Origin of the sequence: Nocardiopsis suaedae (genome assembly GCF_027706745.1) — a bacterium.
Lineage (GTDB): Bacteria > Actinomycetota > Actinomycetes > Streptosporangiales > Streptosporangiaceae > Nocardiopsis_A > Nocardiopsis_A suaedae.
Genome location: NZ_JAQFWP010000007.1, coordinates 1 through 56,642, shown reverse-complemented (window position 1 = coordinate 56,642; position 56,642 = coordinate 1). Strand labels below are relative to the sequence as shown.

At 74.5% G+C, this 56,642-nt stretch carries 50 protein-coding genes (1 of these 50 running past the window's edge); 19 read left to right on the top strand and 31 right to left on the bottom strand.

What is annotated here, in order from left to right; all coding sequences use genetic code 11:
• A protein-coding gene (locus O4U47_RS05640; RefSeq protein WP_270676556.1) for a sugar-binding transcriptional regulator crosses the window boundary here: on the bottom strand, positions 1-664 show its 5' portion. Its footprint begins 269 nt before the window's first position; 664 of the gene's 933 nt are visible here — the first part of the coding sequence; its start codon is at positions 662-664; the stop codon falls past the left edge of the window.
• 193 nt (positions 665-857) lie between these two features.
• Here O4U47_RS05640 and O4U47_RS05635 point away from each other — a divergent pair, with 193 nt between their 5' ends.
• From O4U47_RS05635 to xylB, 6 genes are all read left to right on the top strand, one after another.
• On the top strand, positions 858-1,868 hold the full coding sequence (locus O4U47_RS05635; RefSeq protein ID WP_270676473.1) for a zinc-dependent alcohol dehydrogenase family protein: 1,011 nt from the start codon (positions 858-860) through the stop codon (positions 1,866-1,868).
• 38 nt (positions 1,869-1,906) lie between these two features.
• On the top strand, positions 1,907-3,265 hold the full coding sequence (locus O4U47_RS05630) for an ABC transporter substrate-binding protein (RefSeq protein ID WP_270676472.1): 1,359 nt from the start codon (positions 1,907-1,909) through the stop codon (positions 3,263-3,265).
• Positions 3,262-4,218, top strand: a complete 957-nt coding sequence (locus O4U47_RS05625) for a carbohydrate ABC transporter permease (RefSeq protein WP_270676471.1) — start codon at positions 3,262-3,264, stop codon at positions 4,216-4,218. Before O4U47_RS05630 ends, O4U47_RS05625 begins: the two co-directional genes overlap by 4 nt.
• Positions 4,215-5,066 (top strand): carbohydrate ABC transporter permease, encoded by an 852-nt coding sequence (locus tag O4U47_RS05620; protein ID WP_270676470.1) that lies wholly within the window; start codon positions 4,215-4,217, stop codon positions 5,064-5,066. The genes O4U47_RS05625 and O4U47_RS05620 overlap by 4 nt, the downstream gene beginning before the upstream one ends.
• A 131-nt stretch (positions 5,067-5,197) precedes the next feature.
• The gene (locus O4U47_RS05615; RefSeq protein WP_270676469.1) at positions 5,198-6,145 is read left to right on the top strand and encodes a PfkB family carbohydrate kinase; all 948 of its coding nucleotides are present in this window, start codon (positions 5,198-5,200) and stop codon (positions 6,143-6,145) included.
• A 90-nt stretch (positions 6,146-6,235) separates the two neighbouring features.
• The gene (xylB, locus tag O4U47_RS05610) at positions 6,236-7,642 is read left to right on the top strand and encodes a xylulokinase (RefSeq protein ID WP_270676468.1); all 1,407 of its coding nucleotides are present in this window, start codon (positions 6,236-6,238) and stop codon (positions 7,640-7,642) included.
• A gap of 37 nt (positions 7,643-7,679) precedes the next feature.
• Here the strand turns inward: xylB and O4U47_RS05605 are convergent, their stop codons facing one another.
• Positions 7,680-8,414 carry a DUF4389 domain-containing protein gene (locus O4U47_RS05605; protein WP_270676467.1) on the bottom strand — a complete coding sequence of 245 codons (735 nt, stop codon included), beginning with the start codon at positions 8,412-8,414 and terminating at the stop codon, positions 7,680-7,682.
• 349 nt (positions 8,415-8,763) lie between these two features.
• Between O4U47_RS05605 and O4U47_RS05600 the strand changes: the two genes are divergently transcribed.
• Together O4U47_RS05600 and O4U47_RS05595 are read left to right on the top strand one after the other, a co-directional pair.
• Complete coding sequence (locus O4U47_RS05600) at positions 8,764-10,230, top strand: hypothetical protein (RefSeq protein WP_270676466.1); 1,467 nt, start codon at positions 8,764-8,766, stop codon at positions 10,228-10,230.
• Positions 10,227-11,417 carry an ARPP-2 domain-containing protein gene (locus tag O4U47_RS05595; RefSeq protein ID WP_270676465.1) on the top strand — a complete coding sequence of 397 codons (1,191 nt, stop codon included), beginning with the start codon at positions 10,227-10,229 and terminating at the stop codon, positions 11,415-11,417. Before O4U47_RS05600 ends, O4U47_RS05595 begins: the two co-directional genes overlap by 4 nt.
• A 227-nt stretch (positions 11,418-11,644) precedes the next feature.
• Here the strand turns inward: O4U47_RS05595 and O4U47_RS05590 are convergent, their stop codons facing one another.
• The 5 genes from O4U47_RS05590 to O4U47_RS05570 all read right to left on the bottom strand — a co-directional run bounded on the left by O4U47_RS05590 (position 11,645) and on the right by O4U47_RS05570 (position 18,190).
• Positions 11,645-12,709 (bottom strand): YeiH family protein, encoded by a 1,065-nt coding sequence (locus O4U47_RS05590; RefSeq protein ID WP_270676464.1) that lies wholly within the window; start codon positions 12,707-12,709, stop codon positions 11,645-11,647.
• A gap of 445 nt (positions 12,710-13,154) precedes the next feature.
• A complete protein-coding gene (locus O4U47_RS05585) occupies positions 13,155-13,955 on the bottom strand; it encodes an ABC transporter ATP-binding protein (RefSeq protein WP_270676463.1) in 801 nt (266 codons plus the stop codon).
• A gap of 8 nt (positions 13,956-13,963) precedes the next feature.
• A complete protein-coding gene (locus tag O4U47_RS05580) occupies positions 13,964-14,494 on the bottom strand; it encodes an FtsX-like permease family protein (protein WP_270676462.1) in 531 nt (176 codons plus the stop codon).
• Positions 14,425-16,368 (bottom strand): ABC transporter permease, encoded by a 1,944-nt coding sequence (locus O4U47_RS05575; RefSeq protein WP_270676461.1) that lies wholly within the window; start codon positions 16,366-16,368, stop codon positions 14,425-14,427. Before O4U47_RS05575 ends, O4U47_RS05580 begins: the two co-directional genes overlap by 70 nt.
• Before the next feature lie 265 nt (positions 16,369-16,633).
• A complete protein-coding gene (locus O4U47_RS05570) occupies positions 16,634-18,190 on the bottom strand; it encodes a hypothetical protein (protein WP_270676460.1) in 1,557 nt (518 codons plus the stop codon).
• A gap of 485 nt (positions 18,191-18,675) precedes the next feature.
• Here O4U47_RS05570 and O4U47_RS05565 point away from each other — a divergent pair, with 485 nt between their 5' ends.
• Positions 18,676-19,623 (top strand): LysR family transcriptional regulator, encoded by a 948-nt coding sequence (locus O4U47_RS05565; RefSeq protein ID WP_270676459.1) that lies wholly within the window; start codon positions 18,676-18,678, stop codon positions 19,621-19,623.
• Position 19,624: 1 nt separating this feature from the next.
• On the opposite strand, the gene O4U47_RS05560 is transcribed toward O4U47_RS05565, so the two are convergent.
• On the bottom strand, positions 19,625-20,449 hold the full coding sequence (locus O4U47_RS05560) for an HpcH/HpaI aldolase/citrate lyase family protein (RefSeq protein WP_270676458.1): 825 nt from the start codon (positions 20,447-20,449) through the stop codon (positions 19,625-19,627).
• Positions 20,446-20,949, bottom strand: a complete 504-nt coding sequence (locus O4U47_RS05555) for a MaoC family dehydratase (protein WP_270676457.1) — start codon at positions 20,947-20,949, stop codon at positions 20,446-20,448. The genes O4U47_RS05560 and O4U47_RS05555 overlap by 4 nt, the downstream gene beginning before the upstream one ends.
• A 425-nt stretch (positions 20,950-21,374) precedes the next feature.
• Between O4U47_RS05555 and O4U47_RS05550 the strand changes: the two genes are divergently transcribed.
• On the top strand, positions 21,375-22,166 hold the full coding sequence (locus O4U47_RS05550; RefSeq protein WP_270676456.1) for an SAM-dependent methyltransferase: 792 nt from the start codon (positions 21,375-21,377) through the stop codon (positions 22,164-22,166).
• Positions 22,167-22,557: 391 nt separating this feature from the next.
• Here O4U47_RS05550 and O4U47_RS05545 read toward each other — a convergent pair whose 3' ends face one another.
• The 3 genes from O4U47_RS05545 to O4U47_RS05535 are packed head-to-tail and all read right to left on the bottom strand — an operon-like array spanning position 22,558 to position 26,850.
• Entirely contained in the window at positions 22,558-24,858 is a 2,301-nt protein-coding gene (locus O4U47_RS05545) for an ATP-binding protein (protein ID WP_270676455.1), read from the bottom strand.
• Positions 24,800-25,636: a TVP38/TMEM64 family protein gene (locus O4U47_RS05540; protein ID WP_270676454.1), complete on the bottom strand. Its 837-nt coding sequence runs from the start codon at positions 25,634-25,636 to the stop codon at positions 24,800-24,802. The genes O4U47_RS05545 and O4U47_RS05540 overlap by 59 nt, the downstream gene beginning before the upstream one ends.
• Positions 25,637-25,668: 32 nt before the next feature.
• Positions 25,669-26,850, bottom strand: coding sequence for a MalY/PatB family protein (locus tag O4U47_RS05535; RefSeq protein WP_270676453.1), 1,182 nt, complete (start codon positions 26,848-26,850; stop codon positions 25,669-25,671).
• A 244-nt stretch (positions 26,851-27,094) separates the two neighbouring features.
• Here O4U47_RS05535 and O4U47_RS05530 point away from each other — a divergent pair, with 244 nt between their 5' ends.
• On the top strand, positions 27,095-28,786 hold the full coding sequence (locus O4U47_RS05530; RefSeq protein WP_270676452.1) for a formate--tetrahydrofolate ligase: 1,692 nt from the start codon (positions 27,095-27,097) through the stop codon (positions 28,784-28,786).
• Positions 28,787-28,844: 58 nt separating this feature from the next.
• Here O4U47_RS05530 and O4U47_RS05525 read toward each other — a convergent pair whose 3' ends face one another.
• On the bottom strand, positions 28,845-30,950 hold the full coding sequence (locus tag O4U47_RS05525) for a catalase (protein ID WP_270676451.1): 2,106 nt from the start codon (positions 30,948-30,950) through the stop codon (positions 28,845-28,847).
• A gap of 61 nt (positions 30,951-31,011) precedes the next feature.
• Entirely contained in the window at positions 31,012-31,557 is a 546-nt protein-coding gene (locus tag O4U47_RS05520; protein ID WP_270676450.1) for a type 1 glutamine amidotransferase domain-containing protein, read from the bottom strand.
• Positions 31,558-31,704: 147 nt separating this feature from the next.
• Between O4U47_RS05520 and O4U47_RS05515 the strand changes: the two genes are divergently transcribed.
• The gene (locus tag O4U47_RS05515; RefSeq protein ID WP_270676449.1) at positions 31,705-31,902 is read left to right on the top strand and encodes a hypothetical protein; all 198 of its coding nucleotides are present in this window, start codon (positions 31,705-31,707) and stop codon (positions 31,900-31,902) included.
• The gene (locus tag O4U47_RS05510; RefSeq protein WP_270676448.1) at positions 31,899-33,308 is read left to right on the top strand and encodes a sodium:solute symporter family protein; all 1,410 of its coding nucleotides are present in this window, start codon (positions 31,899-31,901) and stop codon (positions 33,306-33,308) included. Before O4U47_RS05515 ends, O4U47_RS05510 begins: the two co-directional genes overlap by 4 nt.
• Positions 33,309-33,494: 186 nt before the next feature.
• Here O4U47_RS05510 and O4U47_RS05505 read toward each other — a convergent pair whose 3' ends face one another.
• Together O4U47_RS05505 and O4U47_RS05500 are read right to left on the bottom strand one after the other, a co-directional pair.
• Positions 33,495-34,196 (bottom strand): AfsR/SARP family transcriptional regulator, encoded by a 702-nt coding sequence (locus O4U47_RS05505; protein WP_270676447.1) that lies wholly within the window; start codon positions 34,194-34,196, stop codon positions 33,495-33,497.
• Between the two features lie 166 nt (positions 34,197-34,362).
• A complete protein-coding gene (locus O4U47_RS05500) occupies positions 34,363-35,280 on the bottom strand; it encodes a LysR family transcriptional regulator (protein ID WP_270676446.1) in 918 nt (305 codons plus the stop codon).
• Between the two features lie 222 nt (positions 35,281-35,502).
• Here O4U47_RS05500 and O4U47_RS05495 point away from each other — a divergent pair, with 222 nt between their 5' ends.
• Positions 35,503-35,976 (top strand): hypothetical protein, encoded by a 474-nt coding sequence (locus O4U47_RS05495; RefSeq protein WP_408638935.1) that lies wholly within the window; start codon positions 35,503-35,505, stop codon positions 35,974-35,976.
• A 106-nt stretch (positions 35,977-36,082) separates the two neighbouring features.
• Positions 36,083-36,574, top strand: coding sequence for a protein-L-isoaspartate O-methyltransferase family protein (locus O4U47_RS05490; protein ID WP_270676444.1), 492 nt, complete (start codon positions 36,083-36,085; stop codon positions 36,572-36,574).
• A gap of 30 nt (positions 36,575-36,604) precedes the next feature.
• Here O4U47_RS05490 and O4U47_RS05485 read toward each other — a convergent pair whose 3' ends face one another.
• The 3 genes from O4U47_RS05485 to O4U47_RS05475 form a co-directional block, all read right to left on the bottom strand.
• Positions 36,605-36,997, bottom strand: coding sequence for a transposase (locus tag O4U47_RS05485; protein ID WP_270676443.1), 393 nt, complete (start codon positions 36,995-36,997; stop codon positions 36,605-36,607).
• A 128-nt stretch (positions 36,998-37,125) separates the two neighbouring features.
• Entirely contained in the window at positions 37,126-37,560 is a 435-nt protein-coding gene (locus O4U47_RS05480; RefSeq protein WP_270676442.1) for a hypothetical protein, read from the bottom strand.
• A gap of 138 nt (positions 37,561-37,698) precedes the next feature.
• A complete protein-coding gene (locus tag O4U47_RS05475; protein ID WP_270676441.1) occupies positions 37,699-38,502 on the bottom strand; it encodes a S1 family peptidase in 804 nt (267 codons plus the stop codon).
• A gap of 233 nt (positions 38,503-38,735) precedes the next feature.
• Between O4U47_RS05475 and O4U47_RS05470 the strand changes: the two genes are divergently transcribed.
• Entirely contained in the window at positions 38,736-39,695 is a 960-nt protein-coding gene (locus O4U47_RS05470; RefSeq protein WP_270676555.1) for an ATP-dependent DNA ligase, read from the top strand.
• A 20-nt stretch (positions 39,696-39,715) separates the two neighbouring features.
• On the opposite strand, the gene ku is transcribed toward O4U47_RS05470, so the two are convergent.
• Positions 39,716-40,738: a non-homologous end joining protein Ku gene (gene ku, locus O4U47_RS05465; protein ID WP_270676440.1), complete on the bottom strand. Its 1,023-nt coding sequence runs from the start codon at positions 40,736-40,738 to the stop codon at positions 39,716-39,718.
• A 107-nt stretch (positions 40,739-40,845) separates the two neighbouring features.
• On the opposite strand from ku, the gene O4U47_RS05460 reads away from it, so the two are divergent.
• Positions 40,846-42,048 carry a hypothetical protein gene (locus tag O4U47_RS05460; RefSeq protein ID WP_270676439.1) on the top strand — a complete coding sequence of 401 codons (1,203 nt, stop codon included), beginning with the start codon at positions 40,846-40,848 and terminating at the stop codon, positions 42,046-42,048.
• 19 nt (positions 42,049-42,067) lie between these two features.
• Here O4U47_RS05460 and O4U47_RS05455 read toward each other — a convergent pair whose 3' ends face one another.
• Both O4U47_RS05455 and O4U47_RS05450 read right to left on the bottom strand, forming a co-directional pair.
• Complete coding sequence (locus O4U47_RS05455; protein WP_270676438.1) at positions 42,068-42,970, bottom strand: helix-turn-helix domain-containing protein; 903 nt, start codon at positions 42,968-42,970, stop codon at positions 42,068-42,070.
• 132 nt (positions 42,971-43,102) lie between these two features.
• Positions 43,103-43,408, bottom strand: coding sequence for a chorismate mutase (locus O4U47_RS05450; protein ID WP_270676437.1), 306 nt, complete (start codon positions 43,406-43,408; stop codon positions 43,103-43,105).
• Between the two features lie 332 nt (positions 43,409-43,740).
• Between O4U47_RS05450 and O4U47_RS05445 the strand changes: the two genes are divergently transcribed.
• Entirely contained in the window at positions 43,741-44,166 is a 426-nt protein-coding gene (locus O4U47_RS05445; protein WP_270676436.1) for a PPOX class F420-dependent oxidoreductase, read from the top strand.
• 55 nt (positions 44,167-44,221) lie between these two features.
• On the opposite strand, the gene O4U47_RS05440 is transcribed toward O4U47_RS05445, so the two are convergent.
• The 6 genes from O4U47_RS05440 to O4U47_RS05415 all read right to left on the bottom strand — a co-directional run bounded on the left by O4U47_RS05440 (position 44,222) and on the right by O4U47_RS05415 (position 49,671).
• The gene (locus O4U47_RS05440; protein ID WP_270676435.1) at positions 44,222-45,223 is read right to left on the bottom strand and encodes a proline racemase family protein; all 1,002 of its coding nucleotides are present in this window, start codon (positions 45,221-45,223) and stop codon (positions 44,222-44,224) included.
• 1 nt (position 45,224) lies between these two features.
• Positions 45,225-46,160 carry a dihydrodipicolinate synthase family protein gene (locus tag O4U47_RS05435; RefSeq protein ID WP_270676434.1) on the bottom strand — a complete coding sequence of 312 codons (936 nt, stop codon included), beginning with the start codon at positions 46,158-46,160 and terminating at the stop codon, positions 45,225-45,227.
• Between the two features lie 28 nt (positions 46,161-46,188).
• Positions 46,189-47,535, bottom strand: a complete 1,347-nt coding sequence (locus tag O4U47_RS05430; protein ID WP_270676433.1) for an FAD-dependent oxidoreductase — start codon at positions 47,533-47,535, stop codon at positions 46,189-46,191.
• Positions 47,532-47,801 carry a (2Fe-2S)-binding protein gene (locus tag O4U47_RS05425; RefSeq protein WP_270676432.1) on the bottom strand — a complete coding sequence of 90 codons (270 nt, stop codon included), beginning with the start codon at positions 47,799-47,801 and terminating at the stop codon, positions 47,532-47,534. Before O4U47_RS05425 ends, O4U47_RS05430 begins: the two co-directional genes overlap by 4 nt.
• Positions 47,794-48,972, bottom strand: coding sequence for an NAD(P)/FAD-dependent oxidoreductase (locus O4U47_RS05420; RefSeq protein WP_270676431.1), 1,179 nt, complete (start codon positions 48,970-48,972; stop codon positions 47,794-47,796). The genes O4U47_RS05425 and O4U47_RS05420 overlap by 8 nt, the downstream gene beginning before the upstream one ends.
• A 63-nt stretch (positions 48,973-49,035) precedes the next feature.
• Positions 49,036-49,671: a helix-turn-helix domain-containing protein gene (locus tag O4U47_RS05415; RefSeq protein WP_270676430.1), complete on the bottom strand. Its 636-nt coding sequence runs from the start codon at positions 49,669-49,671 to the stop codon at positions 49,036-49,038.
• A gap of 155 nt (positions 49,672-49,826) precedes the next feature.
• Here O4U47_RS05415 and O4U47_RS05410 point away from each other — a divergent pair, with 155 nt between their 5' ends.
• Positions 49,827-51,482 (top strand): OmpA family protein, encoded by a 1,656-nt coding sequence (locus O4U47_RS05410; protein WP_270676429.1) that lies wholly within the window; start codon positions 49,827-49,829, stop codon positions 51,480-51,482.
• A gap of 25 nt (positions 51,483-51,507) precedes the next feature.
• Here O4U47_RS05410 and O4U47_RS05405 read toward each other — a convergent pair whose 3' ends face one another.
• The 3 genes from O4U47_RS05405 to O4U47_RS05395 form a co-directional block, all read right to left on the bottom strand.
• Entirely contained in the window at positions 51,508-53,163 is a 1,656-nt protein-coding gene (locus O4U47_RS05405; protein ID WP_270676428.1) for an outer membrane protein assembly factor BamB family protein, read from the bottom strand.
• 135 nt (positions 53,164-53,298) lie between these two features.
• Complete coding sequence (locus tag O4U47_RS05400) at positions 53,299-54,621, bottom strand: hypothetical protein (RefSeq protein WP_270676427.1); 1,323 nt, start codon at positions 54,619-54,621, stop codon at positions 53,299-53,301.
• 364 nt (positions 54,622-54,985) lie between these two features.
• On the bottom strand, positions 54,986-56,539 hold the full coding sequence (locus tag O4U47_RS05395) for an aldehyde dehydrogenase family protein (protein ID WP_270676426.1): 1,554 nt from the start codon (positions 56,537-56,539) through the stop codon (positions 54,986-54,988).
• Between the last annotated feature and the right edge of the window lie 103 nt (positions 56,540-56,642).

Sequence of the window (56,642 nt, the reverse complement as noted above, 5' to 3'; positions counted from 1 at the left end):
GGGCCCGCGAGTCCGGGTCGAGGGCCTGGTAGACCGTCGAGTTCCGCTCGTCCCAGCCGCCGATGGCCACCACCGCCGTGGTCAGCCGGTCGTAGTGGGCGAAGGCCGCCGCGATGCCCGGGTCGGCGCGCAGCGTCGCCGCCGTGGCCGCGTCGGGGAGGATGAGCGGGGCGTACACCGGGTAGGCCGGGCCGCCCGACAGCGACGCCGCCCGGCGCACCGTCTCCACCGACCCGCCGCCCTCGGCGAACTCCGAGAGCACGCCGTTCAACTGCACCACCGTGCACCGGGGCAGCTCGGCCAGCTCGGCGCCCACGGCCTGCAGCACCCGGCTCCAGGCCAGGCCCAGCACCTCGCCGGGGCGCACGATCTCCGGCAGCAGGCGCGCCGCGGCCGAGCCGAGCGCCCTGCGGGTCTCCCCCGGGTCCTCGGCGGCCTCCACGACGATGGCCCGGCGCAGGCCGTAGGCCTCCCGCAGCCGCTCCGACAGCGCGCCGTCGAGCCGCTCGGGCAGGCGCACGTCGATGCGCACGATGCCGGCGCCGCGGGCCGCCTCCAGGTCCCGGGCGACCTTGAACCGGCTCAGCCCGAACTCCTCGGCGATCTCCACCTTCGAGCGCCCGTCCAGGTAGAACCTGCGGGCGATCGCGGCCAGCCGCACCATCTCCGCGGGGCCGCTGGGGGCGGCCTCCTGCGCCTCACTCCGCCGTTCGCTCATATGCGCAGCAGTGTACTCGATCGAGCGACGCGCATTGACACCGCATTTCCGTTGGGTTTTCAATACACGAAACATCTGTGACCCATGCCGCTCACATGAGCGGCGCGGGTCACCCATCCCCGACCCCAGGAGACCCCTCGTGCGTGCCGCCATCATCTCCCAGCCCGGATCCGTCGCCGTGGGCGACAGACCCGACCCCGTCCCCGCACCCGGCGGGGTGGTGGTCCGCGTCGGCGCCTGCGGGATCTGCGGCACCGACCTGCACATCGCCGACGGCGAGTTCCCGCCCAGCCCCTACCCGCTGGTCCCCGGGCACGAGTTCGCCGGGACCGTGGCCGCCGTCGGCGAGGGCGCGCCCGGCGGCCTGCGCCCCGGCGACCGGGTGGCCGTGGACCCGTCCCTGTTCTGCGGCCACTGCGGCCCCTGCCGGTCCGGCCGCGGCAACCTCTGCGCCAACTGGGGCGCCACGGGCGACACCGTCGACGGCGCCTTCGCCGAGTACGTCGCCGTCCCGGCCGCCAACTGCCACCTGCTCCCCGACGCGGTCAGCATGCGCCAGGGCGCCCTCGTCGAGCCGCTGTCCTGCGCGGTGCACGGCGTCCGCCGCATCGGCGCCGCGGTCGGCGAGCGCTTCCTGGTGGTGGGCGCCGGAACCATGGGGCTGCTCCTGCAGCAGCTCCTGCAGGGCTCCGGCGCGCGCGTCACCGTCGTCGACCGCAACCCCCGCCGCCTGGCGATCGCCGCCGACCTGGGCGCCGACGCCACCGCGGAGGACACCGCCGACCTGGACGACGAGCGCTTCGACGCCGCCGTCGACGTCACCGGCGCGCCCCAGGCCATCGAGGCCGCGTTCTCCGCCCTGCGGCGCGGCGGGCGGCTGCTCGTCTTCGGCGTGGCCGCCGACGACGCGCGGGTGGCGCTGTCGCCGTTCCGCATCTACAACGACGAGATCACCATCGTCGGCTCGATGGCGGTGCTCAACAGTTTCGGCGCCGCGGTCGACCTCATCGGCCAGGGCGCGATCGAGACCGCCCCCCTGCTGACCGACGCGCTGCCGCTGGAGAAGTTCCCCGAGGCCCTGGACATGATGCGCGCGGGGGCCGGCGTGAAGATCCAGGTCGTCCCCGGCGCCGAGGGCGGCGCCTCCTGAGACCCGAAGCGATCGGAAGAGGCAGCACAGTGCACCCCATGCGCTCCATCCCCGTCGCCCGGACGGCCGCCATCGCCGCCGCCGGGCTGCTGCTCACCGGATGCGCCGGGGCCGGCGCCACCGGTTCCGGCGGCGACACCGTCCGGCTGACCGTCGCCATCGTCTCCAACCCCCAGATGCAGGACGCGATCTCGCTGCAGGACCGGTTCCGCGAGGAGCACCCGGGCATCGAGGTCGACTTCGTCTCGCTGCCGGAGAACGAGGCGCGCGCGAAGATCACCACGTCGGTGGCGACCGGCGGCGGCGAGTTCGACGCCGTGATGATCAGCAACTACGAGACCCGCCAGTGGGCCGAGTACGGCTGGCTGGAGAACCTGCAGCCCTCCATCGACGCCTCCGAGGGCTACGACGACGAGGACTTCATCCCCTCCATCCGCGAGGACCTCTCCTACGAGGGGGACATGTACTCGGTCCCCTTCTACGGCGAGTCCTCCTTCCTGGCCTACCGCAAGGACCTCTTCGAGAAGGCGGGGGCCGAGATGCCGGAGAACCCCACCTGGGAGGAGGTGGCCGAACTCGCGGCCGAGCTGGACGGCGTCGAGCCCGGCGTGTCCGGGATCTGCATGCGCGGCCTGGCCGGGTGGGGCGAGATGCTCAGCCCGTTCAACAGCATGCTCAACACCTTCGGCGGCCGCTGGTACGACCGGGGCTGGAACGCCGAGCTGGAGTCGCCCGAGTTCCGCCGCACCGCCGACTTCTACGTGGACCTGGTGCGCGAGCACGGCCAGCCCGGCGCCGCCAACAGCGGGTTCGGCGACTGCCTGAACCGGTACGCCCAGGGCCGGGCCGCGATGTTCTACGACTCGACCTCCATGGTGAGCACGATCGAGGACGACACCGCGGGGAAGGTGGCCGGGCTCAACGGCTACGCCCCGGCCCCGGTCGTCGACACCGACTACGGCGGCTGGCTCTACACCTGGTCGCTGGGCATCCCCGCCACCTCCGAGCACAAGGAGGAGGCGTGGGCGTTCCTGGAGTGGATGACCGACAAGGACTACATCCGCCTGGTGGCCGACGAGTACGGGTGGCAGCGGGTGCCGCCGGGCAACCGCCTGTCGACCTTCGAGGAGCCCGGGTACCAGGAGGCGGCGGGCGCCTACGCCGAGCCCATGCTGCAGGGCATCGAGCAGGCCGACCCCGCCGACCCGGGCACGCGCCCGGTCCCCTACCAGGGCATCGGCTTCCTCGCGATCCCTGAGTTCCAGGACCTGGGCACCCGCGTCAGCCAGCAGCTCAGCGCCGCGATCGCCGGGCAGATCACCGTCGGCGAGGCGCTCGCGCAGAGCCAGCGCTACGCCCAGGACGTCGGCGACACCTACAAGGAGGACGAGCGATGAGCGCTGCGACCGCGCCCGCGCGCGAGGCGCCCGCGGCGCCCGCCCGGCGGCCGGACCAGGGGCGGAGCCGGCGCGCGGCCGGGTGGGCGCGGCGCGCGCCCCTCCTGCCCGCCCTGGTGTTCCTGCTGGCCACCACCCAGATCCCGTTCCTGGCGACGATCTTCTACTCGCTGCGGTCGTGGAACCTGCTGCGGCCCGACTCCCAGGCGTGGGTGGGGCTGGCCAACTACGCCCGCGTCTTCACCGACCGCCAGTTCCTCGGCGCGGCGGCCAACACCGTCCTGATCACCGCCTCGTGCGTGATCGTGGCGATGCTGCTGGGGATCGGCCTGGCGCTGCTGCTGGACCGCCCCTTCCGGGGGCGCGGGGTGGCGCGCACCATGATCATCACCCCGTTCCTGGTGCTGCCGGTGGCGACGGCTCTGCTGTGGAAGCACATCATGTTCGAGCCGGTGTTCGGCCTGGTGAACTTCGTGCTGGGGCCGCTGGGCGCCGGGGACGCCGACTGGGTGTCGCAGTCGCCGGTGTTCTCGGTGGTGGTGGCCCTGGTGTGGCAGTGGACGCCGTTCATGACCCTGCTGGTGCTGGCGGGCCTGCAGAGCCAGGGGCGCGACGTGATCGAGGCCGGGCAGGTCGACGGGGCCTCCCGGTGGCAGATGTTCGCCTGGATCACCCTTCCGCACCTGCGCCGCTACATCGAGCTGGGGGTGCTGCTCGGGTCGATCTACGTGGTGAACACCTTCGACACCATCTACATGATGACCCAGGGCGGCCCGGGGACCGCCAGCTCCAACCTGCCCTTCTACATCTACCAGCGGACCTTCCTCGGGTTCGACATCGGCCAGTCGGCGGCCATGGGGGTCGTGGTGGTGGTCGGCACCATCATCGTGGCCACGCTCGCCCTCCGGCTGATCTTCCGGACGTTCATGAACGCACAGGAGGCGAGAACGTGACCGCCGTGAGCACCCCGCGCCCGGCGCGCCGTCCCCGCGGGAGCGCGCGCGGCGCCGCACTGACCGCGGCCACCTGGGCGATCGCGCTGCTGTTCGTCTCACCGGTGCTGTGGCTGGTGCTGACCGCCTTCAAGGAGGAGAACCAGGCGGCGACCGACCCGCCCACATTGTTCTTCCAGCCGACGCTGGACCGGTTCACGGCGGTCCTGGGCGCCGACTTCCTGCCGTACGCGGGCAACTCGCTGATCGCCACCGTCGCCTCGACCGTGCTGGTCCTGGTGCTCGGCCTGCCCGCCGCCTACGCGCTGTCGGTGGCCCCGGTGAAGCGCACGCAGGACGTGCTGTTCTTCTTCATCTCCACGAAGATGCTGCCGGTCGTGGCGGTCGTGGTGCCGATCTACGTCGCCGCGTCGTGGCTGTCCATGCTGGACAACGTGTGGACGCTGGTCGTGCTGTACACGGCGATGAACCTGCCGATCGCGGTGTGGATGCTGCGCTCGTTCTTCCTGGAGGTGCCCGGGGCGATCGTGGAGGCCGCCCGGGTGGAGGGGGCCGGGCTGCCCCGCATCCTGTGGTCGGTGATGCTGCCGGTGATGGCGCCCGGCATCGCCGCCACCGCCCTGATCTGCACGATCTTCGCGTGGAACGAGTTCTTCTTCGCGGTGAACCTGACCGCCGCCCAGGCGGCCACCGTGCCGGTCTTCCTGACCGGGTTCATCACCAGCGAGGGCCTGTTCGTGGCGCAGCTGTCGGCGGCGGCGGTCATGGCCTCGCTGCCCATCGTGGTGGTGGGCTGGACCGCCCAGCGGCAGCTGGTGCGGGGCCTGTCGATGGGCGCGGTGAAATAGGGGCCGACGGCGGGGGCGGCGGGCCGTGGGCCCGGCCGCCCCGCCATGATGGGGAACCGTCGGACAGTCCCGGTCCCGGTGGGGAGGTGCCCGGCACCGCCGCGCCGGGACCGCCGAACGTCGGGAGACACATGATCATCGTCTGCGGCGAGGCCCTGGTGGACCTCATCCCCGGGGACTCCCCCGGCGACTGGCGGGCGCTGCCGGGCGGCGGCGCCGCCAACGCCGCCATCGCCCTGAACCGGCTGGGCGCCCGCGCGCCCCTGCTCTGCCGCCTGTCGCGGGACCACTTCGGGCGGATGCTCCGCGCCCACCTGGAGGAGAACGGGGTGGACCTGCGGTGGGCGGTGGACGCCCCGGAGCAGGCCACCCTGGCCTTCGTCGCGTTCGACGCCTCCGGGTCGGCCGAGTACACCTTCTACGCGTCGGGCACCGCCGACTGGCAGTGGTCGCCCGTGGAGCTGCCGTCGGAGACCGCGGGGGCGTGCGTTCACGTGGGCACCCTCGCCACGGTCCTGGAGCCCGGCGCCTCGGTGCTGCGGTCGTGGCTGCGCGCGCGGCGCGCGGAGACCCTGGTCTCCTACGACGTCAACGTGCGCGCCGTCGCCTGCCCGGACATGGACGCCTACCGGGAGAACGCGCGCGGCTGGTGCGACGTGGCCCACGTGCTCAAGGCCAGCGCCGACGACCTGTCGCTCCTGTTCCCCGGGCGCGACCCGGTGGAGGCGGCCCAGGCGCTGGTGGAGGAGCACGGCCTGCTGCTCGCGCTGGTCACCCTCGGCGGCGAGGGGGCCGTGGCGGTGCTGCCCGGCCACGAGCCGCTGCGGGCCGCCGCGCCGCCCGTGGACGTGGTCGACACCGTCGGGGCGGGGGACGCGTTCATCGGCGCCTACCTGGCCGAGCTGGAGCGGCGCGGCTTCTCGGGCGGCCCGGCGGAGCTGGCCTCCATGGGGCCGGAGGCGGCCCACGAGGCGCTGGTGTTCGCCGCGCACGCGGCCGCGCTGGCGTGCACGCGCGCGGGCTCCTCCCCGCCGGACCGGGCCGAGGTGGAGGCCGCCCTCGGAAAAGCGGTCTCTTAGGGTGTTGCGCGTAATGGCCGTCACACCACCACGTCCCCTGGAGCGCACCCCCTGCGTGAGGAGCGCCCCCCGTCCCCTGAGGGAGATCGCATGGCACTCGTAGCGGGCGTCGACAGCTCGACCCAGGCCACCAAGATCGTCGTCCGGCGCGCCGAGGACGGCGCGCTCGTGCGCACCGGCCGCGCCCCGCACCCCGACGGCACCGAGGTCGACCCCGAGGCCTGGTGGCGCGCGTTCGAGGAGGCCTCCTCGGGCGGGCTGCTGGAGGGCGTCGAGGCGGTCGCGGTCGCCGCCCAGCAGCACGGGCTGGTGGCCCTGGACGAGGACGGGCGCGTGGTGCGCCCGGCGCTGCTGTGGAACGACACGCGAGCGGCCGGCGCCGCCGCGGACCTGGTCGCCGAGCTGGGCGGCCCCAAGGCGTGGGCCGACGCCGTGGGCAGCGTGCCGGTGTCCAGCTTCACCGTGGCCAAGCTGCGCTGGCTGGCCGCGAACGAGCCGGAGAACGCCTCCCGGGTGGCCGAGGCGGTGCTGCCGCACGACTGGCTGACGCGGCGCATCACCGGGTCGTCGGAGGCGGTGACCGACCGCGGCGACGCATCGGGCACCGGGTACTACTCCCCCGCCGAGGGCGCCTACCGCGACGACCTGGTGCGCCTGGCGCTCGGGCACGACGTGCGGCTGCCCCGGGTGGCCACGCCGGGCGAGGCGCTGGCGTGCGCCCCCGCGCCGGGCCGGGAGGGCGTGCGCGCGGCGGGCGTCGGCACCGGCGACAACATGGGGGCCGGCCTGGGGCTGGGCCTGCGCCCGGGCGACGTGGCGGTGTCGGTGGGCACGTCGGGGACCGCGTTCGCGTCGGTCAAGGCGCCCACGGCGGACGCGAGCGGCCTGGTGTCCGGGTTCGCCGACGCCGAGGGCGGCTTCCTGCCGCTGGTGTGCACGCTGAACGCGGCGCGGGTGCTGGAGGCCGGGGCGGCGGCCCTGGGGGTCGGCCGCGAGGAGTTCGACCGGCTGGTGCTCTCCGCCGAGCCGGGCGCCGAGGGGCTGGTGCTGCTGCCGTACCTGGAGGGGGAGCGCACGCCGAACCTCCCGGACGCGACCGGGCGGCTGGACGGCATCACCGGGGCCAACCTGCGCCCGGCCAACATCGCCCGGGCGTTCGTGGAGGGCATGCTGTGCGGCCTGGCCGACGCGGTGGACGCGCTGGCGGACAACGGCGTCCCGGTGGAGCGGGTGCTGCTCATCGGCGGCGGCGCGCGGTCGGAGGCGGTCAAGGCGCTGGCGCCCCGGGTGTTCGGGCGGCCGGTGCTCGTGCCCGAGGACAGCGAGTACGTGGCCGACGGGGCCGCGCGGCAGGCGGCCTGGGCGCTGCAGGGCGGCGCCGAGCCGCCGGAGTGGGGCACGGGCGCGCAGACCGAGGAGCGGACCGGGGAACCCGCCCCGCAGGTGCGGGAGCGCTACGCCGAGGTCCGTGCGCGGCTGGAGTCGCAGCAGGCGTGAGGAAGGGCGGCGGGGCCCGGCCCCGCCGCCCGCGGTGTCACTCCGATTCGGAAGGCGCCTGCGGCGGCGCGTCGGCTCCGCTCTCCTGGTCCTGCACGAGCGGCTCGCGTCCGCCCTGGTCGAGGCGGAACGGCGGGTAGGAGTCGGTCATGAGGGACGCGTACACCCCGACGCGGATGGCCCACCGCATGATGCCCATGAGCAGGTCGAACAGCCCCTGCGGATAGCGGGCCGTGAACAGCAGCGCGATCGCCACGATCAGGAGCAGCACGCCCGCCAGGCCGATCCCGCTCCCGGCCGCCTCCATGGCGGCGGCCCCGTACGCCTTGTCCTCGCCGTCCGCGGCGACGAAGGCCGGACCTCCGAAGAGGGCCATGAGGACCAGGTAGTGCGGGATCGCGAGCAGCCACCACTTGACCAGGACCAGCCCCCGCGACAGCCGCCCGGGTTCGGCGATGTACAGCCGCGCCGGGTAGTCCTCGGCCGGTCCGAGGGTGAACGGCGGGTACCGGTCGGTGCCGAGCATCGCGTAGCCGTAGTAGTCGACGCGCCACGACCAGCGCAGCACGCCGAGGTTGAAGCGGAAGATCCAGTGCGGGTAGCGGGCGTTGATCAGGATCCCGACGAACGCCACGACGGTGAGCAGCACGAACGCGACCCACAGGAAGACGAGGATGATGTAGTGCGGGATCGCCAGGATCCACTTGACCAGCCACATCCAGCGGCTCGGGTTGTCCAGGTCGCCTTCGATCCGGACCGGGGTGGTCGACAACTCTCTGCCCTCCAGACACAGGGAACACTCCTGCGCACGGCCCCGTGAAGAGCCGTCCCCCCGGGACGCCGAACCCGTAGGCGGCGGTTTCCAGTGGAACGCCGCGGGGCCGGTCCGTTTTAGGGGTGAACAGCCTCCAGGGCGGGGACCTTCGGGCACTCCGCCGCCGGGGCCGCCGCCCGGCGCGGTGCCGCACGAAAACCCCGTGAACCGGGCACGTGTGCGCTGCTACTCTCTGCGCGGGCCGGCCGTGGGACTTCGGCGCGACTTCCGGATTTCGCCTCTACCGCGAGCATCACGCAGTTCGCTCCCCTCCTCCCCGGCCGGCCCCCGACCCTGCGGAGCGGCGATGCGCGACACCCCGGACGGCGACACCTACACCGACCTGCTCGACTGCGAGGACGTGCTCAGGTTCGCCAACGCCGCGATCAGCGGGACCGGCCAGCGCGAGTTCCGTACCGGCGCCGCCGGACAGCGGCTCACCCTGGACTTCCTGCACGACTACGTGCGCGTCAATTTCCGGGACCTGTACGCGGCGTCCCTGGCGCTGGACGTCAACGACCACAACGCCGCCCGGATCGTGCACGGCCTGCTGTCGGACCCCGGCGAGCCCGGGGCCGCCGCACTGGACCGGCGCACCGAGGGCGCCCTCGTCTCGCAGCGCCTGGCGCACATGCCGCCCCAGCGCGTGTACCGCCTGTTCCGGCGCCTGGCCGCCGAACGGGTCAACAACCGGCGCACGCGCACCGTCATCGCACGGTGGATCTCGCGGCGGCGGGACCTGGCGTTCGACGCGGTCAAGTACCGCGCCGGGCTGACCGCCGCCGCCCGCCACGCGCACCTGCGCCTGCCCGGCGAGGTCTCCGCGTTCTGCTTCTCCCCGCCGCACCGGGCGGGTTCCTTCGCCACGCCCCTGCTGGAGTCCTACCGGGAGGCCCACTACACCGTCGAGGCCGCCTACGAGCTGCCGCTCAGCGTCGGCGAGGGATTCGCCGCCAAGCACGGGGTGCCGCGCAAGGAGTTCCTGAGCCGGGCCCGCGCCTCGGCGACCGGGGGTGAGCTGCTGCGGCTGGACCGGAGCCTGCGCGGACACGGCCTGGAGGGCGCCGACCTGCGGCGGGTGGGCCTGACCCGGCTGTGCTCGTACGTGCTGGCGCTGCCGGTCGCCGACCGGGAGGAGCGCCGCGAGGAGCTGACCGCGGCGCTCCGGGCCGCGGCCCGGCGGATCGCCGGAGGCCAGGCGGGCACGTGGGGGCCGACCGCGGCGGTGCTCGACGACAGCTACTCCTCGTTCGGGTCGCCGGTGAAGCGGAACCGGCCGCTGGCGGTGGCGCTGGCGTGCCACTTCGTGCTGGAGGAGCTCTCGGTGCGGTACACGCCGCACTGGGTGTCGGGGCGCCGCGACGCCCTGACCGTCCGGCCGGAGGGCGCGACCCCGCTGGCCGAGACCATCATGGACGCCCTGGAGGACGGGCCGGAGCGGCTGGTCGTCGTCTCGGACGGGCACGACGACGCCCCGCCCGTCCCGGCGGCGCTGCTGGACGCCTGGCGCACCCGGGTCGACCCGGACCGCCGGACGGCGGCCGTGCACCTGAACCCGGTCATGGACGCGGACGAGATGGAGCCCGCACGGCTGGCCGGGTCGGTGCCGACGGTGGGCATCCGGGACGCCTCGGCGCTCCCGTCGCTGGTGGAGCTGGCACGGTTCGGGGAGGGCCGGTCCGGCCTGGCCGAGCTGCGCGAGCACCTGGACCGGCGGGTGGCCGCCTACATCGCCGACGTGGACGAGAAGCGCACGGTTCAGGAGGTCCGATGACCGACCTCACCCTCAAGGGCCTGGAGACCGGCCGCGCGCAGGTACGGGGCGGAGTGCGCATGGTGCCGCTGCTCAGGCGGCGCCCTGTCGAGGGGCTGCGGCTGCACCCACGCCTGACCGGCGGCGACATCGCGGTCGTGGGGTCGCAGCGGCGGCCCCGCTACATCGGATACGTTCCGCACGCCTACGTCGCGACGTGGGGTGGCGAGGCGGCGTCGGCGGCGTACGGCACGTGGCTGTCAGAGGTGGAGCGCGGCGCCCCGTCCGGGGCGGAGGCCGAGCGTGCGGCCCGTGAGGAGGCGGCCGGGGCGCCGCCCCGGATCAAGCTGTTCGGGCTCCGGCGCCAGGTACAGCGCACGGACCGGACGCGGCTGCGCTTCCTGCCGCTGCACCTGGCGATGGAGGGGTATCTGAGTCTGCACTTCGGCGGCCCGGACATCGCGTGGAAGGAGTGGTCGCGCACGACGCTCCGACGGGGCCTGTCGCCGCGCGAGGAGGACTCCTACCTGGGCGTGCAGGTGCGCGGGCTGGCCGAGGCGCTGCGCACGTTCGAGATCGTGCGCGGCCAGTGCGGTGTGGCGCTGTACGTCGGGGACGAGTTGGCCTCCGTGGTCGTGACCCCGCACCCGGAGGACTACCGGGCGCTGCACCCGACGCTGGTGCTGGACATGTTCGGGGAGGCGATCTACCGGAACGCGACGTTCGTCGCCGAGTCGCCGCACCTGCACGCGCCATTGAGGACGCGCGGTGTGTCGGACCTGGCAGGGCTGAGGGCGGCGCTGGAGGAGCAGCGGGCGTCGTGGCGGGACTTCCACGACGAGACGATGCTGGCGCCGCTGACCGATGCCGATTACACGCTGACCCCGGTCTACCGCATGGGCGAGTTCCGGCTCGATCGGTTCCTGCCGTCGTTCGACCCCGCCAGGACGAACCACATCGGCGAGGCGATCGTCCGCGAGGACGGGGAGCCGGGGTACCTGAAGACGTTCGTGCTCTCCAACGCCCAGACGAAGCGGGGACACCTGCTGAGCAAGCTGGCCGCGGCGGGGTGGCACCTGGACGCGACCGCCGCGTCGTTGGCGACGGACCGCCGGGGGCTGATCACGCGCATGCGTTCGGCGGGGATGGAGCACCTGCTGAGGCAGGACATCCTGGACCGCTTCTGGGCCGGGAATCCGAATCCGTAGAGGCGGGTGAAGAAGCGGAAGGGGCGGTGCGAAGCACCGCCCCTTCATTCCCTTCCCCGGCCATGCGGGGCGCACTTCGTGATCGGGTTCTGCATGATCGCCGAAGCCGGTCCATCCCCGCGCACGCGGGGCACATCTCTTTGACCTGCTACTTCTTCGACCAGCAACCCTCATATGTGCGACTTCTGCGTTCTCGGCAACGATAACGCAGATTTCACCGCAGCCCGTCAAGCAACCGCGACCAATCCGCCCAGTGCCGCCGTCGCGATGAACACGCTCGACACGGCCCCCAGCGCCAACGGTCGGGCGCCGCTCTTCGCCAGGGTCGGCAGGTGCACCCCCGCCCCCATGGCGAACAACCCTGCCGACAGCAGGATCGTCTGCACCACTCCCCCGACCGCCAGAACGCTCCCCGGCAGCCACCCGGTGCCGCCCAGGGCCGCCGCAGCGAGGAACCCGACGACGAACAGCGGCACCAGCGGCGGGCGGCGCGGGGTCGCCCTTCCCGATCCCGAGTCGGCCCCGTCGGGCCCGGCAGCGGCGACCGCCCTCCTCCGCCGCCAGACCCCCAGTGCCACCATCAGCGGCGCCAACAGCACCACCCGCGTCAGCTTCACTACCACCGCCGTCGCGAGGGCCGTCCCGCCCACCGCGCCCGCGGCCGCCGCCACCTGGCCCACCTCGTGCACGCTCGCGCCGATCCACATGCCCGTCAGGTCAGGCCCCAGCCCGAACGCCGCCGCAAGGGCGGGCAGCACCGGGATCGCGACGGTCCCGAACACGGTCACCAGGGCGACCGCCGTCGCCACGTCATCGTCGTCGCCGCCCACCGCGTCGTTGGCCGCCGCGACCGCCGACGCCCCGCACACCGACACCCCGGCCGCGATGAGCATCCGCCGTTCGGGGCCGATGCCCAGCACGCGCCCCATCGCCACCGTGGCGCCGAACGTCGCCACCAGCCCCCCGGCCACCACGAGCAGCACCGGGCCGCCCAGGGCCAGCACGTCCGGCAGCGACAGCCCCAGCCCGAGGAGCACGATCCCGGCGCGCATCGGCGTCTTCGCCGCCGCCTTCAACCCCGGCCGGGCGCGGTCGGGCACCAGGCCGACATTGGCCAGGACCGCCCCGAGGACCAGTGCGACGACCAGTGCGCCCGCGCCGGGCATGATCGCGTGCACGCCCATCGCCGCCGCCACGCCCGCCGCGACGAGCAGGGCCCCGGGCAGGAGCGGGGCGAGCCGCACGCGCATCCGCGAGGGGGATAAACCGCAGGAAGGGGACTTCTTGAGCATGCCCCCCACGCTCCCGCCACCGCTCCCCCTCCGGTAGCCGCCGCTCCCGGGGAAGGACATGCAGTGACTGCATATTTCTCCGCCCGGGGACCAAGGGCGGGAGTCCACAGTGGTGAAAACGCCAGGCCGACAGTGATCGTGTGGTGAAACCACCGCCCCGAATGCCCTGGCCGCCCGGGACAGGCGCCCCGGCGGCCGGAAAACCCGTTGCCTCGCCGTGGAAGGCGCCGGCAGCGTACTCACGCGTTCCCGGTGCGAAGACGGCGGATACTTCATTGGGATCCAGGGGTCGCAGGTTCGAGTCCTGCCACCGGCACGGCCGGTGTAGCTCAGATGGGAGAGCGCTGGGGTAAGAGACCGCCGTCGACCTCCCGACCTCGGGAGCGCGCTTCCGGAATCGGCTCCTCCCGCCGCGGGAGGAGCCGTTCCCCGTCTGGGCTCCCCCTCAGAGGCCCTGCTCCCTCAGCCACGTGATCAGGTCGTCCTCGCGGCGCCCCGCCTCCTCCTCGTTCCACGCGCCGAACTCGCGCGAATCGACGAGCCGGCCGTCGCGGAGGAACACCACGCGGTCGGCGCGGGCGGCGCACGCCGGGTCGTGCGTCACCATGACGATCGTCGCGCCCCCGGCGTGCACATCGGTCAGCGCGTCCATGACCTCCTTCGTCATGCTGCTGTTCAGCGCGCCCGTCGGCTCGTCCGCGAACAGGACGGACGGCTCGCACGCGAGCGACCTGCAGATCGAGGCCCGCTGCAGCTGTCCCCCGGAGACCTGGGTGATCCCGTGCCGCCCGACATGGGCGATCCCGAACCGCTCCATCAGCCCGTCCCCCCTGGCCGCCGCCTCCGCCGCCTGCCGCTTGCCCGACGCCGCCTTGAGGGCCGGCAAGAGGATGTTGTCGCGCACGTTCAGGGTGCGCAGGAAGGAGGCCTGCTGGAAGACCAGTCCCACCCGCGTCAGCCTGACCCGGCTCATCTCCCGGTCGCCGAGCGAGGTCAGGTCCCGCCCCTCCAGCAGGGCCCGCCCGCCGGTCGGGCGGTCCATGCCGCTGAGGTTGTACAGCAGCGTCGACTTCCCCGAACCGGACGCCCCCATCACGGCGAGGAACCCGCCCCGCCGCACGGCCAGGTCGATCCCGCTGACGACCTCGCTCGGAGGGTCGGTGGAGTAGTACGTCTTCGCCAGGTCACGGCACTCCAGTGCCGTCGGCGCCTGTGTCACGGCCTGCGCCGTGGTCGCTCCCGTCATCGTCCGTGTCACCGTCCGAGCCACGCGCTCTTGTCCGCCCTGCGGAGCGGGGCGGTGAGGAGGAGGGCGCCGAGGAGTCCGGCGCCCATGAGGGCGAGCGGGTACACCCCGTAGGCGATCAGGGGGTCCGGGATGAACGCGAGCTCCCCGATTCCCAGCCCCGCCGACGCGACGAGGAGGCCGACCAGGCTCTCCCCCGCCGTCCCCGCGAACACGACGCCCATCGCCGTCCCCGCCGCCGCCGCAACGAGGACCTTCAGCCGCACCTGGCCGACGATCTCCCCCGAGGAGAACCCGACGGCGGACAGCAGGCCGGTCTTCCCGCGGTCCCGGGACAGCACCAGGCGCAGGAACAGGCTGGTGTTGAGCAGCGCGACGCCCGGTCCGAAGACCGCGGACAGGACGGCGGCCCCGCGCAGGGCGTCGGTCGCGTACGACATCGTCTGCTGGACGTACTCGCGCATCGGGATCACCGACGCATCGGGGTACCGCTCCCCGTACTCGGCCGCCACCGCGCCGGGGGCCGCCTCCCCCGCCATGTCGGCGAAGACGACGTAGGCGTCCGCCCCGCCCGGCGGCGCCCCCTGCATCTTCGCGGTGGAGCCGCCGCTGGAGACGTCCTGGTAGACGCCGCTGACGGTGAGGGGGGGCCGCCCCGTCGCCGCCGTCCACCGCCAGCTCGTCGCCCGCGGAGACGCCGAACCGTTCGGCGTTCAGCAGCGACAGCGCGATCTCCCCGGACTCCGGCCGCCCGCCCTCCAGGTACGCGACCGCGGCCTGCCGCTGGTCCCCCACATCGACGCGGAGGCCGACCGGCCCCTCCGCGTCCTCCGCCTCCATCAGCACGTTGCCGAAGGAGCGCACGTCCGTCAGGCGGTCGTCGCCGCGCATCCCCTCGACCACGTCCGCGTGCACGGACTCGACGTCGTCGGCGAAGCGCACGTCGGCGCGGACGCCGCTGTCCGGGACCCCCCATGTAGGTGCCGAAGCCGGGGCCGGTGAACGTGCTCAGCAGGTTCATCGGGAGGACCATCAGGACCGCGGCGAGGAAGAACACGACGGGCAGGAGGATCCACCGGCCGCGCTCGGCGCGCAGGTCCAGAAGGGCCAGCCGCGTGTTGACCGCCCGGCCCCGGCGGGAGCCCAGGGCGCTGGGGCGGAGCCGCCGGGCCCGCCGCCGGGCGCGGCGCGCCGCGCGCCGCTCCTCCAGGAGGCTGCCGTGCACCAGGGCGTTGACGACCTGCATCCGCGCGATCCTGCCGAGGACGCCGCGGCAGACCGCCATGACGAACACGAACACGGCCACGAGCGCGGCCACGGGGACCAGGACCGTCGCGGCGCCGGGCGGCGCCTGGCTGTAGTTCGCTTCGACGCCGCGTGTGAGCAGGCCGGTCGCGGCGACGGCCAGGGCGCCGCCGACGACGCACGCGAGGAGCGTCATGACGTCGTGCTTGGTGAGGTACAGGCCCATGATCGACCGGTCGGGGATGCCGACGGCCTTCATCGCGCCGATCTCGCGGACCTCGCCCTCCAGGGTCCCGTGGATCACGAAGCGCACGCTGAGGACGGCGATGGCGATGAGCAGGAGGCTCGCGAAGACCAGCGCCGCCGCGGGAAGGCCGTCGCTGACCGCGTTGATGAGGCGGACCATGTCGAAGGTGACCGCCTGCCCGTTCTTCGGCAGGGCGTCGTCGGCCTCGTAGGCGCGCTGGAACCCGGCCGCCGCGGACGGGTCGGCCAGGCGGAACTCGGCGATGATCTCCGGGGCGCCGCCCCCGGCGCGGCCCAGCTCGCGGAAGTCCTCTTCGGAGACGAGGACACGGGTGGACGCGGAGAGCGACGACGCCATCTGCGCATCGCGCACGAAGCCTTCGATGCGGAACTCCCGGCTTCCGGTGTCGGTCGCGACCGTCAGCCCGTCCCCGGCCCGGAGGCCGTACGCCTGCTGATAGGCGACCGGGACGTAGACCTCCCCCGGGGAGGGCGTCGGGGCCGCGCCGGTCTCGTCCAGGAGGAAGTCGAACTCGTGGTTCTGTGTGACGAAGAGGCTGTCGATCAGGCTGTCGGAGAAGTCCCCCGACTCGCCGGTCGCCGCGCGGCTCCAGGAGAGGGCCGCGCCGTCGTACCCCAGCATGTCCTCGATGAGCCATGCCGCGACGTCGGGGTTCCGCGCGGCGAAGGCCTCCAGGGCCTCGGGGTCGTAGTCGCCGCTGTGCATCTGGAGGAAGTGGGGAGGCTGGGCCTCCTGGAAGAGCTGGTCGACGGACCCGACGACGCGTTCCATGACCATGGCCCCGGTGGCCATCAGGAACGCGCTGAGCACCAGGACGGCGGCGAGGGCGAGGTCGACGCCTTTGTCACGGGAGAGGTCGTTGCCCACATGCCGGAGGTGCAGGAGGGCTCTCGTGGTCACAGAGGGACTCCGATCCTTCCGGCACGGACGCCTGTTCCGTGACGAGGGGGTGGACGGCCCCCGGTGCCTTGGCGAACGACCGGTGGGCCCCGCGCCCGGGCGGCGCGTAAGCCGATGGTCGCTTCCCCCTGCCTTTTCGGGAGTCCGGCAATCCCCCTGGGGTCACCCGGAGACGGCCCTTAGGAGCCCGTGGAGACCGGCCCTGGGCCCCGGGGCGCCGGAGCGCCTCGGGGCCCAGGCCCTTCCCGGGAGGAGCGGAGCGGGTTCAGGCGTGTCCGGCCAGGGAGGCGCCGAACCGGTTGGCCGGTTCCGGGACGCCGTCCACGCCGGGCTCCCAGGCGCGGGCGCCGCCGCCGAAGGGCAGCACCGTCACCGTGCCGTGGGCGTTCTCGTCCGGGGCGCCCACCAGGAGCGCCTGTTCGTCCTCGTCACCGGCCGTGGCGACCTCCTCGCCGAAGAAGTCGCCCGCCTCCGGGGTGCCCGGCACCCCGGCGGTGGACTGGTCGATCCACCGGTCCTCGTACCCGACGGCGTCGAGGGAGAAGGACTGGGCGGCGCCGGAGTCCTGCTCGGCGCCGATGTCCTCATAGGGCAGGCCGAGGACGACGCGCGCGTCCCCGCCCGCGACCGGCCGGGGCACGCCCTCCAGGACGAACCCGAAGTAGTCGTTGTCCTCGACCGCCCCTGCGGCGCCCTCCTTGTCCTGGTGGAACGACCGGTCCGCCTGGAGGCCGCCGCCGGTCCCGGTGAAGGACTGCGCCATTCCCCCGTTGTGCCGGCCGGACAGGTCCTCCCCGGGCACGCCGACGGCGACGTAGCCGCCCTCGGGGGTGGGCACGTACTCGGGGTCGGTGCCGAACAGGTCGCCCGCCTCGACCGACCCGGCCACGCCGGGGGAGGCCTGGTCCCACCAGGCGGAGGGGTGCTCGGCGACCGCCGCGGCGATGTCCTCGATCCTGATCAGCCCGCCGGAGTCCTGCTCGGCGCCGACGTCCTCGTAGGGCATGCCGACGAGCAGGTCCCAGCGGCCGGTGCTCCCGGACACCTGGGCGAGCTCGACGCCCAGGCCGAACAGGTCGTGGGCCTCGGGGCCGCCGGGGACGCCCGGCGTGTCCTGGTCGAACCGGGCCGCGGCGGCGATCGCGCCGGGCTCGGTGAACCAGATCGCCGTGGCGGCGCCCGCGTCCTGGAGCGAGCCGACGTCCTCGTAGGGGGTGCCGACCACCAGGGTCGCCGCGTCGGCGCCCTTCGCCGGGGCGGCGCTCAGCGAGTAGCCGAACTCGTCGAGGCGTTCGGAGGTCCCGGGCACCTTCGCGGTGGACTGGTCGATCCACAGCGATGCGCGGCCCGCGCCGAGCCCGTCCGGGGAGCCGTACAGGACGACGACCGCCCCCGCGTTCCCGACGCCGTCCAGGTCCTCTCCGTGGGAGCCGACGACGAGGTCCGTGCAGCCGTCCCCGTCGAGGTTCACCGGCTCCAGCGCGGCGCCGAACCAGTCGCCGCCCTCGACCGTTCCGGGGACGCCCGGGGAGTCCTGGGTGATGCGGGCGCGCTCCCCCTCGCCCACGCGGCCGTCGCCGCCGTACAGGACGGTGGCCGCGCCCGCGTCGTTGGTGCCGCCGACCGCGGCGAACGGGTCGCCGACGGCGGCGTCGGCGTGGCCGTCGCCGTTGAAGTCGCTGCGCGTCGGGGACGCGGAGCCGGGGCAGGTCTGCTGGGCGGAGGGGGGCGGCGACTCCGTTCCGGAGGCGGCGGCCGGGGCCGCCACCGCGGCGGCCGCCACGGCCGCGAGTCCTATCGCGCCGATGGTTCGGTTCAACACCGGTCTGCTCCTTCTCGCTCACAGCGCCCGAGCGGCTGCGGGCCACGGGCCGTGGAGCGGGGGCATCGGCCGGGCGCGGCCGGGTGCCGCGCGGCGCTGGCAGGGGATGGCGATTCTCAGGTCCGACCGCCCGTCCGGCTCGGGACGGGCACGGGGTCGGGGTCGGGTGCAGGGGCCAGAGGGCCGGTCACGGGGCGCTCGCACGCCGGGGCGGGCCCCGGCACCGGCGCGGCCGATCGCGGCTGCGCGTCCCGTGCGGGGCACTGATGTCCATGCCTGCCCTTTGCCCACGCGCCACCGTTTCTCACCGATGAGCGCACGAGAATGCGAGGGACCGTTACCGTTCCGGGCCGGGAATGGGCCGATTCGCCCGCGTAGAGCGCGTTCCGCGGACGCGGCCCCGGCCCGGCCGGAACCGGCCCCGGAGGGTGGTCAACCCATCACGCCGGATCGCGTCGTGCCGACCGCTGCCATACAGTGACCGCATGACCGACGGCCACTCGCGCAACGGCGCGCCGGGGGCGGGGACCTACCGTTCCTGGCCCGACCTCGCCAGCCTCGAACTCTTCCTCCTCGTCGTCGAGGAGGGCAGCATCGGGCGGGCCGCCGCCCGGGCCGGGCTCACCCAGGCGTCGGCCAGCCGCCGCCTGGACACCCTGGAGCGGGAGCTGGGGCTGCCGCTGCTGTTGCGGACCACCGGCGGGTCACGGCCCACGGCGCAGGGGCGCACCGTCGCCGGGTGGTCCCAGAGCGTCCTTGACGCCGCCCGCGACCTCACCGGCGGTGTGGCCGCGCTCCGGCGGGACCGGCGGGCCACCCTGCGCCTGGCGGCCAGCATGACCGTCGCCGAGTACCTGGTCCCCGGATGGCTCGCGCGCCTGCGCGACCGGGCGCCCGAGGTGGAGGTCGCCCTCGACGTGCTCAACTCCGAGGAGGTCGCCCAGCGCGTCCGGGACGGCGACGCCGACCTGGGGTTCGTCGAGTCCCTGGACGCCCCGCACGGGCTGGACAGGCTCCTGGTCCGGCAGGACCGCCTGGTCGCCGTCGTCGCCCCGGGGCACCCCTGGGCCGCCCGGAGCCGCCCCCTGCCCGCGCGGACCCTGGCCGGGACCGCGCTGGTCACCCGCGAGCGCGGCTCCGGCACGCGCACCACCTTGGAGCAGGCGCTGCGCCTGGCCCTGGGCACCGGCCCCGAGCCCCCGGCGCTGGAGCTGCCCTCCAACGCGGCGGTGAAGGTGGCCGTCCAGAGCGGTGCGGCCCCCGCCGTGCTCAGCGAGCTCGCCGTCGCCGCCGAACTCGCCGACGGGCGCCTGCGGGAGGTGCCGGTCGCCGGTGTCGACCTGCACCGCCCGCTGCGGGCGGTGCGCCGCCCGCACACCCGTCCGGTCCCCCCGGCCGACCTGCTCGTCCGGATCGCCGCCGAGGGGGAGTGAGCTACTCCCCGGCCCGGCGCAGGATCGCCCGCGCCTGGCCCAGCAGCGGTGCGTCGATCATCCGGCCCTCGTACCGGAACACCCCGGACGGGTTCTCCCCGGCCGCCTTGAGGACGCCCCGCGCCCAGCGCACCTCCTCCTCCGGCGGGCGGAAGGCCTCGCGGATGGGGTCGGCGTGGCCGGGGTGGATGCACATCTTCGCCGCGAACCCGGTCTCGGCCGCCTCCCGGGCCTCCGCGGCCAGCCCGTCGGTGTCGGAGATGTCCAGGTACACCGTGTCGACCGCGGGCTTGCCGTGCGCGGCGGCCGCCAGCAGCACCGATGAGCGCGCGTGCGCGACGACGTCGTGCAGCCCCCCGGTGGACCGGCGGCTGGACGCACCGCCCAGGTCGGCCATCAGGTCCTCTCCGCCCCAGGTGAGCGCGGCGCACCCGGGCTCGGCGGCGATGGCCGGGGCGGCCAGCACTCCGGCGGCCGACTCGCACAGGGCGACCACCCGCGCCGGGGCCAGCGCGCGCACCGCCTCCACCTGTTCGGCCTTGGGGAGCATCACCAGGCGCACGCCCAGGTCCCGGACCGCCTGTACGTCCCCCTCCCACCACGGGCCTCCGAAGGGGTTGACCCGCACGATGGTGCGTTCGGGGTCCAGTTCGGACCAGGCCTCGGAGAACATCCTGCGCGCGGCGTCCTTGGCGTCGGGGGCGACGCTGTCCTCCAGGTCGATGATGACCGCGTCGGCGCGCGCCGCCGCCTTGGCGTAGCGGTCGGGCCGGTCCCCGGGGCAGAACAGCAGCGAGGGGCCGGGGATGCCCGGGGCGCCGCTCATCGCTCCCCCTCCGGCTTGCACAGCATGAGGGCGCTGCGCTGGGCGCGCGCGACGAGCTCGCCGTCCTGGTTCAGGGCCCGGTGCTCGAACTTCACGATCCCGTTGCCCGGCCGCGAGGACGACGGCCGCTTCTCCAGCACGGTCGTCTCGGCGTAGAGCGTGTCCCCGTGGAAGACGGGGCGGGGGAAGGCGATCTCCCCGAACCCCAGGTTGGCCACGGTGGTGGCCTGGGTCAGCTGGGCCACGCTCAGCCCGACCAGGGTCGAGAGGGTGAACAGGCTGTTCACCAGCGGCCGCCCGAACTCGGTGGAAGCGCTGAAGTGGGCGTCCAGGTGCAGGCTCTGCGGGTTCATGGTGAGCGTGCTGAAGAAGGTGTTGTCCGCCTCGGTGACGGTCCGTCCGGGCCGGTGCTGGTAGACCGCGCCCTCCTTCAGCTCCTCGAAGTACAGGCCGCGCTGCACGATCCGCTCAGGGGTCGCCTCGGGACCGCGTTCCTCCACGTCGCCTCCTCGTCGAGCCGTCGTTCCGGGCGGGGTGTGCCCGTGATCACTCCGCCATGCTTGCATACCGCCGGTCACGCGCCCCGCCCGGGAGCTCCCCGAGAGGGCGCCCCGGGCCCGGGTGTACGGGTATGCGCCCGGGAAGGCCTGTCACTGCCGGGGTCTGGGTGCATGCGAGGTATGAGAGGACTAGGGCGTGTTTCTCGGAGGCTTTTCGATCAGCGAGCGGCCGTCCCGGGCGGCGCTCGCAAGACGGGGCGCGAAGTTCATCCTGGTTGGCTGCTCGAGCGTCCCGGCGCAGCGAGCGTCGTCCTGGTGGTCGCGAGCCGAAAATGATCCGAGAAACACGCCCTAGGGTCCCTTCCAACGCTTTCGCCCCCGACGCGCCGAGCCGCTCCCGCGCCGAGCGCTAGATCGGAACCACGATGACCGAGCCGACGATCGACGACCGCGTCCCCCACTCCGCGCGGGTGTGGGACTACTGGCTGGGCGGCAAGGACAACTACGCCGTCGACCGGGAGGTCGGCGAACGGCTCAAGGAGATCGTCCCCGAGGGCGTGGTCAGCGCGCGGGCCGACCGGCAGTTCCTCGCGCGCTCGGTCCGCCACGCGGTGGCCGGGCACGGCATCCGCCAGTTCCTCGACATCGGAACCGGGCTGCCCACCGCCGACAATACCCACGAGGTCGCACAGGCCGCCGCCCCCGAGTGCCGGGTGGTCTACGTCGACAACGACCCGCTGGTGCTGGTGCACGCCCAGGCGCTGCTGGTCGGCACCCCTGAGGGCGCCACCGACTACATCCACGCCGACGTGCACGACCCCGAGGCCGTCCTCGCCGAGGCCGCACGCACCCTGGACTTCGGCGAGCCCACCGCGGTCGTCCTGTCGAGCGTGCTGAACTACGTCGTCTCCCAGGACGACGCGCGCGCCATCGTCTCCACGCTCATGGGCGCGCTCCCCCCGGGGAGCCTCCTGATCGTCGGCCACCCCACCGCCGACGTCGTCCCCGAGCGCATGGAAGAACTGCTGCGCGTGTGGAACGAGGCCAATCCGCACCCCATGCGCACCCGAAGCCGGGCCGAGATCGAGGACCTCTACGACGGCCTGGAGCTCTCGGACCCCGGCGTCGTGTTCGCCCCGGAGTGGCGCCCCGACGCGGAGACGCTCTTCAGCGGCCGCGCCATCCCGCACCTGGTGGCCGTGGGACGCAAGCCCTGAGACGGCCGCCGGCCGCTCCTATCGCGCGCCCTCCGTATCCGTAGTGCCGCCCCATCGGTGAACCGGTGCTCCCCGGGCACGTATCCGTATGGGTAAGGGAGCGGAGCCCTCCTCGGTAGGGGCGCGGTCCGAGTTCCGTGCACCCATCCGGGCCGGACCGGCGGCGTTGACGCCCTTCGCGGCCCCAGAATTGGTGGTGCGGCCGCGGAAGTCCTGGAATCCCGGCCCGCATCGAGGGGATCCCCTGGGGGAGTCGTGTGCGGACGTCGCTTGAGGGGGAGCGGCGTCACCGCTCCTCCAGGGACCACCCTCCCGCCGTGACCGCCTCCTGTCCAGCCCGCGCCGCCCGTCCGCGCGGAGGACGGCGGCACGGCGGCCCCCTCCTCCGGCCTCAGGCGGGGTCGGCCTCGGCCAGCCGCTGGGCCACCAGCACCCGGGAGGACACCCCGAGCTTGGCCAGGATGTTCTCCACGTGCGTGTCCACGGTCCGCTTGGAGATGACCAGCCGCTCGGCGATCGCCCGGTTCGACAGCCCCTCGGCGATCAGCCCGGCCACCTCGCGCTCCCTCGCGGTGAGCGCGGCCTGGCCCGGGGGCGGGTCCTGGCGCCCGGGCGTCAGGGTGTCGGCGTCGGCGACGGCCGCGTCCGCGATCCGTTCCAGGGGGTGGTCGGCCCCCTCGGCGAACAGCTCGGCGAAGTGCTCCTCCCCCAGCGCCGCGCGGGCCGACCCCACCGCCTCCTGGTGGAACGCCTCCATGATGGCGGTGCCGCCGAGCCGCTCGCCCGCCCGGTCCCACAGCGGGTCGGCCGCGCCGAGCAGCCACGCGGCGCGCACGGGGCGCTCCTGGCCCACCGCCCGCCAGGCGGTGACCTCCAGGCAGTAGGCCAGGCCGACGAAGTCGCCCAGCTCCCACTTCATGCGCACGGCCGGCCCTCCGGCGGCGCCGGCGCCCGCGGCGTCGCCCTTGAAGGTCAGCGCGGCGCTGGTGATCACCAGCATGTAGGAGCGGAGCCACAGCTCGGCGTCCCGCCCTTCCAGGCGCGCCAGCCCTTCGGTGCACACCGCGACCGCCTCGTCGAGCTGTCCGCTGAGCAGGTGCAGGTAGCCCTGCTGGGCGAGCAGGGAGACCGAGGTCGCGAAGTCGCCCGCGCGCTTGGCGGCGGCGGCGCACGACTCGTATTCGGGCAGCGCCTCGCCATGGCGCCCGGCGAACACCAGCGCCAGGTGGCGGTACAGGTGCATCCGCCCCTTCAGCCGTTCGTCGGGGTGCCCCTCGGGGACGGGCATGGCCGCGTCGAGGTCGGCCAGGGCGGCGTCGAGTTCGCCCCGGAAGGTGCCGAGGTAGGCCCGGACGCCGAGGGGCCACACGCGCTCTGGGCTGCCCTCGGGCAGGGATCCGATGGCCTTGGTGAGCCAGTAGCGCCCCTCCTTGAGGCGGCCGGAGATCTGCCAGTAGCCCCATAGGGAGGCGGCCAGGCGGGCGGCCCGCGACTCCCACCCCGGAACGGCGAAGGCGTACTCCAGCCCCATGCGGATGTCGGCGTGCTCGGCCGCCAGCGTACGGAAGCGGCCGAGCTGGTCCTCGGTGAAGCGCCGGTCGAGCCGGTCCGCCAGCCGCTGGCAGCGATCGACGTGCCGGCCGCGGTACTCCTGCTCCTCCCCCGCCTCGGCGAGGCGCTCGGCACCGTACTCGCGCAGGGTGTCGAGCTGGCGGTAGCGCTCCCCGCCCCGGTCGGCGCGCAGGACGACGGACTTGTCGACGAGGCCGATGAGCGCCTCCAGCACCTCGCCGCCTTCGAGGCCGTCGCCCGCGCAGACCTCTTCGGCGGCTTCGGCGTCGAATCCGCCCACGAAGACCGACAGCCTGCGCCAGAGCACCTGCTCCTGCGGCGTGCACAGGTCGTGGCTCCACTCGATGCCGGTGCGCAGCGTCTGGTGGCGGGGCAGCGCCGCCCGTGTGCCGCCGGTCAGGAGCTGGAAGCGGTCTTCCAGGCGCTCGACGAGGCGCCGCAGCGGCAGGGCGCGCAGGCGCACGGTGGCCAGTTCGATGGCGAGCGGGATGCCGTCCAGGCGGCGGCACAGGCGCACCGCGTGGCGCCGGTCGGCCTCGGTGAGGGTGAAGCCGGGGACCACCGCGGCCGCCCTGCGCTCGAACAGCTCGACGGCGCTGTGCCGGACGGCGTCGGCGTCGTCGGGGTCGGGCACGGGCATGGGCGGGACCGGGTGGCTGAACTCCCCCAGCACGTTGAGCGCGTGCCGGGAGGTGGCCATGATCGTCACCCCGGGGCACTCGCGCAGCACGACCTCGGCGAGCATGGCGCAGGCATCGCCCAGGTGCTCGCAGGTGTCCAGCACCAGGAGCAGGGAGCGGCCGCGCAGGTAGTCCAGGAGGACGTCGAGCTGGGAGCGGACGTCCTGTTCGGCGAGCCCGAGCGTGGAGGCGACGGTGTGCGCGATCAGCTCGGGGTCGCGCAGCCCGGACAGCGCCACGAAGCGCGCGCCGTCGGAGTACTGAGAGGCGACGCGCTCGGCGACGTGCAGCGCGATACGCGTCTTGCCGACGCCGCCGGGCCCCAGAACGGTGACCAGCCGGCCCTGCCCGAGCAGGCCGGTGACGCGGTCCACCTCCTCCTCACGGCCGACGAACCCCGTGAGCTGCCGGGGGAGCGCCCCCGCCGTCCGCTGGATCATGATCCGGTCCTCGCCCTGCCCGCCGCGACGCTCGACTCCCCCTCGGTGCGCACTGTACCGAGACAGAGCCCTGCGTATAGGGCGTTTCCGGGAATCGTCCGTCCCCGGCCGCACGGGCGCGCTCCGCACGGCGCATCAGCACCACGGCGGTGTGCCCGGCGGCCACGAGGAGCGCGGTCCCGGCGCCCGCCGCGAGGAAGCCGGGTGAGAGCGGGTCGGCGGCCGATCCACCGAGGAGGACCATGGCGGCCGTATAGGGCATGCACCCCACGGCGGTGCCGAGGGCGAAACGCCACGCGCTCATGGCGGTGGCGCCCAGGCCGTGGTTGATCGCCGAGAACGGGGCGATCGGCATCAGCCGCAGATAGACCACGGCGAACAGGCCGTGCCGCTCGACCGCGCGGTCGAGGCGGGCGCGGACGGCGGGCGGCACCCAGGCGTGCACCGCGCCGCGCAGCATCAGGCGGGCGGCCCAGAACTGGACGAGCGCCCCGACCACGGCGCCCACGCTCGCGACCGCGAACCCGGCGGCCGGGCCGAGCAGCGCCCCGGTGGCGGCGTTGAGGAGCGGCCGGGGCACCAGGAGGAGCGCGGCGACCAGGTAGAGGCCGAGGACCGCCAAGGGCGCGGCGGGGCCCACGGCCTCGACGGCGGCGCGCATCTCCCCGAGCCCGGGGAGCCGGGTCCCGGCGATGAGGAGCGCCACGGTGATCAGTGCGAAGACGGCGGCCCGGCGGGCGGCGGACCTGCGGTCGCCCCCGGGGCGCCCTGCGTTCACCCGGCTCTCCACTCATGGGTCGGGGGCGGCGGTCAGGGGGTGAAGGTACCACCCCGGGCGGAGCGGGAGATCCCCAGGACGAGGCGCTCCAGCACGGGGCGGGGCGTGGCGAAGTTCAGCCGCACCCACCCGCGCCCCGCTTCCCCGCAAGCGGCGCCGTCGACGACCGCGACGCCGCCCCGCTCGCGGATCCGCCCGGCCGGGTCGTCCCGCGGCACCGCGCCGCGCAGGTCGATCCACGCCAGGTAGGTCCCCTCCGGGGGCCGGTACCCGGCCTCCGGCAGGTGTTCGGCCAGCAGGTCGCCCAGCGCCCGCCGGTTGCCGTCCAGGTACTCCAGGACCTCCGCGAGCCACGGCGCGCCGTGCCGGTAGGCGGCGGTGTTGGCCGCCATCCCGAGGACGCCGGCGCCGTTCAGTGTGAAGGGTTCCATGCCCTCCACCACCTCGGCGTCGGCGTCGTTGGTGATGATGAGCTGTGCGCATTTGAGGCCCGGGATGTTCCACGCCTTGGAGGCCGATGTCGCCGTGACGCTGTGCCCCGCGGCGGTGGGCCCGATCGACGCATAGGGCACGTGGCCGTGTCCGGGATAGGTGAGCGGCGCGTGCACCTCGTCGGCGAACACGCGTCCGCCGTACCGGTCGACCACTTCGGCCACTGCGGCCAGCTCGTGCGGGGTGAAGACGCGCCCGAGGGGGTTGTGCGGGTTGCACAGCACCAGGAGGTCTCCCCCGCTCTGGAACGCCCCGGCGAGGGCGTCGGGGTCAAGGCTCCAGCCCTGCTCCCCTTGCACCATGGGGACCTGGAGGATGTCGCGTCCCAGGCGCCCGGGGACCGTCAGGAAGGGCATGTAGCAGGGCGTCGGGAGGATGACCGGGCTCCCCGGCCGGGAGAAGTGCGTGGTGGCGATCTCGAACGCGCGCAGCACATCGGGCACCGTGTGGATCCGTTCGGCGGGCACGCTCCACCCGTAGGCCTTCTCCTGCCATCCGCGGCACGCCTCGGCGAGCTCGGCGGAGGCGCCGGGCGGCGGGTATCCGAAGGCGGCGCCCTCCACCGCTTCGCGGAGCGCCTGCAGGACGGGCTCGGCGGTGCCGAAATCCATCTCGGCGACGAACGCCCCGAGCACGTCCTCACCGTACTTCGACCACTTCAGCGTCCCCCGTGCCCGCAGTTCGCCGACCGTCAAGGCGTCGAACCCCTCTACCAGGCCCATGCGCCGTCCCTTCCGTCGTCCGATCCGGCTCCGAGCCGGGTCCCCTCCCGGTCTTCCCGGATGCGGGCGGGTCTCCCCCGCCCCGGCCCCCGCGCGGTGCGCCACGGGGGCCGACGGTGGCCACACCCGGCCACGGATTGCGTATTACGAAACTGATTGCGTAATGGTCAACCGTCATCGAGAATGTGGGTGCGGGTTCCCGACCAGCCCGAACGCCGCGTCCCGAGGGGTGATGTCGTTGCCAATGCCGACCGATCTGGAGATCGCCCGCGGCGCCGCTCTGGAGCCGCTGTCGAGCGTCGCCGACCGCATGGGGCTTCCAGAGGACCTCCTGGAGCCCTACGGCGACCATGTGGCCAAGATCCGCCTGTCCGCACTGGACGCGCTGGCCGACCGCCCCCGCGCGCGCTACGTCGTCGTCACCGCGGTGACGCCCACGCCCCTGGGCGAGGGGAAGACCACCATCACGGTCGGCCTGGGCGACGGCCTCAACCGCATCGGCCACCGCACCGCCCTCGCGCTGCGCCAGCCCTCCATGGGGCCGGTGTTCGGCATCAAGGGCGGCGCGGCCGGCGGGGGCTACAGCCAGGTCGTGCCCATGGAGCGGCTGAACCTGCACCTGACCGGGGACATCCACGCGGTCGGGGCCGCGCACAACCTGCTGGCGGCTCTGCTGGACAACCACCTGTTCCGGGACAACGCGCTGGACATCGACCCGCACGACATCTCCTGGCGGCGGGTGGTGGACATCAACGACCGCTCCCTGCGCGGCATCGTCACCGGACTGGGCGGCCGGATGGACGGGACGCCCCGCCAGACCGGGTTCGACATCACCGCCGCCTCGGAGGTCATGGCGCTGCTGTCGCTGTCGTCGTCGGCCCGGGACATGCGCGCGCGGCTGGGCCGCATCATCGTGGCGGGCAACCGGGCGGGCAAGCCGGTGACCGCCGAGCAGATCGGCGGCGCCGGGGCGATGGCCGCGGTCCTGCGCGAGGCCATCAAGCCCAACCTGCTGCAGACCCTGGAGCACACCCCGGTCCTGGTGCACACCGGCCCCTTCGGCAACATCGCCACCGGCAACTCCTCGGTGGTGGCCGACCTGATCGGCCTGCGCTCCGCGGACTTCCTGGTGACCGAGGCCGGGTTCGGGGCCGACATGGGCGCCGAGCGCTTCTTCAACATCAAGTGCCGCGTCTCCGGCGAGGCCCCGGACGCGGCCGTCGTGGTGGCCACCGTGCGCGCGCTCAAGGCGCACTCGGGGCGCCACGCGGTGACCGCGGGCCGCCCGCTGCCCGAGGGGATGCTGGAGGAGAACACCGACGACGTGCGGGCCGGGGCCGCCAACCTGGTCAAGCAGATCGAGAACTGCCGCCTGCACGGGGTGTCGCCGGTGGTGGCGGTCAACGCCTTCCCCACCGACCACGCTTCGGAGCTCGAGGAAGTGCGGCGGATCGCCGCCGAGGCGGGGGCGCGCAGCGCGGTGTGCACCAACGTCGTCGACGGAGGGCGCGGCGCCGAGGACCTGGCGCGGGCGGTGGCCGAGGCGGCCGACGAGGAGTCGCACTACGCGCCCCTGTACCCCGAGGACGCACCCATCCGCGACAAGGTGGCGGAGGTCGCGCGCCGGGTCTACGGGGCCGACGGGGTGGAGTTCTCCGAGACCGCCGAACGCCAGGTGAGCGCCTGCGAGCGCAACGGCCTGGGGCGCCTGCCGGTGTGCATCGCCAAGACGCACCTGTCCCTGTCGTCGGACCCGTCGCTGCGCGGCTCCCCCACGGGGTGGACCCTTCCGGTCCGCGAGGTCCGGCCCGCGGCCGGGGCGGGGTACGTCTACCTGATCTGCGGGACGATGCAGACCATGCCGGGGCTGGGGAGCTCGCCCGCGGCCTACGGTGTCGACCTCGACGACGACGGGGAGATCACGGGGCTGTCCTGAACCTGCGGCGGCGCGGGGGCGGCGGGGTGTCGGGGGACCTCCGCCGCCCCCTTCCGGGTCACGCCGGGACGGCCCCCGTCTCGCGGTCCCAGACCCGGTGGCCGGCCAGGAGGGACGCCAGCGCGCGCGTCAGCTCGCCGTGGTCCGCTCCCCTGTGCGTGGCCACGCCCTGGTCGACGACGGTCTGGCCGCTCGCCGGTACCGCGACGCGCAGGTCGGGCAGGGCCGTGTGCGAGAGCACGTCCACCCCGTCGTCGAGCGCCGCGATCGGCTTGTGGTGTTTGAAGGCCTCGACCACGAAGTGCAGGGCGAGCCCGTCGGAGGACAGTTCCGCCGCCGAATCGGCGCCGCCGGGCAGCGCCACCGCGTCGTAGAGCACCGAAGAGACCGTTCCCATGGCACGGTCGGCCTCCAGCGGGGTGCCGTCGGCGGTGCGCAGCGTCCCGTCGTGCGGGGCGAGCACCTCGGCGACGGCGCCTCCGTCGGCCATGGACCCGCGCAGCGCCTCCACGTCCTGGGCGTCGACGCCGTCCGCCGCCAGGACGGCCACCGTGCGCCCGGTGATCTCGTTCATCGCCGTGCGCGCCTGGCTCAGCGCCGGGGAGGAGCGCCCGTGGTTGGGCACCGCCTCGTGCCGGGGCGGGTCGACCCCGACCCCGGCGGCCACGTCGCGCGCCAGGCCGTGGTCGACGTGGTTGAGCCGCTCGACCACCCGCTCGCGCACCTGGTGCGTATCGCACTTGCCCAGCTCGAAGCGGAACGCCTCGACCAGGTGGCCGCGCTCCCAGTCGGACAGGCTGTTGTAGAAGAGCGTGGCCTGGCTGTAGTGGTCCTGGAAGCTCTTGCTGCGTTCGCGGACCTTCGCGCCGTCCACGCGCTCCTGGTGGTGCCGGTAGGGGTCGGAGCCCAGCGCCGGGCACCCGCCGCCCAGCGAGTTGGGGTAGTAGCTCGTGGCGCCCCGGTGCACCCGGTGCTGGCCGTACCCGTCGCGCTGGTCGTTGTCGACCGGGGCCACCGGCCGGTTCACCGGGAGCTGCTGGAAGTTGGGCCCGCCCAGGCGGATGAGCTGGGTGTCCAGGTAGGAGAAGTTGCGGGCCTGCAGCAGCGGGTCGTTGGTGAAGTCGATGCCCGGCACCACGTTGGCGGTGTGGAACGCGACCTGCTCGGTCTCGGCGAAGAAGTTGTCCGGGTTGCGGTCGAGCACCATCCGGCCCACCGGGGTGACCGGTACCTCCTCCTCGGGCACGATCTTGGTGGGGTCGAGCAGGTCGACGCCGAAGGCGTGCTCATCGGACTCCGGGATGAGCTGCATGCCCAGCTCGTACTCGGGGTACTGGCCCCGCTCGATCGCCTCCCACAGGTCGCGGCGGTTGAAGTCGGGGTCCTTGCCCGCGATGCGCTGCGTCTCGTCCCAGACGAGCGAGTGCGTGCCCAGCCGCGGCGTCCAGTGGAACTTGACGAAGGTGCCGCGCCCCTCGGCGTCGACCAGCCGGAAGGTGTGCACCCCGAAGCCCTGCATGGTGCGGTAGCTGCGCGGGATGGCCCGGTCGGACATGAGCCACATCATCATGTGGAGGGTCTCGGGCTGCAGGCCGACGAAGTCCCAGAGGGTGTCGTGCGCCGACTGGGCCTGCGGGATCTCGTTGTGGGGCTCGGGCTTCACCGCGTGCACGAAATCGGGGAATTTGATCCCGTCCTGGATGAAGAACACCGGCATGTTATTGCCGACCAGGTCGTAATTGCCCTCGCGCGTGTAGAACTTGGTCGCGAAGCCCCGGACGTCGCGCACGGTGTCGGAGGACCCCCGCGACCCGGCGACCGTGGAGAAGCGGACGAACACGGGCGTCTTCAGCGACGGGTCGCACAGGAATTCCGCGCGCGTGTAGTCCGCGAGCGACTCGTACACCTGGAAATAGCCGTAGGCACCCGCCCCGCGCGCGTGGACGACGCGTTCGGGGATGCGCTCATGGTCGAAGTGGGTGAGCTTCTCCCGGAACTGGAAGTCCTCCAGGAGGGTGGGGCCGCGTTCACCCGCGCTGAGGGAATTGTCGGTGTCGTCCACCCGGACCCCGGTGTCGGTGGTCAGCGCCCCCTTGGAGTCGACGCGGTCATCGTCCAGCTGCCGGTCCTTGTCGTCCGTCCGTCCCTGCGGGCTCTCGGACATCGCGTTCTCCTCCCCGATTCTCGATTCGCGTGCGCGGGGCGCGCCGCCCCGCGCGGCCCGCTCAGTAGCGGGCGATCTCCTGGACGATGCGCTCGCAGAACGCGTCCAGGTCCCCCGGGTCGCGGCTGGTGGTGACGGCGCGGTCGGTGACGACCTCCTTGTCGAGCACCTCCGCCCCGGCGTTGCGCAGATCGGTGCGGATGCTGGGGTAGGAGGTCACCGCACGCCCGCGCGCCACGCCGGCCTCGGCGAGGATCCACGGCCCGTGGCAGATCGCCCCGATCGGCCGCCCGGAGGCGGCGAAGGCCCGGACGAACTCGACGGCCTCGGGGACGATGCGCAGCCGGTCCGGGTTGATCGTCCCGCCCGGGACGACGAGTCCGTCGTAGTCGGCCGGGTCGGCCCCGGTCACCCTGCGGTCCACGGAGAAGGTGTCGCCGTGGTCGATGTCGCCGTTCATGGCCTGGACGGGCCCGGGGACGACGGACACCAGCTCGACCCGGGCCCCGGCCTCCTCCAGGGCGCGGCGGGGCCGTTCCAGCTCGACCTGCTCGACGCCGTCGGTGGCGAGCACGGCCACCGTGCAGCCTTCCAGTTCGCCGGTCATCTCGCTCCCCCTCCTCGCGCGATCGCGGCTCGCGCGGTCCGGCTACCCCGGCGGGCCGGGGTCATGCGCGGGCACGGCCGTTGCGCCGCCGGGGGCCGGGGCCTAGGGTCGCTTGCGCCCCTCCCTCCAGGCGCGTCGGGAGCCGCCTTGCGCAGCAGGCACCTGGCCGCGGCCGTTCCGGCCGCGGCGCTGATGGCCACCCCCTTCCTGCCCTTCCTCCGCACCGGCGGCCTCTGGCTCGGGCTCCCCCCGATGCTGGTGTGGGTCGTCCTGTGGTGCCTGCTGGTCACCCCCGCGCTGCTGTTCATCGCGCGCGGCGACGAGCGCGAGGAGGGCGGGGCATGAGCACCACCCTCGCCATCGCCCTGGCCGGGATGGCCGTGATCGCCCTGTGCGGGATGCTCGGGCGGCGCCGCCCCTCCGGCGACCTGGCGGACTGGACCGTGGGCGGGCGCAACTTCGGCGCCGCGACGGTGTGGTTCCTCCAGGCGGGCGAGATCTTCACCGCGTTCACCTTCCTCGGCCTGGTCGGCCTGGTGTTCACCGGCGGCGTCGCCGCGCTGTACGTGGTGCCCTACCTGGCGGTCGGCTACATCCTGCTGTTCTTCGTCGGCCCCCGCATCTGGCGGCTGGGCAAGGAGCGCGGCTACCTGACCCAGGGGGACTTCCTCGCCGACCGGTACGGCAGCCGCGCGCTGGGCGCGGTCTCGGCGGTCTTCGCGCTGCTGTTCCTCTTCCCCTACCTGCAGCTGCAGATCACCGGCCTGGGGCTGGTGCTGGAGCTGGTGACGGGGGACGCCGCCTCCGGAGCGGTGAGCATGGCGGCGGGGACAGCGCTGGTCGTCGTGTTCGTCCTGTGGGCCGGGGTGCGTGGCGTGGTGGCCACCGCCTACCTCAAGGACGCCGTCACGCTGCTGGTGATCGGCGCGCTGGCGGTCGCGGTGCCGGTCCACTACGCGGGCGGTGTGGGCAGGGTGTTCGAGCGCCTGGCCGCCGAGCGGCCGGAACTGCTGACGCTCCAGGTCGACGGGGCCGGACCGGTGTGGTTCTTCTCCAGCGCGCTGGTGAGTGTGCTGGGATTCGGCCTGATGGGGCTGCCCTTCCTGTGGAACAGCGTCCTGAGCGCGGGGAGCGCGCGTGCCCTGAGGCGCAATTACGCCTTCCTGCCGCTGTTCACCGTGGTGGTCGCGTTCCCCATGGTCATCGGGTTCACCGCGGTGCTGGTGCTGTCCGAGGACACCGAGCCCAACGGGTCGCTGCTCACCCTGGTGCGGGAGATGCTGCCCGAGCCGCTGGTGGGGGTCGTCGCGGTCGCGGCGCTGATCGCGTCGATGGTGCCTGCGGCGAGCATGGCCATCGGCGTCTCGACGCTCGTCGCACGCAACGTGGTCCCGGCGCGCTCGCTCCGGGCGCAGTTCTGGACCAATCATGCGACCGTGGTCGCGGCGTGCCTCGCGGCGCTGCTGCTGGCGCTGCTGCGGCCGGACCTGCTGGCCAACCTGATCCTGCTGACGTACGCGGGGCTGGTGCAGATCACGCCCGCGATCGCGCTGGCCCTGTGGCGCCGGCGCCCGGTGCACCCCTGGGTGGTCCTGGCGGGCATGACGGCCGGGGTCGCGGTCACACTGGCTCTGTCCGCGGTCTACGGGGCGGCGATCGCCGACGTGAACGCCGGACTGTACGGGCTGGCGGCCAACCTGGCCGTCGTCGGGGCGGGCGCCCTGGTCCAGCGCGCGTCCGGGCGCACGTAGAACCGGGTGGGGCGGAACCGAAGTTCCGCCCCACCCGGCCGATGCAACCCTTGCCGCATCTTCTGCCCACCGGTGTTCGGTTTATGCGCGCAGACCGAACGGAATCCATGCGTTTCCAAGAATCGGACGCACGGCGACGGATCGGTGGCGCAGAGCTCCGTCACGCGACGCCGTCATGCGGCGCCGTCACGCGGCGCCTTCGCCGCGCTCCCGGAGGGCCTCCCCCAGCCTCCGCCCGAGGGCGCCCCTGCCCCGGTGGACCGTCGCCATCACGCGCAATTCGGCCAGCGCGTCCGCGCTTTCCCCCATGGCCGACATGACGTCCAGGTAGCGGTCGAGCACCCGGACGGCCTCCGCCTCCAGTGGTCCGGCCACCGCCGCGCGGAAGGCCGCCGACCCGAGGCCGTCTGCGGCGGGCCCTCGCCACAGCGCCAGGGCGTCGCGCAGGTCCGCCGCCCCGCCGCGCAGGTCGACCCGGTCGATGCGCCGCAGCGCGCGCTCGGCCAGGCCGCGGAAGGCGGACAGGTCGAGCCGGTCGGGCCCCAGGTCGACGCGGTAGCCGCCGCGGGTGGTGCGCACGAGGCCGGGGCAGCCGGCATGGCGCGCCAGCGCGCTGCGCAGCCGGGCGACGTAGGTGTACACAGCCGCCTCGGGGTTCTCCGGCCCGCCTCCGCTGAGGATGTAGGGCACCAGTTCCCCTGCGGGCACCCCCGCCCCGGTCCGGGCGAGCAGCGCGGCCAGGAGCGTGCGCTGCTTGCCCCCCGGCAGGGGGACGGGGTGCGCGGCCAGCTCGGCCCGCACGGGGCCGAGGATCCGGAAGGCGGTGTCGCCGGAGGTCCCCTCGCCCCTGGCGGGCGGGGCCGGGGGACGGGCGGGGGTTGGCCTCACTGTCGGTCCGCCTCCGTCGGTCCGTCTCCGCGCTGCAGGCCCACGGCTCGCGGAGCCGCCGGGCGCCGGTCGCGACGGCCCCACCACAGAGCCGTCACTATGGGCGATTATGATCTTACATTCCGCGATCCCCAGTGCACAGGGCGGCCCGGCCGCCGGTCTCCCTTCAGCACAGCCGCATCGCCGTCTTGAGGCGGTCGCGAACCAGCCCGAGGTGCGGGTGGGTCTGCCCGCCCGCGCGCTGCACCAGGAACCCGGTGTTGATCGGCGGGTCCTCCGGCTCCAGGAGCGCCACCAGGGCGCCCGAGGCGAGCTCCCGCACGCACAGGTACCGGGGCAGCACGCTCACCCCCACGCCCGCCGCGACCGCCGCCGCCACGCCGCGCAGGTCGGGCACGGTGATGGCGGGGGTGGCGGTCAGCCGCTCCCCGAAGACGTGGCGCCAGTAGCGCCGCAGGATGGGCAGGTCCTCGGCGTAGGACACCAGCGGCACGCCGTCGAGGGCGGTGGGCCCCTCGGCGGCCAGCCGCTCCCGGTCCAGCCGCTCGGCCCAGGAGGGGGCGGCGACGAGGACGAAGTCCTCGTCGGCGAGCGGCTCGGCGACCAGGGTGCGCCCGCGCGGGCGCACCGAGGACACGACCAGGTCCAGGCGGCCCGCGCGCAGCCCGGCCAGCAGGTCGTCGGCCAGTCCGGTGGCCACCCGCAGCCGCACCCCCTTGTCGATGAGCGGCGCCAGCGCGGGAAGGCCCGCGGCGCAGAGCATCTCGGCGGGGCCGCCCAGGTGCAGGGGCGGGACGGGGGCCGGGGCCTCGGGCGCACCGGCGACCGCCTCCAGGGCGTCCATCGGCCCGGCGAGGCGCCCGGCCAGGTCGTCGGCCACGAGGGTGGGCGCCACGCCGCGCGGCAGGCGCTCGAAGAGCGGGCGGCCCATCCGCGCTTCGAGGGCCCGGACCTGGGCCGTGGCGGTGGGCTGGGAGACCCCGGCCAGGCGCGCGCCGGCGGTCAGGGAGCCCGCCCGGTAGACCGCGAGGAAGGTGCGCAGCTGGTCGAGGTCGGGGCGCCCATTGGTGGTCCGATCGGTCATTCCGCCGATCCTATCGGCCATGTGATGGATCCCGGATCGCGGCGGGGCCGCGTGGGCCGTCCGGAGGTGCACGTGCCGCCGCCCGTGTACATCCCGCGATGTAGGCCGATTGCAGCGCACAGAGTGAGGCGCGGAGCCCGATCGGCTTCTTAGGCTCACATGTCGCGGGCCGCCGGGCATGTGCGGCGGCGCCGCGCACGGTGCGACGGCGTGACAGGAGGACTGAAGGTGAGCGGTCGAGCAGCGCAGGGCTCCCGGGGGCGTCTGGGCCTACCGGTACTCGGGGTCATCGGGCTGGCCCTGCTCGGGGTCCCCCGGGTCGTCGCGCACGATCTGGGCCTCGTGGGGGCGGCGGGCAACGCCTTCCTCGTCTGGGCGCCCCTCACCGTGTGGGTGGCCGTCGTCCTGTGGCGGCGTGTCCCCAACCCCCTGGTGCCCCTGATCGCGGTGGGGGTCGCCTACGGCGTACTGCTGGCGGTGGCGCACCAGGCCACCTGGGCCTGGGCGTTCGACACACCGCCCGCGCTCGGCGGCGGCCTGGAAGGGGTCCTGCCTCCCGCGGCCGAGGGGTTCCTGATGCGCGGGTTCTCCTTCGTGAGCAGCCTGTTCGTCGGCACCCTGGTGGGGGCCGGGTGCGGCGTGGTGGCGTGGCTGGTGAGCCGGGCGATCCCGGGCTACCCGCGCACCCCCGGCTGACGGCCCGCCCGGGGCGCCCCTCCCCTCACGGACATGCGCGGACCGACTACTCTAGGTGCACCCCGCTCGCGCCCTGCCCCGTTCCCCGAGCACCCGGAGCGCCCCCGTGTCCACCACCGCCCTGTCCCGCGCCCACGCCGCCTGCTACGCGCCGGCCGCCTGGCGCCCGGCCGTGGCCGCCGTCCCCCGCCGCCTCTTCTCCGCGCGGCCGCTGTGGTCCCCGGACCCGGTCGGCCCCGACCCCGCCCTGGCCACCCTGCTCACGGTGCTGGACAGCGCCGACATCCGCCCGGGCATGCGGGTCCTGCACGCGGGCTGCGGCAGCGGCTACGCCACCGCCCTGATCTGCCACCGGACGGGCGACCCCGCGCTGGTGACGGCGACGACCGCGGACCCCGCCGAGGCGGCGGCCGCGCGCTGGCGGCTCGCCCAGGCGGGCTGCCCGGCGCAGGTGTTCATCGCCCGCCCCGAGCAGGGGCAGGCCCGGCGCGCGCCCTACGACCGGATCGTGTCCACCGAACCGGTCGGCCGCCCGCCCGCCGCCTGGTGGGCCCAGCTCACCCCGGGCGGCCGGGCCGCGGTCCCCCCGCAGATGTGACGGGCGCGCACCGGATCCGGCGGCGCCCCCTCAGCGGGGGCCGCCGTGCCGGCGGTGTGCGCGGCGCAGGGCGCACCGGGCGCCCATCCAGACCGCGGCGGGCGCGGGGCGCACCGCGCACGCCGCATCGACCTGGGGCCGGTCCAGGAGGCTCCGGCCGGTCGCCGGGTCGATGCGCAGGCGGTCGGCGATGCGCTGCCAGGTGCCGTCGGCGCTCCAGCGCCGGTACCACTCGGCGGCGGCCTCCCCTTCGGCGGTGGTGCCGCCCAGCTCGTGCCAGGGGCAGCCGGTGCGCAGGCGCTCCAGCACCGCCTCGACCACGCGGCGCAGGTCCCCCTGCGCCTCTCCTCCCCCGGCGCCGACGGGCATCAGCGGCGTCAACAGGGACCATTCGGTATCGGTGATTCGGTCACGTACGGCCACGCCTCACCAGCCTGCCACTCGCGGCGCCGCCGCGCCACCGCACCGGCCCGGACGCGCGGGGGCGGCGCCCCCGCGCCGGGCGGGGGCGGCGCCCCCGCGCCGGGCGGGGGCGGCGCCCCGTTCGCGCCTCACACCTCCTTGTGGCTCATCCACATCAGGACGGCCGCGGTGACCAGGCCGTACAGCAGGTGGCCGAGCAGGCTGGTCCAGGCGCCCGCGCTCATCTGGAACATGGGCATGCCGAGCATGGCCGGCATGAGGGCCAGGCCCCCCACCACCCACCAGAAGAGGCCGTAGACGGCCCCGGCGCCCAGTACCGCTCCGGGGCGGTCGGCGACGGCGCCCGCGATCAGGCCGAAGACCAGGCCGAACCCGGCCGAGATGACCAGGTGCACCGCGCCGCCGGCGACCGCGTTCCCGGTGCCCACCAGCATGCCGACCGCCGGGAGCATGCCCGTGGCGGCCATGAGGGCCCCGAAGACGACGCCGCCCGCCAGGCCGGAGACCAGGCCCCGCCAGGCGTGCACGAGCGCGTGCGAGCGGGCGTGAGCGATCGTGGACATGGCATCCACCTCCCGTCGGGGCCGCACGTCCGCGCGGGCCTCCCGCCGGGCGCGGGCCCCTTCTTCACTCCTGGACTCCATTGTCGCCCCGGCGCGCCGAACGGGCATCACGGATCGGGCGCCGTTGTGCAACGCTTTTCAGCCGGTCACCGGCGTGAGCGCGTACCTGGACAGGATGGGGTTGATCGGCAGGAAGAAGGTGGTCCCGCCCGTCGAGCAATCGCCCGAGCCGCCCAGGGTGAGCCCTTGGAGGTGGCCGCCGGAGTAGAAGGCCCCGCCCTGGTCCCCGGGTTCGGCGCAGACGTTGGTGCGGGTCGCGTTGTACACGTACCCGTCGGGGGTGCGGATCGTCTGGTTCTTCGCCTGGATGGTGCCGCAGTGCCACCCGGTGGTCGGCCCGGTCCGGCAGACCGAGGCGCCCACGGGAGCCTCCGTGGTGCCCCGGACGACACCCTGCACGCCGCCGGGGGTGCCGATGTAGGGCGTGGGCCTCCAGTCGTCGTCGGCCTCGACGAGCAGCACGTTGCTCTCCCTGGAGCTCCAGGCGACGGTCCCGGTGCCGCCGTCTCGGCCGCTGACCCGGTCGCCCGCGGACCCGCAGCCCGCGTCGGCCAGGAAGCCGACCGTGACGACGGCGCCGATCGTGCAGCGGCGTCCGACGGGAGCGGAGTCGTTGAAGAAGGGGTCTCCGGCCACGATCTGGGCCTGCGCGGTGTCGGTCCGCCCAGTGCCGGTCCGCCCAGTGTCGGTCTGCACAGTGTCGGTTCGCCCAGTGTCGGTTCGCCCAGTGTCGGTCCCGTCCGCGGCGGCGGGGGCCGGTACCGCGAGGAGCGCGGCGGCGAGCGCGGCCGTCGGCGCCGCTGCGGCGGAGGCGCCCTTCAGGGCGTGCAGGGCCGGTTCGACGGGTCGGGTTCTTCGGAGGGTGAGGGGGATGTGGGGCATGGCGTTCCTCGCGGTGGGGGAGGACTCCAGGGGATGTGGCGGACGCGGTCGCCGTCCGCCCGAAGGGCGCGGCGCGCCGGTCGGCGCGGCACCGGGGCCGCCGGATACGGCGGGACAGTCGCGACGATAGGCGCGGAACCCTCCCCTGCCTAGGCCCATCGCGGCGCCCGCCGCCCCCGTCCCGCCGACGATTGCCCTGGTCGGCTGCCGGGCACCGTCTCCATGTGGAGCCGATGCTGGCGCGGACGGTGCCCGTCCTGCCCGAAGGGCCGCACCTGGTGTACGAGCCGAAGTGGGACGGCTTCCGCGCGCTGGCGTCGACCGGCCCCACCCGCCTCATGTCGCGCCGGGGCCGCCGACTCGACACGCGCTGGCCCGAGGTCGCCGCCGCTCTGGAGGCCCAGCTACCCGACGGGGTCCTCGCCGACGGCGAGATCGTGCGCTGGGCCGACGGCCGCCTGGACTTCGCCGCGCTGCAGCGGCGCAACCGCGCCTCGCCCCGGTCGGCCCGGCGCCTGGCCGCCGAGGAGCCGTGCCATATCGTCCTCTTCGACCTGCTGCGCGAGGACGGCGCCGACCTCGCCCACCGCGCGCTGGGCCACCGCCGCTCCCGGCTGGAACGGCTCTTCGAGGGCGTCGACGACCCGCACCTCGTCCTGGGCTGGCAGACCGGCGACCCGGCCACGGCGCGCGAATGGTTCGACGGGCTGGCCGACAGCGGGATCGAGGGGCTGGTCATCAAGGACGACCGGCGCTCCTACCGGCCCGGGCGCCGCGGGTGGGACAAGGTCAAGCGGGTGACGACCACCGAGGCCGTGGTGGGGGGCGTGGTGGGCCGTCCGGACCATCCGTGGGCCCTCATCCTGGGGCGCCGCGACCCGGAGACGGGGGCGCTGCGGCCGGTGGGGCGCACGTCCGATCTGGACGAGGCGCAGCGGGAGGGGCTCGACGGCCTTCTGGCCAAGGCGGGCGACGACCACCCGTGGCCCCGCACGCTCGGACCGGCCTGGGGGCGGGAGTCGCGCCAGCGCTATACGCGTGTCGAACCGGAACTGGTGGTGGAGATCGAGCCGGACGTGTCGGTGTCGGGGGGCAAGTGGCGCCACCTGGTGCGCTATGTCCGGCCCCGCCCCGACCTGGCGCCGGGCGACGTTCCCCGGGGCCTGGAGATCGAATCGGACCGGGGCGGGTGACGGACAGGGGCCGGGGCGGTTCAGCGTGCCGCGGGTGAGGGGGCGTTCCTCGCCTCCTCCACCGCCTCGGCCAGCTCGTCCCTGCTCATCTTCGAGCGGCCTTGGATCTCCAGGTCCCCGGCCTCCTTGAGCAGTTCCTTCTTCGTCCGCCTCCCGGATCGGCCCGCCGCGTCCCCGCCTTCCTGGGATCGGCGCGGGCTGGGCGCACGTGTGGACGCGCCGCCCTTCTGCTTGCCGCCCGAGCCCTTCCCGTTCTTCTTCCGTTCCTTGAGGCTCTCGCGGAGGGCGTCGGTGAGCTGGACGACGGTGCCCTTCTCTTCGGGTTCCTCCTCCTCGTAGGAGATGGTGCGGCCCTTGCTCTTGGCCTCGATCAGCTCCTCCAGGCGCTGTTGGTAGGCGTCGGTGTAGTCGGAGGGCTCCCAGTCCGTCGCCATCGCCTCGACGAGCTGCTCGGCCAGCCCGAGCTCGGAATCGCTGAGGTCGGCCTCGGAGATCGACGGCATCACGTCCTCGGGGTCGCGGATCTCGTCCGGCCACCACAGCGTGGACGCGGAGAGCACGCCCTGTTGCGGCCCCACGAGCACCAGGTGCTCGCGGTCGCGCATGTTGAACGTCGCCAGCCCGAGCCGCCCGGTCCGCTCCAGGGCCGAGCACAGCAGGCGGTAGGGCTTGGCCGCGGCACGCTCCTTGGGGCTGACGAAGTACGTCGCCGCGTACCAGAGCGGGTCGACCTGCTTGCGGGGAACGAACCCGCGGATCTCCATCGCGCGCGAGCGCGACGGGAGGATCGACTCGATGTCCTGGGGCTCCAGCACCACATAGTCCTCCCCGTCGCCCTCGTCCACGCGCGCGCCGCGGACGATGTCGTCTCGGGAGACCTCCTTGCCGGTCCGCTCGTTCACCCGCTTGTAGCGGATCCGGTCCGAGGTTCCGCGCTGGAACTGGTGCATGACCGGTCCGTGCCGTTCGCGCGCGCTGTAGAGCCGCACCGAGAGCGACACCATTCCGAACGTCAGGGTGCCGGTCCAGACAGGATTGACCACGGTAGCCACCCCCTCCCCGCCATCATCACCCGTGCCGGGTAAAGCACGGCTCCGTCCGGGTAAAGGGGGACGGGAACCGCGCCGGGGGTGCACAGCGTCGCAAAGGCGTGAGTGACGAGATGACGCCGGCGCACGGCCGGCACCGCCGCGACGCCGCCGAGGGCGCCCCGGGGCCGGACTTCGCCTCCGCCCTTCTGGAGGCGTTCTCCCGCGAGCGCATCCAGGCCGAGCAGATCGGTCCCGCCGGGTTCCGCATGGCGCTGCCCGGGGGCGGCACCACCGACCTGGACCTGGCCGACGCCTCCCGGGAGGCCGCGGGCCTGCCGCCCGGCGATCTGCCCGAGTTCGCGGCGGGCGTGGTCCGCGGCATGATGCGCGGCTTCCGGCGGCGCGGTGTTCCCCTGGGGACGCACTACCCGCTGCCGCAGGACGACACCGTCGGCCACACGGTGCTGCGGGCCCTGGCGGGGCAGGGCTTCTCGGCGGTCTTCCTCGACCCGGGGACGATCGGGCTGAAAACGGAGGGGTTCGCGGGAAAGGTCGACGCCCGCGGCTACCGTTCGGCGGTCGAGGGGCGCCCGATGGCCGACGTCGAAGCGCTGGCCGCGGACTTCGCCCGCGACTGCGCACGGGACCTGGGGCGCGCGTCGCACCAGCCGGAGAGCGTGTCCGGCGACGGCGTGCAGGCGCTGCGACTGCGGCTGTACCCGGAGTCGGCGCTGACCGAGGAGATCCGCGCGGGACTCGTGACGCGCGAGCTGGCACCGGGCCTGTGGGAGACGGTCGCCGTGGACTTCCCCGACAGTGTGCAGGCGCTCCAGCGCTCCGCCCTCGACGGGACCGGCGCCTCCCCCGAGCAGGCCTTCCAGGCCGCGATCCGCAACTCGGTGGAGGAGCCCGCCGAGATCACCCCGCACGAGGGGCCGGGCGGGATCCCGCTGGTGCACATCGGGGGTGAGCACCCGTACATGGCGGCGCACGTGCACGCACTCGACCGCGCGCTGGGCGGGGCGCCGCCATCGGGGGCGCTGGTCGCCCTGCCGGTGCCGCAGGTGGTCATCGCCCACCCGATCGGAGGGCACCACCCGATCGCCGCGCTGGAGACCCTGCAGGAGGTGGCCGCCCATTTCGTCCAGGGCGACAAGCCCATCACCGACCAGGTCTTCTGGTGGCGCCCGGACGGCGCCCCCGACGCCCGCCCCGACCTGCGCCCGGTACGGGTGGAGGTGGACCACGGGGCCAAGAGCATCGCCCTGTACGCCGACGACGACTTCCGCCGGCTCGTGGAGGCCTTCTCGGCCCAGCGGTGAACCCTGCTGTGAAGCGCGGTCAGTCCCAGCCGATGCCCAGGACTCCTCCGCCCATGCCGTGTTCGGCGATGTGCACCGACCCGCACGGGGCCGGGTCGAGTTCGCCCTCGACCACCTCGGGGGAGGCGGGGTTCGACTGGGAGAAGCGGAAGCACCGGCTCGGCAGCGCTCCAGGGTCGAAGCGGACATCGAGGACGTAGGTCTGCGCGGGGTAGCGGAACGCCCTGCGGAAGTCCCTGCTGGCGGTCGGGTCGGTGATGGTGAAGGCGTACTCGATCAGGTGCGTCTGCCCGGCGTGCAGCGCGCGGTCGAACAGGAGCTCCGCCGCGACCAGGGGGTCATGCGGGTGGCGGCGGACCCGCCCCACCGTGCAGCCCTCGACGGCCTCCGGCCGGATGGCCGAGGGCGGCACGCCCGGCTCTCCGCTGTAGACGACCGTGCACTGCTCGGGTCCGTCGTCCAGCGCGCGCAGGACCATGCGGGTGCCTACCCTCCGGATCGACCGGTCGGCCCCCACACGGACGCTGTCCAACTGGCAGAACGCGCGCAGCGCGGTGTCGCAGGCGACCGGGGCCCCGGGTCCCGGCGGGGCGGTCGCGAAGCCACCGGGGCCCACGTCCCCGCGGCCCGCCCTGCGGGCCCAGCGCCCGCGCGGACGGGGCGGCCCGAGCAGCGCGGGCAGGGAGCCGTCGGGGAGGCGCAGGATCTCCTCGATGGCGCGGAGCGCGCGCAGCGAATCGGGCCGCTCGGGCCTGCTGCGGCCCTGCCTCCAGTAGCTCAGGGCGGTGAGGCTGACCCGCACCCCGCGCCTGTGGATGCGCCGCTGCAGGCCCTCCAGGGTCAGCCCGCTGTCCTGGACCGCCGCGCGCAGGGCCTCGTGGAAGGGGCCGGTGCGCAGCAGTTCCATCGTCGTCTGACTCACCGGTTCCGGCGGCCGCGTGCGGGCGGCCGGTGCACTCCCGTCGGCCACGGCCACCTCCGTGCGCTCGGGCCCGTTCCAGGACGCCCCTCTCTTACCACGCGCCCCCGCGGTCGGCCACGGCCCCCTCGGTGGTCAGGAGCGCGACCGGTCCTGCTCGGCGGCGTCCAGGCCCGCCTCGATGACGGCGCGCATGATGCGGGACAGGCGCCGCTCCCCGAGCCGCGGGGCGCGGCGGGCCATGGCGGCGACGAGGCTGCGCTCACGGCCCTCATCGCGTCCGGCGAACCCGCCGACCGGCTTGAGGCGCTGCACCTGTGCGGCCAGCAGCGCGCGCCGCTCGAGCAGCTCGGCGAGCTGGGCGTCGACCTGGTCGATGTGCCCGCGCAGCTCCTGCACCTGCGGGGCGTCGGCTTCGGTGGCGCCGTCGGTGGGGGTCATCGTCGCTGATTCCTTTCGGCCTGGGGGCGGCCGACCGCCCACCTGGCCAAAGGGGAGCCGACCGCTGGAAAAAGAAAAAGAGCGGAAGGCGTCGCCTTCTCGCTCTCAGCCGGCTCGGGACCCGTCGACCGCTCTGCTCACGCTCCAGCGGCCGGCCGCACCCGGGCCGGCTCGGTAAACGTATAGCGGTGCTTCTGGCAGGTCACGACGGAGAGTGTACCGCAAGCGCGCAGAGCCGCCTCCCCCGTCGGCGCGGCCGGGCCCCGTTCCCGTTCCACGACACACGCGCGCGCACACCGTCCGCGCGGCCGCTCCCGGACTACCGTGACCGCATGCCATCCTTGAACGACACCCGCGTGCGCGACTTCCTGATGGAGGGCACGCGCACCGCGAAGCTCGCCTTCACCGCATCCGACGGCCGCCCCTTGGTGGCTCCGGTCTGGTTCATCGTCGAGGACGGGGAGATCGTCTTCAACACCGGAAGGGACACCGCCAAGGGGCGTTCCATGGCTCGGGACCCGCGTGTGGCGGTCAGCGTCGACCTGGAGGAGCCGCCGTTCGCGTTCGTCCAGTTGCAGGGGCGCGCCACGCTCTCGGAGGACCCCGGGGAGCTGCTGCGCACGGCCACGGAGATCGCCGCGCGCTATATGGGGCGCGAGCGGGCCGAGGAGTTCGGCCGCCGCAACGGCGTCCCCGGGGAGGTCGTGGCGCGCCTGCGTCCGGACAAGGTCATCGCGCACTTCGACATGACGGGGTGAGCGCGCTCCGGGAGCGCGTCAGGCGTCCGGCGCGGCGGCCGGGCGGAATCCCCGGCTAGAGGGTGAACCCGCGCGGGAACGGGTCCCGGGGGTCGAGGAGGTACTGGCCCATGCCCGTGATCCAGGCGCGGCCGGTGATGGTCGGGACGACGGCGGGCACGCCGCCGACCTCGGCCGTCTCGACGAGGCGGCCGGTGAAGCGCGTCCCGATCAGGGACTCGTTGACGAAGTCGCGGCCCAGGGGGAGTTCACCGCGCGCGTGCAGCTGGGCCATGCGCGCGCTGGTGCCGGTGCCGCAGGGCGAGCGGTCGAACCAGCCGGGGTGGATGACCATGGCGTTGCGGGCGTCGGCCCCGTCCCGCCCGGGGGCGACCAGTTGGACGTGTTTGCACCCGGAGATCCCGGGGTCGGCCGGGTGCACCGGGCGCGCCTGCCCGTTGATGGCGGCCATGATCGCCGTTCCGGCGTCCATCATCCGGTCCCGCTCGGCGCGGTCGAAGGGGATGCCCAGGTCGGCGATGTCCACGACGGCGTAGAAGTTGCCGCCGAAGGCCATGTCGTAGGCGACCTCGCCCAGGCCCGGCACGGTGACCGAGGCGCCGGTCTCCACCGCGAAGGCCGGGACGTTGCGGAAGGTGACCGCCTCCGCGCGGCCGTCCTCGACGGCGACCTCGGCGGTGACCAGGCCCGCGGGGGTGTCCAGGCGGACGCGGGTGACCGGCTCGGCGACCTCCACCATCCCGGTCTCCACCAGGACGGTGGCCACGCCGATGGTGCCGTGGCCGCACATCGGGAGCAGCCCGGAGACCTCGATGAACAGCACGCCCCAGTCGGCGTCGGGGCGCAGCGGCGGCTGCAGGACCGCCCCGCTCATGGCGGGGTGCCCCCGGGGCTCGTTGACGAGGAGCTCCCGGATATGGTCCAGGTGCTCGGCGAAGTGGGCGCGGCGCTCGGCCATGGTGGCGCCGGGCACGGGTGCCACGCCGCCGGTGACGACGCGGGTCGGCATCCCCTCGGTGTGGGAGTCGACGGCGGAGAAGTAGCGCGCGGCCCGCATCTCAGGCCGCCGCGGGGTGCGCGTCGAGGTGGGCCATGGCGCGGCGCACGTCGGCCTCCAGGTCGGCGAGGCGCTGCCCGGTGATGGGGCTGCGGGGCGGGCGGCAGGGGCCCCCGTACCGTCCGACCATGTCCATGCCGTGCTTGATCGCCTGCACGAACTCGGTGCGCGAGTCCCAGCGGAACGCGCCCACCAGGGGCTCGTACAGGGCGCGCGCCTCCTCCAGGCGCCCGGCGCGGGCGAGCCCGTACAGCCGCACCGAGGCGGCCGGGAAGACGTTGGGGAACCCGGCGAACCAGCCGGTGGCGCCCATGAGCAGGGATTCCAGGACGACGTCGTCGGCCCCGGCGACGACGGCCAGGTCCGGGGCGCGTTCACGCAGTTCGAGGACGCGGCGCACGTCCCCGGAGAACTCCTTGACGGCCACGACGTTGTCGATGGCGGCGATCTCGGCGACGAGGCCGGGGGCCAGGTCGACCTTGGTGTCGAAGGGGTTGTTGTAGACCATGACGGGCAGGCCGACCGAGGCGACCTGCTCGAAGTGGTGCAGGACGGCGGCGCGGCCGGCCCGGTACATGGTGGGCGGCAGGCAGAGGACGCCGTCGGCGCCGTCCTCGGCAGCGCGCTCGGCCCACATACGGGCCTGGTGGGCGCCGGCGCCGTGGACGCCCACGACGACGGCCCCGTCGCCGCCGACCGCCTCGACGGCGGTGCGGGCCACGGCCCTGCGCTCGTCGGCCTCCAGGGAGGAGTACTCGCCGAGGGAGCCGTTGGGGCCCACACCCCGGCATCCGCTGTCGATGAGCCAGCGGCAGTGTTCGGCGTAGGCGTCGAGGTCGACGCGCAGGCCCGCCGGTGCGCGCTCGTCGGGGGCGTAGGGCAGGGCGGTGGCGACGATGACGCCGTCGAGCCTTTCATCGGGCAGGTCATTGGGCATGCTGCTTCTCCCTGCTGGTGGCGGCGGTTCAGGTGCCGTCGGCGAGGTCGCCGAGGCGGACGGGGACGGCGATGGGGCGGCGGTCGAAGCGCTGCGCGTCGTCGTCGGTGAGGCCGATGAGCTCGGCGGTGTTGCGGCCGCAGACCCGGCCCTGGCACAGGCCCAGTCCGGCGCGGGAGGCGAGTCTGAAGGCGCGCCCGCCCGAGGCGGAGCGCGCGGCCGCGTGGAGGTCGCTCAGCGTCACCTCTTCGCAGCGGCACACGGGGGTGTCGTCCCGCGGCCATCGCGTCCAGCCGGGGCGGAGGGGGTGGGCGGCGGCGAGCGCGGCCGCGAACCGGCGGCCCGCGCGGACGCGGCGCAGGGCGCCCAGCGGTGCTACGACGGGGTGCCCGCAAGCGCGCGCGGCCGCCGTTCCGGCGACCTCCCCTTCGGCGGCGGCGAGCGCGGCGCCGCCGATGCCGGTCGGCTCCCCGGCGGCGAACACCCCGGGCGCGGAGGTGGCCTGCGCGGCGTCGACGCGGACGAATCCGCCGGTGGTCGCGCACCCTGCGGCGACGGCCAGCTCCAAGCGCGGGGTGAAGCCGAACCCTAGGCACAGGGCGTCGGCGGCGATGGTGCGTTCGGTGCCGGGGAGCGGGCGCCATCCGGGGTCGAGGCGCACGGTGGTCACCGCTTCGAGAACGCCGTCGCCGTGGGCCGCGATGACGGCGGTGCGGGTGCGGTAGGGGACGCGGCGGCGTGCCAGGACGGCGGTGTGGCCGACGAGTTCGCCGAACTTGCCGAAGCCCGCGGCGGCGCCCCCGGCGCAGCGCAGCCAGCCGGACACGGGCGCGTTCGCTTCGAGGACGGCGGCCACGCGCGCGCCCGCGCCGATGAGGGACCGGGTGACGGGGAGCAGGAACGGCCCGGTCCCGGCGACGACCGCGGTGCGTCCGATGGCGGTGCGCTGGGATTTGGCGAGGGCCTGGGCGGCTCCGGCGGTGACGACGCCGGGCAGGTCCCAACCGGGGAAGGGCAGGACGCGGTCGTGCGCGCCGGTGGCCAGGACCAGGACCGGGGCGTCGGCGGTGCGGGCGCCCCCTGAGCCGTCGGCGGGGCCGCTGCGCAGGTGGAGGCGGGCGCCGCCGCCGGGGAGCGGTTCGAGGGCCCACACCTCGGTGTCGGAGATGTGTTCGGCGCCGTCGGGTACGTGGGCCCCCTGGCCCGCCGCGCCGCCGTGCGGACCGGCGAGGGCGTCGCCGCGCAGGTACTGCCCTCCCGGGGAGGGTTCGGCGTCGATGAGGCGGACCCGGGCCCCGGCGGAGGCGGCCGCACGGGCGGCGGCCAGCCCGGCGGGCCCGGCGCCGACGATGGTGACGGGCGGGGGCGCGCTCATGACGGGGTCTCCGCCCCGTGCTGGACCCGGATGGCGTCCCCGTCGGCGACGCGGCGGCGGCAGGCCCGCACGTCGGGTTCGCCGTTGACGACGACGAGGCAGTCGAAGCACACGCCGATCCCGCAGAAGACGCCGCGCGGCCGCCCGTCGCCCCGGGTGGTGCGCCAGGAGCGGCGCCCGAGCCCGATCAGCAGCGCGGCCACGGTCTGCCCGGGGACCGCGGTGGCCCTCTCTCCGTCGACCGTCACGGTCAGATGCTCACTCACGGCCGTCCTCCTCTCCTCGGAGCACGCGGAACGGGTGCGGGTCGGTGTCTGCGGGCGCGCCGGTGACGAGGGCGGCGAGCAGGTGCCCGGTCCCCGCGGCCAGGCCGACGCCCGCCCCCTCGTGGCCGGTCGCGTGCCACAGGCCGGGGACGCGCGGGTCCTCCCCGATGACGGGCAGGTGGTCGGGGGTGTAGGGGCGGAACCCCCCGTAGGCGCGCATCACCGGGACCCGCGCCAGTGCCGGGAACAGGGCCGCGGCCTTGCGCGCGATGGCGCGCAGCACCTCCACCCGCACGGTGTCGTCGAATCCGACCCGCTGGCGGCTGGAGCCGATCAGCACGGTCCCCGCGTGCGTGGACTCCACCACGGTGGAGGTGCGCAGGTCGGCCTCCCCCGCCCCCACCGCGCCCACGTAGTCGGCGTCGTAGACCTTCCGGCGCACGGTGCCCGGCGGGAGCGGGGCGGTCACGAGCACCATGCCCCGGCGCGGCCGGACGTCGACGGGGGCGCCGGCCAGGCGGGAGAAGTCGCCCGACCAGGGGCCGCACGCGTTGACGACGGCCCCGCACGGGATGGTGCCGCGGTCGGTGCGCAGGCCCGCGACCGCCCCGGAGGCGCCGCGCACCAGGCCGAGGGCGGCGGTGCCGTGGCGTACCCGGCCGCCCCGGGCGCGCACGGCCGCCAGGAGGGCGGTGGCGGCGGCGACCGGCTGGAGCTGGGCGTCCTGCGGGTAGAGGACCGCCGCGCCCGCTTCGGGGGACAGGCCGGGCTCCAGGTCCCGGGCCTCGTCGCCGCCGATGGCGCGGGCGTCGACCCCGGCGGCGCGCTGGGCGGCGGCGAAGGCGGTGAGCGGCTCCTCGGCCCCGCCGTCCAGGGCCGCGACGAGCCCGCCCTTGGGGTCCCATTCGGGGTCCGGGGCGTCCGGGGCGACGGCGGCGGCCCCGCGCAGGACGTCGGGCCAGCGGCGCAGGGAGGACCGGGCGAGCTCCAGCTCGGGGCCGGGCTCCTTGTCGGAGACGAGCACGTTGCCCTCGCCGCTCGCGGTGGTGGCCCCGGCCGGGGCGCCGCGTTCGACGACGGTGACGCGCAGCCCCGCCCGGCCCAGGGCCTCGGCGCACGCGGCGCCGACGATGCCCGCGCCGACCACGACGGCGTCCGGGTGTCCGGTCACGTCGCACCCCCAACCGGGTGTTCAATGAACTGAACACCCGCGAGGGTAGGCAGCCGGTGTGGCCTACGTCAATCCCCGTTGGGCGCCCTCCCCCGGATGCGCGGCGCCCTCGGCGGGGCAGGAGCCGCCCAGGGTCGGTGGGCCCGCGTCGGCGGGGTACTCCAGCAGCAGCACCGAGGTGACCGGGCCGCCCGCGGTCTCGTAGATGTGCGGGCGGTCGGCCGGGAAGCACACGTAGTCGCCGGGGTTCAGTTCGTACGGCGACTCCGGCGGGCCCACGCGCAGCACCCCGGCGGTGACCACCACGTGCTCGCGGCCGGGGTGGCCGGAGGAGTACTGCCGCTCCCCTGGGCGGACCCGCTGGTCGTAGAGCTCGATCACGCGCTCGGTGACGTCCATCCGGCGCAGCATCCGCAGGTCCACGGCGCTACTGCTGAGCACCTCCAGCCCGTCCGAGCGCACCAGCACCACCTCGGGGTCCTCGCGCTCGGTCAGCAGGGACGAGACCGGCACCCCCAAGGCGTTCGACAAGCTGAACACCGTCTCGATGGTGGGGTTGCCCGAGCCGGACTCCAGCTGCGACAGCGTCCCCTTGGCGATGCCGGAGCGGCGCGCCAGCTCCGACAGCGACAGCGCCGACCGCTCGCGCAGCGCCCGAAGGTTGGCGGCCAGCACGCGGCCGCCCTGTTCCCGCTCCACGGCACCTCCTCGGCTCGGTCCCCAGGAGGGTACCGGGCGGGTGCCGATAACGATTCGCGTGCGCCCGAGAACCATCCGTGCACGGGACGCGTCCGAAGTGTCGGGTGGTGCCCCACCGGGGCCACGGACGGAGACCCGACTCAGGAGACCTCGACATGCACGGAAGCAGAACCCGCACCGACGCGCCGAACGGCAGGCACAGACCCCGACGGGGCACGCTCGCCCTCGTGTCGCTCCCCCTCACCGCGGCCCTGGTACTGACCGGGTGCTCGCTTCTGCCAGGCGGGGACGGGGGCGGTGACGGAGGCGGAGACGGCGGCTCCGGCCCCACGGTCCCGGAGGGCGGGTTCGTCCAAGAGGGATACGTCGGCAAGTGGGACACCCACCTCAAGGCGCGCGTGGAGATCGCCGAGGTCGCCCGGCTCGGCGACCGGACGCGCACCACCGTCGAGTTCACCAGCCTCGAGGACGGGCCCGTGGACGTCGAGCAGAACATCTTCTCCTCGCACGCGGCAGCGGCCCGCACCATCAGCCAGTTCCAGCTCATCGACACCGTCCGCCAGCACATGTACGGGGTCTACACCGACCTCGGCACACGGCTGCCCCGGTTCAGCGAGGACCAGTGGATCCCCGGCGTCACCTACGAGATCGTCGTCTTCTCGCCCCCGCTGGAGGAGGGCGTCGACACGGTCACGGTCCGCGCCCCGGGCGGGATCGGCGAGTTCGCCGGGGTCCCGGTCGTCGACGGGGAGCCCAAGGACTACCCGACCGAGCCCCCAGAGGAGGCGCCGAGCGAGGGCGACACCTTCACCTACCCGGTCGCCACCGGCGACCCCGAGCCCTTGGACGTCGAGAAGGGGTACCTGGAGCTCACCGGCTCGACCGTCGGCGTGGTCCAGCGGCGCGAGGCCGACACCGAGCGGGAGACCGTGGCGCTGCGCACCGACGTGCTCTTCGAGTTCGACAAGGCGGCGGTGAACGACGAGGCCGCGAACGTCCTCAAGGACGTCGTCGAGGAGACGCGCGAGCGCGCGGACCCGGAGAAGCCGCCGATCACCATCACCGGCCACACCGACGGCATCGGGGACGACGCCTACAACCAGGAGCTGTCGGAGGAGCGCGCCGAGGCCGTCAAGGACATCCTCGAGGACGGGCTCGGTTCGGGATACGAGTACGAGACCGTCGGCAAGGGCTCCTCGGACCCGGTCCGTTCGGAGGGTGGCGACGACGACGGGGAGGCGCGCGCCGCGAACCGCCGCGTGGAGATCTCCTACGCCTTCAAGGACGATGCCGTCACCGAGACCGAGACCGCGGAGGAGGGCGAGGAGGAGATCGGGCGCACCGACCCCGAGGAGGTCGCAGGCCCCGGCACCTTCCACTCGCACGCCGGCCTCGAACCCGTGGCCTCCGAGGAGGGCGTCGCCCAGCCCTACGTCGGCGCCGACAAGAGGACCTGGAGCATCGAGGTCTACCCCTTCTACCGGGACGGCGCCTTCCTGGTCACGCGCTTCGCGATCGCGCACGACGGTGAACGGCTGGCGCGGACCGACTCGCCCCTCAGTTCGGGTTTCGGCGACTTCCCGTTCTCGGTGACCGATCCGGCGACGGGCACGACCTATATCGACGTCAAGGCCGACAGGGAGGACACCCACTTCGCGGCCATAGGCGCGGGGCCGTTCCCGCCCACGCGGCAGAAGGACACGCTCCAGTACGGCTACTACTACGTCCCCGCCCCGCCGCCCGAGGTGGACTCGGTGACGTTCAACGCGGGGCCGTTCGGCACGTTCGAGGACGTCCCGATCGAAGAGTGAAGGCCGGTCGTCGCCGCCCGCCTCATCACCGGACGGCGACGACCGCCGGGGACGGTCCACCGTCCTCCGGGGTGGGCACCGGCTCCGGAAGGACGTAGATCGTCCCCCCGTCCCACACGGTCTCCGGGGACTCCCCGCCGATGTCGACCCCGTGGGCGATGTCCCCGGAGATCCGGGTGACCGACCCGCTGGCCGTGTCGAAGGCCATCACCGGTCCGGTGGTCACCGGCTCCCCCGGGGACGCCCGCTCCGCGCCCAGCGCCAGGATCCGGCCGCCGTCGAGCGCGACCGGGCGCACGCGGGTGTCCTCGGGCAGGCGGGCGGACCACGTCCGCTCCCCGGAGGCGATGTCGAAGGCGACCATGCGGCCGGTGCCGTCGCGCACGTCCGTGGCCGCGTACGCGGTCCCCTCTTCGGCCAGCACTCCGGCGTCCGCCACGTCGATCCGCCACGGGTCCGAGAGCCAGGTCGCGCCCCCTTCCCCGTCGATGCGCCGTGTCCGGCCGCTGCCGGGGTCCACCACCAGCAGGTGGTGCCCGACGTCGTCGTGCAGCAGCCCGTCGACCGCCACGACCGCGGGATCCGCCGACACCAGCCGGTATTCGTGGGTGCCGCCGGAATAGCCCTCCGGTGCCTCCACCCGCGCCTTCTCGGACCCGTCGGAGGGGTCCAGCACGACCAGGTAGGGGCTCACCCCGTCCTCCAGGCACCGCACCCAGCCGACCAGGTCGCCCTCTCCCGGGCGGGCCCGCACGGACATCAGGCTGCACATGTCCTCCGCCGAACCGCCCGCCCGTGGGGCCGACCAGACGTGCCCGCCGGTGGCGGCGTCCATGGCGGACAGGCGTTCCCCCCACCTGACCAGGACCAGGTCGCCCACGGTCCACACACCGGCCACGGTGACGACGCCCTCCTGGTCCCGGTCGACGCCGGCCCGCCAGAGCTCCCGGCCGTCGGACAGGTCGACGGCGACGGCCGTGTCGCAGGAGCGGATCCGCCTCCCGTCCCCGTCGGGGTGGTCGACCTCGTCCTCCTCCAGGGCGAGCAGCAGCACCACGACCTCGGGAGCCCGGCCCTGTTCAGCCCCCTGGTCGACGGCGCAGATCTCGTCCGGCGCGGGCTCGTACCGCCACATCGGGGCGCCGTCTTCGGCCGCATAGGAGGTCAGGCCCCGATAGTCCGCGCGCACGACGCCGTCCTCGGTCGCCCACCCCTTCACGCCGCGCGCGGCGACCGCGCCCTCGCGCGCTTGCACACGCGTGTCGTCCCCGCTCTGCCAGGCGACGCCGGAGAACTCCACGGCGCCGGTGCCGATCTCGGAGACCGGGTCGGTCCAGCGCTCGATGCGCCAGGCGGCCAGCGCCGCGATGAGCATGACCGAGAACATGAGGGCGGTCGGCAGGAAGAGCAGGTTCCTCCAGTGCAGCGCTGAGCGCGCGTCCGAGCCGCGTGGGCCCCGCATCCAGACGCGCAGCCAGCCGGGGAGGTCGGACCGCATGAGCGTGGTGCGCTCCTGCGACCGGTCGAGCGGCACGCCCCACTCGTCGCGCTCGACACCGTCGCGGGGAGCCTCCGCGCCCTTGCGGGAGTCGGCCACCCACTCGACGAACTCGGCGGTGCCGTCCCACGCGTCCCGCTTGCCCCGCTTTCCGCGCGGCTTCTGCCAGAAGCGTGGGCTCATCGGTTCGTCCTCCAGGGGGCGAGGGGAGACAGGCGCCCTGTTGGACGTGGCCGCCGATCGGTCCGGTTCCCCGCCTGACGGGGCCGAGCGAGGATATCGGCTGGTCGTGGCGGGCCCTCTGTGGGCCCCGACTCGTCAGTACCGGCGCTCGCCGTTCGTGAATCGGGCCGGGGCGGCGCCGGAGTAGTCCTCCTGGTGGTCCTCCTGCGCCCTGTCGCCCGGCTCCCCGTCCCGCTCGTCGGCGACGGGCTCGTGGTCGGCGACGGAGACCTCGTCGGCCGGGGCCTCCTCCAGAGCCGAATCCCCGTACAGGTCCGAGGAGGCGTCGAAGGCGTGGGCGAACCCCGTCCCGAGGTCGTGCTCGCGGCGCAGGCGGAGCGCACTCGCCGTGTAGCCGTTCGACTGCAGGAAGACGGCGAAACGCTGGAGGAAGCCCTCGTACTCCTCGTCGTCCTGCCAGTCGTCGGCGACCGCACCGGCCACCTTCAGCCAGCGGTCGGGGTCCTCGTCGCGCATGCCGGGCGCGGAGGCGCGCTCGGCGTACCCGGGCCCGAACGGCTCGGCACCGGAATCGGCGGGCGGTGCGCCGCGCGCGGAGGTCCAACCGGACGAGCGCACGGCACCGGCGAACACGTCGTCCCGCTCGGCGGCCTCGGCCAGCTCCTGGTGGACCTCGGACAGCGGCCGCCCCGTGGCCGCGGAGGAGAGCTTGGCCAGGGTGCCGATCCTGTCGGCGGCCTCGTCCACGCGCGCGGGGTCGCGCGCGAGCCACCACAGCAGGGCCGAGCCGGGGTCGGCGAAGACCTCCTTGCTCAGGTAGTCGCGCTCCAGGCGCTCGGCGGCGCGCTCCTCCTCGCGGACGGCCTCGCGCTTGCGCAGGTCGCTCAGGCGGGTGAGGCGCTCCTCGTCCTCGGGGGACAGCTCCAGGCGCACCTCTTCGGCCCAGACCCGGCCGATCCCCGGGTGCGCCCCGGGCTCGGGGCCGAGCGCGGCGGCCAGGCGGAACTGTGCGGAGTCCGCGTCCTCGGGGCGCTCCATGGAACCGAACTCGCGGGCGCGCCGCTCGATCGCGCAGACCGCCGCGCCCTCCGCCCCGTCGGCGGGACCGGTCTCGCGCCAGCAGACCACCGCCGAGAACAGGAACGGGTAGTCCTTGCGCGCGCTGGGCAGGCGCATGCGGAGCACGTGCCTGCGCCGGTGGGTGGCGGCCTCGGCCTCGGCCCGCGCGCGCTCGGCGGCGGCCCCGCGCCGTCCGGCCGAGCCGCCGGCGAGGACGGCCAGCAGGACCAGGCCCACGAAGAGGGCGAGGACCCCCGCGCCCAGCGTGGCCCGCCCGGGGTCGGGCGGCCAGCCGGGGACGCCCCACCTCTCGACCGCCCACCAGGTGAGGCAGGCCAGCGCCGCCGCCAGGGCGGCCGCGGCCAGGAGCGCTGTGAGGACGCGGCCGTTCCTGCTCATCGGCGGTTCGGGCGCCGTGCCACCGCGCAGCGGGGGCGGGGCGCCCTCCTCCTTCCTGCGGACGCGTGCGCACCGCACGCCGCTCGGGCACGGGGGCACCCGGCCGGGGCGGTGCGGGGCGCGCCGCCCGGTCCCCGGGCGGGCGGTGATCTTGCCTGTGCGGCACGCTACTCCCTCCGCACGCGTCCCACGGCCGTTTCCGGCCCCACGCCGCGCAGATCACCCCGCCCCTGGCCGGATCCGGCCAGATTCGGGCGTTTCGGTGCGGGTCCGGGCCGCGGCGCGCCACGCGCCCGGTCCCGCACCGCTCCCGCCCGCGGATCCGGCGGCCAGGATCCGCGGGCGGTCGATCGGCCCCGGCCGCTCAGCCCCGGCCGTCGGGGCGCAGGGTGTAGTCGGGGAAGTTGCCGGGCAGGCGCTCACCGTCGGGCCCTCGGGTCACGGCGCGCACCAGCAGGTCGCCGCCGACGAAGGCGCCGCGCCAGGACTCGCCCCAGCCGCCGAACAGCTCGTCGCGGTCGCCGCGCGAGCGGGGGCGGTTGACGCCCACCTTGAACGCCCGTACCTGCGCGGAGATGCGCTCGGCCGCCTCGGGGTCGTCACAGGAGAGCGTGGCCACCAGCGACCCGTTGCTGGCGTTGAGCGCCGCCAGCAGCTCGGCCTCGGTGTCGACCAGCACGACCGTGTCCACCGGGCCGAACGGCTCGGCATGGAACAGCGGCGAGGAGCGCGGCGGCTCCAGCAGGGCCACCGGCGCCATGTAGGCGTCGGCGTCCTGCCCCGGCAGCAGCAGTGCGTCGTCCAGGCCGCCCCGGTACAGGGGGACCGCTCCCCCGGCGACGGCGTCGTCGACCTGGTCCGCCAGCTCCTTGGCCTTGGCCGCCCCGATGAGCGGCCCGAAGTCCAGCTCGGGCAGGTCGTCGCCGGGGCGGTCCACGGCGAGCGGGTGGCCGAAGCGCACCGCGCGCGCCGCGGGCAGGTAGGCCTCCAGGAACCGGTCGAACAGGGAGCGCTGGACGACGAAGCGCGGATAGGCGGTGCAGCGCTGCTTGGCGTAGTCGAAGGTCTTGCGGATCTGCCCGGAGAGCGTGTCCCAGTCGCCGTACTCCCACACGCCCCAGCAGTTCAGCCCCTCCTGCTCCAGGATGTGGCGGCGGCCGAGGTCGGCGACGGCCGTGGCGACCTGCCCGCCCGCGTCACGGCCGCCCACGAAGGAGACGCAGCCGATCTCCCGGCCGCGCACCAGCGCCGGGGACAGGTCCCGGCCCCCGCCGCTGACCAGGGTGAAGGGAAGCCCTTCGCGGGCGGCGAGGGCGACGGCCAGCGTCAGGCACACCAGCCCGCCGTCGGTGGGGGTCTTGGCGATCGCGGCGTTGCCCGCCAGCGCCTGCACCGCCATCGCGTGCGCCAGCACGCTCATGGGGTAGTTCCAGCTGGCGATGTTGGAGACGGGGCCGGGGAGGGGCGCGCGGTCCTCCAGCATCGCCTCCATGCGCTCGCCGTACCAGCGCGCGCCTTCGATGGCCCGGTCCACGTCCTGCAGGGCCAGCCGCCACGGCTTGCCGATCTCCCAGACCAGGGCGAGGGCGAGCGTCTCGCGGTGGGCGGCCCAGGCGTCGAGGGCGGCGTCGACGCGGGCCCGGCGGTCGGACAGCGGGGTGCGCGCCCAGGCGCGGTGGTCATCGGCGGCGGCGCGGACGGCCTCCTCGGCGGTGGCGGCGTCCAGCATCGGGAGCCCGGCGAGCTCCCCGCCGTCGACCGGGGAGAAGGAGGGGCGGAGCGTGCCGCCCGCCCGCCAGGCGCCGCCCCACCGGTTGAGGGGCCCATCGGGGCCGAAGGCCTCGGGGGCGGTGTCGCGGCAGCGGGCGTAGACGGTGTCCCACTCGGTTCCGGGTTTGAGCATCGGTCCACTGGTCATCGCACGGCCCTCCCGACGGCTGCGGCTTCGCGGACGAGGACCGCGCTTTCGCTGGGGGTCTTGCCGACCTTCACGCCGGCCGCCTCCAGAGCCTCCTTCTTGG

Excerpts from the sequence above, each read along its gene's own strand:
- O4U47_RS05590 (WP_270676464.1), bottom strand. The coding sequence starts at position 12,709 with ATGCTCAAGAAGTCCCCTTCCTGCGGTTTATCCCCCTCGCGGATGCGC.
- O4U47_RS05475 (WP_270676441.1), bottom strand. The coding sequence starts at position 38,502 with ATGCCCCACATCCCCCTCACCCTCCGAAGAACCCGACCCGTCGAACCG.
- O4U47_RS05565 (WP_270676459.1), top strand. The coding sequence starts at position 18,676 with ATGACCGACGGCCACTCGCGCAACGGCGCGCCGGGGGCGGGGACCTAC.
- O4U47_RS05595 (WP_270676465.1), top strand. The coding sequence starts at position 10,227 with ATGACCGACCTCACCCTCAAGGGCCTGGAGACCGGCCGCGCGCAGGTA.
- O4U47_RS05630 (WP_270676472.1), top strand. The coding sequence starts at position 1,907 with ATGCGCTCCATCCCCGTCGCCCGGACGGCCGCCATCGCCGCCGCCGGG.
- O4U47_RS05530 (WP_270676452.1), top strand. The coding sequence starts at position 27,095 with ATGCCGACCGATCTGGAGATCGCCCGCGGCGCCGCTCTGGAGCCGCTG.
- O4U47_RS05535 (WP_270676453.1), bottom strand. The coding sequence starts at position 26,850 with ATGGGCCTGGTAGAGGGGTTCGACGCCTTGACGGTCGGCGAACTGCGG.
- O4U47_RS05400 (WP_270676427.1), bottom strand. The coding sequence starts at position 54,621 with ATGAGCAGGAACGGCCGCGTCCTCACAGCGCTCCTGGCCGCGGCCGCC.
- O4U47_RS05545 (WP_270676455.1), bottom strand. The coding sequence starts at position 24,858 with ATGATCCAGCGGACGGCGGGGGCGCTCCCCCGGCAGCTCACGGGGTTC.
- O4U47_RS05410 (WP_270676429.1), top strand. The coding sequence starts at position 49,827 with ATGCACGGAAGCAGAACCCGCACCGACGCGCCGAACGGCAGGCACAGA.
- O4U47_RS05405 (WP_270676428.1), bottom strand. The coding sequence starts at position 53,163 with ATGAGCCCACGCTTCTGGCAGAAGCCGCGCGGAAAGCGGGGCAAGCGG.
- O4U47_RS05525 (WP_270676451.1), bottom strand. The coding sequence starts at position 30,950 with ATGTCCGAGAGCCCGCAGGGACGGACGGACGACAAGGACCGGCAGCTG.
- O4U47_RS05435 (WP_270676434.1), bottom strand. The coding sequence starts at position 46,160 with ATGCCCAATGACCTGCCCGATGAAAGGCTCGACGGCGTCATCGTCGCC.
- O4U47_RS05580 (WP_270676462.1), bottom strand. The coding sequence starts at position 14,494 with ATGGCGGGGGAGGCGGCCCCCGGCGCGGTGGCGGCCGAGTACGGGGAG.
- O4U47_RS05625 (WP_270676471.1), top strand. The coding sequence starts at position 3,262 with ATGAGCGCTGCGACCGCGCCCGCGCGCGAGGCGCCCGCGGCGCCCGCC.
- O4U47_RS05615 (WP_270676469.1), top strand. The coding sequence starts at position 5,198 with ATGATCATCGTCTGCGGCGAGGCCCTGGTGGACCTCATCCCCGGGGAC.
- O4U47_RS05395 (WP_270676426.1), bottom strand. The coding sequence starts at position 56,539 with ATGACCAGTGGACCGATGCTCAAACCCGGAACCGAGTGGGACACCGTC.
- O4U47_RS05430 (WP_270676433.1), bottom strand. The coding sequence starts at position 47,535 with ATGAGCGCGCCCCCGCCCGTCACCATCGTCGGCGCCGGGCCCGCCGGG.
- O4U47_RS05445 (WP_270676436.1), top strand. The coding sequence starts at position 43,741 with ATGCCATCCTTGAACGACACCCGCGTGCGCGACTTCCTGATGGAGGGC.
- O4U47_RS05500 (WP_270676446.1), bottom strand. The coding sequence starts at position 35,280 with ATGACCGATCGGACCACCAATGGGCGCCCCGACCTCGACCAGCTGCGC.
- O4U47_RS05560 (WP_270676458.1), bottom strand. The coding sequence starts at position 20,449 with ATGAGCGGCGCCCCGGGCATCCCCGGCCCCTCGCTGCTGTTCTGCCCC.
- O4U47_RS05510 (WP_270676448.1), top strand. The coding sequence starts at position 31,899 with ATGAGCACCACCCTCGCCATCGCCCTGGCCGGGATGGCCGTGATCGCC.
- O4U47_RS05440 (WP_270676435.1), bottom strand. The coding sequence starts at position 45,223 with ATGCGGGCCGCGCGCTACTTCTCCGCCGTCGACTCCCACACCGAGGGG.
- O4U47_RS05600 (WP_270676466.1), top strand. The coding sequence starts at position 8,764 with ATGCGCGACACCCCGGACGGCGACACCTACACCGACCTGCTCGACTGC.
- O4U47_RS05470 (WP_270676555.1), top strand. The coding sequence starts at position 38,736 with ATGCTGGCGCGGACGGTGCCCGTCCTGCCCGAAGGGCCGCACCTGGTG.
- O4U47_RS05520 (WP_270676450.1), bottom strand. The coding sequence starts at position 31,557 with ATGACCGGCGAACTGGAAGGCTGCACGGTGGCCGTGCTCGCCACCGAC.
- xylB (WP_270676468.1), top strand. The coding sequence starts at position 6,236 with ATGGCACTCGTAGCGGGCGTCGACAGCTCGACCCAGGCCACCAAGATC.
- O4U47_RS05585 (WP_270676463.1), bottom strand. The coding sequence starts at position 13,955 with ATGACGGGAGCGACCACGGCGCAGGCCGTGACACAGGCGCCGACGGCA.
- O4U47_RS05480 (WP_270676442.1), bottom strand. The coding sequence starts at position 37,560 with ATGTCCACGATCGCTCACGCCCGCTCGCACGCGCTCGTGCACGCCTGG.
- O4U47_RS05450 (WP_270676437.1), bottom strand. The coding sequence starts at position 43,408 with ATGACCCCCACCGACGGCGCCACCGAAGCCGACGCCCCGCAGGTGCAG.
- O4U47_RS05550 (WP_270676456.1), top strand. The coding sequence starts at position 21,375 with ATGACCGAGCCGACGATCGACGACCGCGTCCCCCACTCCGCGCGGGTG.